We start from the raw sequence: 54370 nt of genomic DNA, 5'->3' as shown, positions 1-54370 counted from the left end.
GGGTGCACTCGTAGGGATGGGACCACGGCCCCCCGGCCCGGGGTGCCCGCGGCTCCGCCGCGCCCCCCGGGCCGGTTCTTTTTTGCCTCATTCAGTGTCAGTCGGCACCCGTGAAGGTCCAGCAGCTGGCCTGATCACGGCGGAAGGCAACTAGGATGGGGCGGTGCCCACAGAAACTCCCCGCATCCGCGATCTGGTCCTTCCACTGCTGGAAACGGAGCTGCCGCCGATCGTCCAACTGGGACATCCCGCTCTCCGCCAGCCCGCACTTCCCTACGACGGGCAGCTGACCGCCGGAGAGCTCAGTGCACTCATCACCCTGATGCGCCGGGTGATGCATGCCGCTCCTGGCGTTGGGCTGGCAGCGCCGCAGCTGGGCATCCCGCTGCAGATTGCCGTCCTGGAAGATCGGTTCGACGCCGATCCGGACATCACCGACGTCCGCGACCGCCACCCCCTGCCGTTCTTCACTGCAATCAATCCCCGCTACACGCCGGTGGGCGCGGAGACTGCAGAGTTTTTCGAGGGTTGCCTCTCCTTTAACGGTTATCAGGGCGTCGTGGCGCGTGCCCGATCCGTCTCGCTGCACTTCACCGACTCCGACGGCGCTGCCGTGCGCCGGGACTTCCAGGGCTGGCAGGCCCGGATTGTCCAGCATGAAACGGACCATCTGCACGGCACCGTCTACGTGGACAAGGTCCTGACCCGCTCACTGTGCAGCAACGCCGAATACCTGCGCCGCTGGGCCTCGCCGTCCATCGACGAGGCCCAGCGGATCCTGGGCTTCTAGGCTTCCGGGCGGCTTACGCGTTGCCCGGCTTCAGCCACTGCTCCCACCAGCGCAGGACGTGCTCAAAGCGCTGCCGCCGGTGCCACGGAGTTCCGGCCCGGGACAGCTCGTGGTTCTCGCCGGGGAACAGCAGCAGCTCCGCCGGAACGCCGTGCTGTTTCAAGGCGGTGTAGTAACGCTGGGCCTGCTCCACCGGACAGCGCAGGTCTTCCTCGGAGTGGATTACCAGCGTGGGGGTGCGCACGTCACCAACACGGGCCATGGGGCTCTGGGCGAGCACCTGATCAGTGTTGGTGCCGGTGTACTCGGGACCAAAGAACCAGCCGATGTCCGCCGATCCGGTGAAGGACAGCGGATCCAGGAAGCCGCGTTCCACGATGGCTGCGGTAAACCGGTGGTCGTTCGCCGTCGTCCAGGCGCTCAGGTAGCCGCCGTAGGAGCCGCCCATGACTCCCAAGCGGGCGCCGTCGAGCTCCGGATGCGCTGCCAGCACGCCCTCCAGGAAGGCCAGGACGTCGTCCAGGTCCCTGGTTCCCATGGCTTCCTTGATAACCCGGCCGTGCGCCTGTCCGTAACCTGCGGAACCGCGGGGGTTGCACTGCACCACCGCGTAGCCGGCAGCCGCGTACGCCTGCGCCTCGTCGAAATAGGCGCAGTCGAACTGTGCGAACGGACCGCCGTGGATGTTCAGCAGCACCGGATGCGGGCCCGGACCCTCGGGCAGGACCACCCAGCCGTGCACCGGATAACCGTCCCGGGACGGGTGGATTTCCTCGAGCGCGGGAGCCACCCTGGTGTCCTTCCGCAGCTGCGCCGAAAAATCAGTCAGCGGCCGCAGCCCGCCCGCTTCCAGCAGCGCCGCCTCCCCCATCGTGGTGCCGTCGGCATAGCTGACGACGACGGCGCCCGCCGCCGCCGCTGCGCCCTGGACCACGAGCGGGCCGGAGGCCAGCACCCGGCGCTCACCCCCGGCATCAATCTGCAGCAGTTCAACGGAGCCGCGCGTGCGGTTGAACACCAACACCTCCGACTCCCCCGCGGGCACGATGCCGCCTTCCGCCAGATCGGTATCCTCCGGGTCGGTGAGCCGCCGGGCCGGACCGTCCGAACCGGCCGGCAGCACGTACAGGGCAGTGTTGCGGGCCACAAAGTCCTTGCCGGTGCCGGAAAGGTCCTGGGCCAGGAAGTACAGCCACTGCCCGTCGGCGCTCGGGGTGGGCTCCGAAACTCCCAGGAGCGTTTCACTTTCAACTGCAGTGTTCGTCAGGCGTTCCGGTTCGGTCCCGGTCAGGGCCAGGGCGTAAATGTCCGAGACCAGGTCCTCGTCTGCGCCGGAGTGCAGCGCCACGGTGAACAGAACGTGCTTTCCATCGGCGGAGAACACCGGTGCCGTGGCGTCGGCGTCGGCATGCGTCAGCTGGCGGGCCTCGGGGAAGCCCCCGCCGATGCCGCCGTCAGCCGAGTCCCCGGCCTGTCCGGAGGCCTCCTTGGCCCGTCCAACCGGTGCGATCCAGGGCTCGGCATCCAGGGCGGGCAGGTCCAGCAGGAAGACCTGCACCCGCTTGTCCGCCGTGTAGCCGGCGCCGTTGGCCCGGTATTTGTAGCTGCTGATGAGCCGCGGGTCCTCGGCGCCGGGGCCAACGCCGTCGACCGTGCCGTACCGCCCGTGCGCCGGAACCCGGGACGAGAACACCAGCTGGGCGGAGTCCGGGGAGAAACGGAACCAGCTCACGCCCATTTTGGAGTCGGTCAGCCGGACCGGCTCTCCGCCTGCGGCGGGAACGGCGTACAGCTGCGGTTTGCCGCCGGGAACGGAGCGGAGGAATCCGAGCACTTCGCCGTCGGGCGAGAAACGCGGCTGGGTGTCCGCGAAGCCCTGGGTGATGCGCCGCGGAGTTCCGCCGCCCAGCGGCACTGACCAGAGCTGGCCCACGTAGGCGTCAGCGGCGAAGTCGGGCCGGGTTGCTGACACCACCGCCCGCGTGCCGTCCGGATGGATTGTAGGAACAGAGACAGAGTGCAGGAGATTCAGGTCACTTGGTTTCACCCGGTGAAGCCTACTACCGCGGGAATTCCCGGACGCCGCAGCGGCGCACCTAAGATGGAAGGATGCCCCCTGCTCCCGTGTCCCTGCTGTGCCCCGTCTGCCGCGGGCCTCTGGCCTCCCCGGGAGCAGGCGACGCCCCCGTCCTCACTTGCCCCGGCGGGCACCGGTACGACGCCGCACGGCAGGGATACTTCAACCTGCTCACCGGCTCCGGCACCAAATTCCAGGCCGATACCGCCGAGATGGTGCAGGCCCGGGTCGATTTCCTGGCCGCCGGACATTACCGGCCGATGGCTGACGAGCTCGCCGGCCTGGTGGCCGCTGCCACCCCCGAAGCGCCAACAGTGCTCGACGCCGGCGCCGGCACCGGCTACTACCTGGGCGTTGTCACGGAGAGGCTTCCGGCCGCTGACGCGGTGGCCCTGGACATTTCAAAGTTTGCACTGCGGCGCGCCGCGCGGGCGTTGCCGGCGGCCCGCTGCCTCGTCTGGGATGTGTGGCGCCCGCTGCCGCTGGCGGACGCCTCGGTGGATGCAGTGCTGAACGTGTTTGCACCCCGCAACGCCGCGGAATTCCGGCGCGTGCTGCGCGGGAACGGGGTCCTGGCCGTCGTCACGCCGCAACCGGCGCATCTGCAGGAAATCCGCACCCTGGCCGGGATGCTGGAGATCGGCGACGAGAAGGAATCCCGGGTCACGGGTGCCCTGGAGGAACATTTCCGCCCGGAACGGACCCTGCACTGCGAATACCGCATGCAGCTCTCCGCGGCCGACATCAGCAATGTCGCCCTCATGGGACCCTCCGCCCGCCACCTGGACCGGGAGGCCCTCGCCGGAAACCTTGCCCAGCTCACCGGCCCCGTCCCCGTCACGGCAGCGTTTTCGCTCCAGCTCTTTCGGGCAGCGGAACTCCCCCGAGGGGCCGGAGTATGACGCCGGACACGGAAAGCGGCACCCAAACGTTATAGTCGGCAACGGTGTTGCACGGACAAAACCGGTCCGCTTCAGGCAGAATGGGCAACACCGCCCGCACAACCCGACCGCCGGCCCATAGCCTGCGGAGCCGAAGGGAACGATATGCAGGACGTATACCAATGGCTGCTTGACTACGGCTGGGCCGTCTGGCTCGTGCTCTTCCTGGCCCTGGCCGCCATCGAAACGCTGACCCTCGACCTCTTTTTCGCCATGTTGTCAGTAGGCGCCCTGGGTGCCATGCTGGCAGCCCTCTTCGGAGCGCCGTTGTTTCTGCAGGTCGTGGTCTTCTGCATCGTGGCGCTGCTGATGATAGTCCTCGTCCGGCCGCTGGCGCTGAAGCACCTGGACCGGGGCCCCAAGGACCAGCGCTCCAACATTGACCGCCTCATCGGCGCACCGGCGCTCACCCTGGAAGCCGTCTCCGGCACCGCCGGAACCGTTAAGATCGGCGGCGACATCTGGACCGCGCGCACGCCTGACGGCTCCAGCCTGACCGCCGGCGCACCGGTCCTGGTGACCCGCATCGACGGGGCCACCGCCGTCGTCGTTCCCGCCCCTTCCGGTGCCCATTCCACCGAGGCGCATCCATCGGATGCCAGGCCCACTGACGAGCGCGGCAGCGAACAGCGCTGAGGAACCACCGCCGGAGACGGCGTTTTTATCCGGCGGCAGCCGCCGCCGGCACAGAACCAGGCGAGCCCGCTCGGGTCCGCCAAAACCTGAAGGGGGAATATGAGTCCCGGAACCACCGGCCTCATCATCATTCTGGCTGTACTGATAATTTTTGTCCTGGTCATCCTGGTGAAATCGGTCAAGATCATTCCGCAGGCACGCGCCGGCGTCGTCGAGCGGCTGGGTAAATACCAGCGCACGCTCAACCCGGGCCTGACCATCCTGATTCCGTTTGTGGACCGGCTGCTGCCGCTGCTGGACCTCCGCGAACAGGTGGTGTCCTTTCCTCCGCAGCAGGTGATCACCGAAGACAGCCTCGTGGTCTCGATCGACACGGTTGTTTACTTCCAGGTCACCGATCCGCGTGCCGCCACCTACGAAATTGCCAACTACATCCACGCGGTGGAGCAGCTGACCACCACCACCCTGCGCAACGTGGTCGGTGGCTTGAACCTCGAAGAAGCGTTGACCTCGCGCGACCGCATCAACGGCCAGCTGCGCGGCGTCCTTGACGAAGCCACCGGCCGCTGGGGCATCCGGGTGTCCCGGGTGGAGCTCAAGGCCATCGAACCGCCCCTGTCGATCCAGGACTCCATGGAGAAGCAGATGCGTGCCGAGCGCGAACGCCGCGCAACCATCCTGACGGCCGAGGGCACCAAGCAGGCCCAGATCCTGAACGCGGAAGGCCGCCGGCAGGCTGCCATCCTCGCTGCGGAAGGTGATGCGAAAGCCGACATCCTCCGGGCCGACGGCGAATCCCAGGCCATCCACAAGGTCTTCGAGGCCATTCACAAGGGCCGCCCGGATCAGAACCTGCTGGCGTACCAGTACCTGCAGACCCTGCCCAAGCTGGCGGAAGGAACCTCCAACAAGCTCTGGATCATCCCCAGTGAGCTGGGCGAGGCGCTGAAGGGCGTCGGCAGCGCATTGGGGAACTTTGTTCCCGACATGCCGGCAGCCAACGGCAGCACGCCGGCTGCTTCCGCGGCCAACGGATCGGTTCCGGACACCGCCGGGGCCGCATCCGGTCCGACAACAGCCGCTCCCACGGCGGAAGCTCCGACCCTCGCCGACTCCCCCGACGTTCAGCGCTAGCTGCCGCGGTTAGCGAAGCCGTCCGCGGCCGGTATAATTGGTTGTTTGCCGGGGTCTGTCCCTTGGCCCGCCCATTGAAACCGGTCGCGGACGTTCGCGTTGGAACATTTGGCGCGAAATCGGCGTTGAATTCATTGGGCCGCCTGCGGGACGGCACAGGAACTCGGATGCAGCCTCTGCGTTCGACGGCTCGGCGACACACACGTGAAGGTACCGGAGCGGAACGGTACCAACAGCACTACAGATGGGTCCCCTGTGGATCCTTCGGACTGAAGAGGGAGAAAAGATGAGCGATCGCAGCCTGCGGGGTATGCGCCTTGGCGCGCAGAGCATGGAGACTGAATCCGGCGTTGAGCCGGCTCCCCGCCAGCGGGTGGAATACCGCTGCGAGGACGGCGAACGGGTATTCGTGACGTTCGCCGCCGAGGCCGACGTTCCTCCGGTCTGGGTATCCAAGACCGGCAAGGAAGCCCTCCTGGTCGACGGCGAGAAGCCGGACACCAGCAACGACAAGCCGGTGCGTACGCACTGGGACATGCTGCTGGAACGCCGCAGCATTGAAGAGCTGGAAACGATCCTGCAGGACCGTCTGACTATCCTGCGCGAACGCCGCGGAGAGCGCACTTCTGCTTCGAAGAAGTAACTCCGCCGCATAAAGGGAGGGGGCTGCCGTCCGGCAGCCCCCTCCCTTTTGTTAACCCCGAAGGGTTAGCCGCGCTTGGTCAGCTTCTTCCAGCGGGCACCCAGGCCCCACTTGGTGACGTTGGCCATCGCTTCGAAGACAATGTTGCCGCTCATTTTGGAGGCGCCGAACTCACGCTCGACGAAGGTGATGGGCACCTCCTTGATGCTCAGCCCGAGGCGGGCCACACGGAACGTCATGTCCACCTGGAAGCCGTAGCCCACTGACTCCACGGCACTCAGGTCCAGCTTTTCCAGGGTGGTGCGCTGGAACGCCCGGTAGCCGGCGGTGATGTCCCGGACGCCGATTCCCAGCATCAGGCGGGAGTAGGTGCTTCCGCCCCTGGACAGGATTTTGCGGTGCAGCGGCCAGTTGACCACGGATCCGCCGGGCACCCAGCGCGAACCGATGACCAGATCCGCCCCTGCCTCGGCAGCGGCCAGCAGCAGCGGCAGCTGCTCGGGTTTGTGGGATCCGTCGGCATCCATCTCCACCAGGATGTCGTAGTCCCGCGCCAGGCCCCAGCGGAACCCGGCGATATACGCTGCCCCGAGGCCCTCTTTGCCTCTGCGGTGCAGGACATGGACCTGAGGATCGACGGCGGCGATTCCGTCCGCATAGGCGCCGGTGCCGTCCGGGCTGTTATCGTCCGCGATCAGTACATCCGAGTCCGGCACCGCCGCCCGCAGCCGCTGAAGCGTCTTGGGGAGGGATTCGATCTCGTTGTAGGTCGGGATGATGGTCAGGACGCGCACGCATTCGCCTTTCATTGGGAATAGGCTGCACGAACGCAGCCGTGGGGTCGGTACCCCGGCAAGACTTCCCAGTATATGGGAGTGAGCCTGCGCCAACGTCCAGCTCCAATGCCGCGCCGGTCACACACAAGGGCAGGCCCTGCCGCCTTCGGGCCAGCCCGGCCGAAGCCGGGGCTGTTTTCTACTGACGGTTGAGCCTGCCCTGGTGCGCACTGCGTACCTGGTCGGTACCCGGTTTTGGCCGCCGAGTACCCGGTCGGCACAGCGGTGCGGTGTGCGGTATTTCCTGCGCAGCAAATTCGGTTCCCCGAAGTCCGCCTGCGATTCCCTTAGCCTACGTGCTGTCTGATCTCTGTCAACAAGCTTCTGACTAGGTACTTTGACCGACGGTGCAGGTCACGCGGGCGAGCCGCCGCGGCTTTTCGGTGCGCCTGAACTCAGAAACCTACCGCCCGGTAGAGTTCGCTGCCGTCGTGGACGGTCAGCAGGCAGCGCGGCTGGTGTCCGGTATCCAGCGCCGGCAGCAGCGGGGTGCCCGCCCGGGGATCGGTGCTCCAGGAGGCACCCTTGGCATCGGGGGTCTGCACCATCAGCTCCTCGACTTCCCAGATGGCGTAGGACGCGGGCGCGCCCGGAGCCAGCTGGCCCAGCATGAAGTTTCCGGCCCCTGCGGCCCGCCATCCGGCCCTGGTATGGCCGATGAAAGCCGCCCGGGCGGAGATCCGCTCGGCCGGATTGGAATGGGAAATTGCGGCCCGGACGGCGGCCCAGGGATTCATCGGGATCACCGGTGAGTCCGACCCAAGGGCAACCATCACGCCGGCCGAAAGGAGGGACGCGAACCGGTTCATGGATCCGCTCCGCTCCCCCAGCCGCTGCTCGTAGAGACCGCCGGTGCCGCCCCAGGCGGCGTCGAAACCGGCCTGCATGCTGGCGACGGCGCCGAAGCGCACCAATTCGGCGATGGCGCCGTCGTCGGCCAGTTCCAAATGTTCCATGCGGTGGTGCGACGCACGGATGCGGTCCTCACCCACGGCGTCGGCCGCGATCCGCAGCCCGGCCAGGACCGTGTCCAGGCCGGCGTCGCCGATGACGTGGAAACCGCCCTGGAGACCGGCGCGGGTGGCCAGTTCCAAGTGTCGTCCGGCTTGCTCGGCGCTCAGGTACAGGGTGCCGCTGGACTCCGGGGCGTCGGTGTAGGGTGCGCGCAGGGCCGCGGTCCGGGCGCCGAGGGAACCGTCGATATTCAAGTCGCCGGCCAGCCCGATTAGCCGCCCTTCGAAGGGTGCGGTGATTTCGGCCAGTTCCGCCTCGGTCTGTGCCAGCTGTCCCCAGTAGGGAAGCACCTGCGGCAGGGGGTCCGCGCCCAGCGAGCCCTCCAGGCCCATCAGCTGGCGCAGGTCCTCGACGGGCGCAATGTGCGGCGCCGCCATTTCGGTCACGGCGATGATTCCCTGCCCGGCGGCGTGCTTCAGCGCAGCCTGCTGATAGCGCGACCGCTGCACCAGGTCCAGGGAGCGGGCGGCGGTGCGGGCCAGGGTGTGTGCGGCACGCACCACGAAGCCGTTGTCCCAGCCATCGTGCTCCGCCAGTTTCAGGGTGGCGGCGAGGGTTCCGGACACGACGGCGCAGTGCACGTCGGTCCGGGCCAGATACACGGGCCGGTCCCCCGAGGCGGCGTCCAGCTCCGCAGCCGTCGGCACCCGGCGCTCGGGCCACGCCGATTCGTCCCAGCCGTAGCCTGTGAGCAGCCCCTCAGTGCCGGCGGCAGCCTTGGCCACCAGCTCGAGGAGCTCCGCCAGCGAGGCCGCTCGGGAGAGGTCCAGGGCGGACAGCGCCGCTCCCGTTTCGGTGATGTGCGCGTGCGAGTCAACGAACCCGGGAGTGATGAGGGCGCCCTGCAGGTCCACGACCGTCATCCGTGAGTCCTGAATGGAGGTGGCGGCGTGTTCGGAGCCGACCCATGCCACGGTGTCCCCCTCCACCAGCATCGCCGTGGCGAACGGATCTGCCGCGCTGTAGACGGACCCGTTGCGGTAGAGCGTCAGCTGCGGGGTTCCGGAAGGAGGCTGGGTGTTCAAGGACTTACCTGTTTTCTGTAGCTGTGTGGTTGAAAGATCCCCGCCGACCGGATCGGGACGGCGGGGAGCTGCGGGGCGGCTTTGCCGGGCGGGTTATTCGCTGACCGCGGAGTAGGCGACGACGCCGCGCCGGATCAGGCCGATGGCATCGATGCAGCGCCGGCGCAGCCCGTCGGGCAGGTCCGGAACTTTGGCCAGCTGATCCAGCAGGTCAATGACCTGCTTGGTCCACCGCACAAAGTCACCGGCGGCCAGCTCGGTGCCGTTGAGCGCCAGCTGCAGGTGTTTGCCCTTGGCCCACTTGTACATCGGCCACACCAGGCCCAGCTCGGGTTCCCCAGTTTGCGGCAGCCGCTCCGCTTCCTCGATGTCGGTGAGGCGGGACCACTGCTGGACGATGAGGTCCATGGCAACCTCGAGGGAGACGCTGGGCAGCCGCGGCCGCACGCCCCGCTCCTCGCGCTTGGCCTGGTAGACCAGGGTCGTGGCCAGCGCCGCCAGCTCAGCCGCATCGACGTCGCTGAACGCGCCGTGCTGCAGGGACAAAGCGATCAGCAGGTCCTTCTCACCGTAGATCCGGCGCAGCTTCTGGCCGGCCGGAGTCACCGCCGATCGTCCGGTCTCGTCCGGAGCTACGTAGCCGTAGTGCCCCAGGACATCGCAGACACGGTCAAAGGTCTTGGCGATGGTGTTGGTGCGGCCTCGGATCTGCGCCGCGAGAGTGTCCGTCTCCCGGCGCAGCTTCCACCAGCGTTCGGCCCAGCGGGCATGGTTTTCCCGGTCGCTGCAGCCGTGGCAGGGGTGTGCGCGCATCTTCCGCCGCAGTTCAGTGATGGCCTGCTCCTGCCGGTCGGCGGCCAGGTGGAGCGCGCCGCGTTTGGCTGCCGCACGCGGGGGCCGGTGATCATGCAGGGCGTTGCGGACCGAGGAGGCCAAATCACGGCGGTCCTTCGCTGTCCGGGAGTTGAAGGATTTCGGAATGCGGATGTGCGAAACGGTTTCCACGGCCCCGTCCAGCTCGGAGGCGGTGATCCGGCGGATCTGCTTGTCCTCGGTCAGGACGGTGGTCCGTGCCTCCCTGCCCTGCTGCGCGTCCTGCGGCAGCACCACGGCATAGCCGGAGTTCCGGCCGCCCGGAATCAGGATGACGTCGCCCGCGGCCAGGGCATCCAGCGAGGCGGCGACGGCGGACCGGCGGTCCCGCGCGCGGGACTTCGAGGCCTGCGCCTCGGCGTCGGAGAGTTGGCGGCGCAGTGCCGCGTACTCGGTGAAGTCCCCCAGATGGCAGGTCATGGCCTTTTCATAGCCGGCCAGGGATTCCTCCCGGGACCGCACCTGCTTGGCCAGGCCAACGACCGAGCGGTCGGCCTGGAACTGGGCGAAGGAGGACTCCAGGATCTCGCGGGAGCGCTCACGGCCAAACTGGGCCATGAGGTTGATGCTCATGTTGTACGTGGGCCGGAAACTGGAGTTCAGCGGATAGGTCCGCCGGGAGGCAAGACCGGCGACGGCGGCCGGATCGGTGCCCGGCTGCCACAGGACCACGGCGTGGCCCTCGACGTCGATGCCCCGGCGGCCGGCGCGGCCGGTGAGCTGGGTGTACTCCCCCGCCGTGATGTCCACGTGCGCCTCGCCGTTGAACTTGTCCAATTTTTCCAGGACCACGGTGCGCGCGGGCATGTTGATTCCCAGTGCCAGGGTTTCAGTGGCGAAGACGGCGCGGACCAGCCCGGCGGTGAAGAGCCGTTCCACCACTTCCTTGAAGGTGGGCAGCATCCCGGCGTGATGGGCGGCGAATCCGCGGATCAGGCCCTCCCGCCAAGTCCAGAAGCCCAGGACTTCCAGATCGTCCTCGGGGATGTCCTGGCTGGCCTCGTCCACGATGCGGGCGATGGCCAGGCGCTCGGACTCGTTGGTGAGCCAGAGGCCGGATTCGACGCACTGCCGGACGGCACCTTCGCAGCCGTTGCGGGAGAAGATGAAGGTGATGGCCGGCAGCAGGCCCCGCTTCTCGAGCTGGGCTATGACGGCCGGGCGCGAGGCCTTCGGGATCCGGGTGGTCGGCGGCCCGGCGTGCCCGCGGCGCGGTGCGTCCCGGCGTCCCCCGCGGGAGGAACCGCGTGAACCGCCCCAGTGTCCGCGCTGGTTGATGCGCGACTCGGCGCGCGCCAGCTCCAGCAGCTCGGGATTCACCCGGTAGCGTTCCTGCACGCCGGCAGGCTGCTCGGGTTCGGCTGCCTCGTCGAAGGACACATCGGATTCAAACAGGTCCATGATGTCCCGGCCCACCATTACATGCTGCCAGAGCGGGACGGGACGGTGCTCGGAAACCACGACGTCGGTGTCGCCCCGGACAGTGTCCAGCCAGGCCCCGAATTCCTCGGCGTTCGAGACCGTTGCGCTCAGCGAGACCAGCTGCACGTCCGAGCGGAGGTGGATGATGACTTCTTCCCAGACGGCACCGCGGAAGCGGTCCGCAAGGTAGTGCACTTCATCCATCACGACATAACCCAGGTCATCCAGGGTGGCGGAGTTGGAGTACAGCATGTTCCGCAGCACTTCGGTGGTCATGACGACGACGTCGGCGTCCGGGTTGATGCTGGTGTCGCCGGTCAGCAGGCCAACCCGTTCCGCACCGTAGGACGCCGAGAGCTCCAGGTACTTCTGGTTGCTCAGGGCCTTGATGGGTGTCGTATAAAACGCCTTGAGCCCGCGCTCGAGGGCCATGTAGACGGCGAACTCCCCCACCACGGTCTTTCCCGCACCGGTGGGGGCGGCCACCAGGACGCCGCGGCCGGCCTCCACGGAGCGGCAGGCATCCGTCTGGAAAGGGTCAAGGTCAAACCCGAGCTGCTGCTCGAAGACCGCCAGCTTGGTCTTGGAGTGTTCGGCGAGTTGTTTCGCGGCTCTGTACCGCTCCGACGGGGAAGTCATGTTCCCAGCCTAGACTCTGCCCGCCCCCGGCCGCGCGTCCGGACCCGGGGCTCCGCCTTGGGCTGAAAGTCCGAACCGCACTGCCGGCAGCGCCTTACAGGTTCTCCAGCGGAGTGGCGGTGTCGGCGCTTGCGCTGACGGCCGCTTCGCGGGCCGCGTTCCGGCGATCCCGGCGCCTGTCGTTGACAAGGCAGATTCCCACTGCGGCCGCGAAAAGCACCAGCAGCGGCGCAGCCATGTAGAACATGGTGAGGGCGTCGCCGCCGGGTGCTGCCATGGCAGCGAAGACGCAGATCAGGAAGATAGTGATGCGCCAGTACTTGACGATCGTTTTCCCCCGGAGGATGCCGGCCATGTTCAGGCCCACCAGCACCACCGGAATCAGGAAAGCGATGCCGAAGGCCAGCAGGAGGCGGATCACGAAGGCCAGGTACACCGTAGCGGTGATGACGTTGGCGCTGCCCTCGGGCGTGAAGCCGGTGAGCACCTCAATGGCGCTGGGCAGAAGCAGCCAGGCCAGGTACACGCCGCCCAGGAACAGCGGCACTGAGGCAGCCATGAACCCGAGGGTCATGCGCCGTTCCTTGGTCTTGAGCCCGGGGGTAATGAAGGCCCACAGCTGGTACAGCCACACCGGGCAGGACAGCAGCAGTCCGATAAAGACCGAGACCTGGATCATCTGGTCAAAGGGTGTCGCCACGCCCTCGAAGTTGATCGTGGCGAAGCGCCCCTCCTGGTTGCCCACGTCCAGGACCGGACGGGTCAGGGCATTAAAGACCGGCATGTACAGGAAGAACCCGGCAACCGTGCCGAGGACCACGGCAATGCCGGCCTTGAACAGACGGTTGCGGGCTTCCCGCAGGTGCTCCTTGAGGGCCATCCGACCCTCAGGGTTGGAATTGCGCCCTTTGGTCAGCGCCACGGCCGTTACAGGCCGGTGGGCGGGTTACCCGCGGGGCGCTGATCCGGACCGGTTGTCCCGGTTGTTCCGGAGGCACGCGGTGCCGCCGGCGGCGTCTGGACCCCGGATGCTCCGGCGGGCGGGTTGGTGACGATCCGGCCCTCCACCGTCTCTTCGGGCGTGGAATCGGACGGGTTTTCGTCCTTCATCTGGCGGACCTCGGACTTGAAAATCCGCAGGGACTGCCCCATGCTGCGGGCCAGTCCGGGAAGTTTGGGTGCGCCGAAGAGCAGAAGGGCCAGAACGACCAGGATTACAATGTGCCAGCCTTGAATACCGTTCATGCCGGGTGTCCTTTCGTTTTGAGACAGTTTACGTCAGAGTCCTGGAAAGTCCCGCAGGGCGCGGGGCTGCCCGTTGGCCAGGCGCCGGCTGATCCGGCGTTCCCGGCGGCCGGCCTGGCGCGCCTCTTTTCCTTCTTCGTAGCGGACCTTCACCAGGATTGGATCCGCAAAAATCCCGAGTTCAGCGTCGGGAGACTTCTCTGCAGGCGGCGCAGCGGCGGGTGCTGAAACTGCCAGCGACGAGACCGCAGTCTCCGCTTCCCGCAATGTCGCCATGAGCTTGCGGAAGATCCGCCAGCCGATGAGGGCGTAAAAAGCGGCTGCGGCGACGATGAGCGCCGCCCATATCAAAATCCAGGACCACCAAGGCATGAGTCCAGCATAGTGCGGGCAGCCGCTGCGGGACGCATCGCCGCAGCGCGCCTCACAGCAGGAGGGCCGGCGGAGTCAGCCGTTCGACGCCGGAACCCCGTCAGCGGGCGGTTCGTAGTTCGCCAGCGCAGCGCGGAGCCACTCCTGCGTCTCCCGGCGCAGAGACTCGGGGGCGGCCACCACGACACTGCCTCCCTGCCGGGCGATGAAGCCGGGAATCCACCGGGTGTTCCCGACACGGAGCTCCACCGCGGTGCGCCCGCGCGCGAGATCAGCCCGGCGTCCGGCGTCGTACGCGCTCTCCACCCAGCTGGCTGCGGGCTCCAGCAGCAGGGTCACCAGCTCATCTTCGGCGCTGGGCCGGAAGAGGCCGGCCGGAGTGCTGTCCGGATCGGGGCCCTGCCAGGAGGCCGGACCGGAATCCGTAACGTTGTGGATGCGGTCCACCCGGAAGTTCCGCACGCCTTCCGAACGGTGGCACCAGGCCTCGAGGTACCAGCGGTCGTTGACGGAGAAGAGCCGCCGCGGGTCCACTGTGCGGTCGGTGACCTCGTCGCGGCTGGGCACCAGATAACGCAATTCCAGCTGCCGGCGGCCGGTGATAGCCTGCTGCAGCTGGTCCAGCACGCCGGCGGTGCCTTCGGGTTCCGTGAGCCGGGCGGCGACGGCGGTGCCGACCCGTCCCGATTCCCCGGCCGCCTCGCTGAGCTTGGCCAGGGCACTGGTCAATGCCGGGGTGCTGCCGACCCCCGGAAGGGACGAGAGCGTTTCGAGACCGACAATGAGTGCGGCTGCCTCATCCATGCCCAGCCGGACGGGTTCGGAGAGGTCCTGGGCGTTGTCGATGAAAATCTGGCCGTTTTCGAAGTTCACGTCCATCAGCCCGTTGGGATAGTGCCGGGGGCCGCTGACGAAGAGCAGGTTCAGGTCGCTTGCCAGCTGGGCGGCGCTGACGCCAAAGCGCTGTGCCGTCTGCTCCATGTCCGCACCCTGGTTCCCCAGGATGTAAGGCACAAGGTCAAGCAGGCGCGTCAGGTGGCTCTGAGCTGCCGTCGAGCTGGACGCGGGCGCCGGGGTGCGGCGGACAAGGGTGAAGGCCGGCACGGGTTTGAGCTGGGCCGCCAGGGCCAGCCGCAGGAGCTCCGCGACCGACTGCCGGAATTCCGCCGGCTCCACTGCGACGGCGCTGGCCCCCAGCCCGGCCGTGTCGGCCGCCAGGGCGTCCAGGTCCGGGACGGTCAGCGACAGTACGTCCCAGCCCGTGCGGTCCCCGGCCCTGTCCCCGGCCCTGTCCCCCGTCGCACTTTCCGGCCGGGCCGGTCCGTCGGCGCGCAGCCGCAGCTCGGCAGCCGCACCCTCCCGGGCTTCCACCACGGCCGTGACCGGGGCGAACACCCGGTCCAGCGATGCCAGTGAGGCCTCAATGTCGAAGTCCTCCGGAACGTCGTAGCTGCCCGCTTCCAGGGCCACCGGCGTCGTCATCCGGGACAGCCGGAAAAAGCGCTCGGCTCCGCGGTCCAGGTCCCATCCGACCACGTACCAATGCCCGAAGCGGCTGCCCATCCCCCACGGCTGCACGTGCCGGCGGGTGCTCCGCCGCCGGCCCGGTTTCGCCTTCCCTCCTGCGCTGCCGGTGCGTGCCGCCGGGCGGTAGCCGAAGGAAATGGGCGTGCGGGTGGTCGTGGCTTTCCAGACGGTGTCAAAGTTTGGGTCGTTGGTGCGGATCCGGGGCTGCAGGGGGCTCGCGGCGGCGCCGTCGGCCACCACGCCGCGGGCTTGGAGCTTGCGCAGCGCCCGTGCCGCTGCCGAGCCCAGCGACGCCTGCTCCCACATGCTTGCCGCCAGGGCCAGGACGGCTGATTCCTCGGGGCTGAACCGCACGCCGGGAAGCCGGTAGGCATCGGCTCGAATGCGGTACCGGCGCACCGAGTTGTCCTGGTCGTAGAGCGTTTCCTCGCTGTAGGACTCCACGGGAATGCCCTGTTCGCGCAGGAAGGCCTTGTCACGGTCGAAGAGCTTTTCCCGGGCGGCGGTGGACGGCGCTTCGCCGTAGAGCTCGATTTCGTCGAACAGTTCGTGCTTGGTGAAACCCCTGCGGGTGGACAGCAGGACAATGACCAGGGTCAGGAGGCGTTCGGTTCTGTTGGCGGGCACGGAAGCCAATCTACCGCGCCGGGCGGCGGAGCGCAGACGCGGCGGACAGCGCCGGGAGCAGACGCGAAAAAGGCGGGTCCGCTGCTGCAGTGCAGCTGCGGACCCGCCTGTTCTGCCGGGGTGCCGGGTTAGCGGACGCCCAGCAGGTCAACCACGAAGATCAACGATTCGCCGGGAGCAACTGCCGAACCGGCACCGCTGTCGCCGTAGGCCATGTGGGCGGGAATCTCGAGTCGGCGGCGGCCGCCGACCTTCATGCCCAGCAGGCCCTGGTCCCAGCCCTCGATGACCTGGCCCACGCCCACGCGGAAGTCCAGCGGGGTGCCGCGGTTCCACGATGCGTCGAACTCTTCACCGGTGGAGAACGCAACGCCCACGTAGTGGGTGGAGACGGTGTCCCCGGGCTTGGCCTCGGGGCCGTCGCCGACCACGATGTCTTCGATGCGAAGCTCCGTGGGAGCCTCGTGCTCCGGGAAGTCGATCTCCGGCTTCTGGCGGTCGTATTCACGCTTTCCAAATGACATGGTGCTCCTTGCTGCGGCGGTGCCGCGTCAAACGTCGTGTTCGGTTCTAACGCTACTTGACTTCCTGGATGTCCACGACAAATACGAGCGGTCCGGCCGGGTTGCCGCTGGGTGCGGGATCGCCGTAGGCCAGCTCGGACGGAAGGACCAGCAGGACCTTGGAGCCGGCCTTCTGGCCGGCCAGGCCGTGGGTCCAGCCGGGGATGACGCCGTCGAGCGGGAACTCCGCCGGCTCGCCGCGTTCGTAACTGGAGTCGAAGGTGCTGCCGTCCCGCTGGGAAACGCCGAGGTAGTCGACCTTCACGGTGCCGGTTTCTTCTACAGCCGCGCCCTCGCCCTCTTCGAGGACCTTGACGATCAGCTTGTCGGGCTCTTCCATGTTCTCCGGGATTTCGACGGCGGGAACGCCGTCCTCGCCGAAGCTGACCTTGGGCAGCTTGCCGTCGGTTTCCAGCGCGGAGACATCCTCAGGGCTCATCAGCAGGTTGCCTTCGGCCTTGCGGGACGCAGCCTCGTCCGGCGACAGCGTGGCCACGGTGTCCTGGGTGCTCTGGATGCTCAGCACCATCACCTGGGTGGGCTGGGCTGCCTGCTCGGTTTCGGCACCCTCCGACTGGGCGGCGGCCTGGGCATCAGGGAAGGCATAGGCGACCTGCGAGCCGACCTTGGCGCCCAGCAGGACCTCGTACAGCGCCGGGTCCTGTTCCTTCAGCTGCTCGTTGACGGGCAGCGCCGACGCGGCATCCTCGTAGGTGTCGCCGAGGACACTGCCGTCTTCGGCGTTCAGCGCCACGAACTTAAAGGTGATGCTCTGGCCTTCGGCAACGGTGTCGCCGTCGCCGGTGTAGACGATCTTCGCCGCACTTTCGGTGATCTCCAGCGGAGCATCGAACTCCACCTCGGGTACGGTGTCCTGATCCTCGACCTTGACCTTCACGGAGTCAAAAACTCCGGCCTGGCCTGCGGATTTGCCCGCGGCACCGGTCGCTTCCCCGCCGGAGCAGGCCGAGATGAGGAGCAGGGAGGACAAGCTTATGGCTAGTACTTTTCGCACAGTACTTCTTTCAGTGGTGGACAGGTGGGCCCGCAGTGTCCCCGGGTCGTGCCAGGGGTAACGGGAGCGGGCGGTCCCGTCCAGCGTAGCGTTTCTGCCTGAATGCTGCCTTGGTGCGGGTGAAAGCGGAGAAATCCGCCGGGAGCCGGTCCCGGCCCGCGGGCTCCTAGAGCGTCGCCAGCAGGGCTTCAACCCGTTCATCGACGGCGGCAAAGGGGTCCTTGCACAGGACGGTCTGCTGTGCCCGGTCGTTGAGTTTCAGGTGAACCCAGTCCACGGTGAAGTCACGGTTGGCGGCCTTCGCCCGGCGCACGAAGTCCCCGCGGAGTTTGGCCCGGGTGCTCTGCGGCGGGACGTCCACAGCCTCCTTGACGTCGCTGTCTTCAACCACCCGGGCGGTTTCCCCGCGGGCCTGGAGGAGGTAGAAGAGTCCGCGGCGGCGAGAAATGTCATGGTAGGTCAGGTCAAGCTGGGCCAGGCGCGGCGAGGTCAGTTCCAACGAATGCCGTTCGGCATACCGGTCCACGAGCTTTTTCTTGATCGCCCAGTCAATCTCGGTGTCGATGCCGGAGGTGTCTCCGGATTCAATGGCGTCAAGGGTCCGCTCCCAGAGGTCCAGCACGCGTTCAACGTGCCGGTTGTGGGCACCGTTTGCCGCCACGAAGTCCTGGACGCGGGCCAGATAGACCCGCTGCAGCTCCAGCGCGGTCATGGTGGTGCCGTTGGCCAGCTTCAGGGGCATTTGTCCCGTCAGGTCATGGGAGATTTCACGGATGCTCCGGATCGGGTTTTCCAGCCGCAGGTCGCGCAGCACCGCTCCGGACTCGATGAGGCGGAGCATCAGGTCCACGGAACCCACCTTGAGCAGGGTGGTGGTCTCGGACATGTTGGAGTCCCCGGCGATCACATGCAGCCGGCGGTAGTGCTCGGCGTCGGCGTGGGGCTCGTCCCGGGTGTTGATGATCGGCCGTGACCGGGTGGTGGCCGAGGACACCCCTTCCCAAATGTGGTCGGCCCGCTGGGAAAAGGCGTACAGCGAACCGGACTGGGTCTTCAGCACCTTGCCCGCACCCACCAGCAACTGGCGGGTCACGAGGAACGGGATCAGGATGTCCGCCAGGCGGGAGAACTCCAGCCGCCGCGGGATGAGGTAGTTTTCGTGGCTGCCGTAGGAGTTCCCGGCGGAATCGGTGTTGTTCTTGAACAGGTAGACGCTGCCGTTGAACCCCTCGGCCCGCAGCCGGTCCTCGGCTTCCTCCACCAGGTCGTCGAGGATCAGTTCGCCGGCCCGGTCGTGGGCCACGAGCTGCGCCAGGTCATCGCACTCCGCCGTCGCGTACTCCGGATGGGACCCCACATCCAGATAAAGACGGGATCCGTTGGTCAGGAAGACGTTGGAGGACCGCCCCCAGCTGACGACTTTCCGAAACAGGTAGCGGGCCACCTCTTCCGGCGACAGCGGGCGGGAGTCCGGACCGGAGTATGCGATTCCGAATTCAGTTTCAATCCCAAAAATCCTGCGGTCCATCAGTCTCCCTCCGGGCCGGCCAGCAAGCGGTCCAGCTCCACTGTGTTGATTCGCCTGAATGCCCGGACGGTGCCCCGGGAGGAGAGCGGGGAACGGTCCAAAAATGCCACTTCCAGCAGGCCGGCGCCGAGCCGGTCGGGTTCCGGCGGCACGGCCTCACCGCCGCCGTAGCCGGACGGCGCGGATCCGTTGCCGTTGGGCGCTGCCTCGCCGGCCGCCGGACCGGCGGGGCTGCGGGTGGCGGAGAGGGCGGCGACCGCTGTGCGGACGGCCTCGGGAAAGCCGGTGTCCTGGTTCCAGGTCCGGGCCAGGGCCTCGCGAACCACTTCCGCCTGGCCGCCCATGACCACGAAGTTGCTTTCGTCAGCGATGGAACCGTCGAACGTCAGCCGGTACAGGTGGTCCTCATAGGGCTCGGTCCCCACCTCGGCAACAGCCAGTTCCACCTCGAAGGGTTTGCCCTCGGTGGTGAAAACCGACCCCAGGCTTTGGGCATAGACGCTGGCCAGGCCGCGGGCGGAGACGTCCTCACGGGAGTAGGAGTAGCCGCGGACATCGGCGTACCGGACACCGGCCTGCCGAAGGCTCTCGAACTCGTTGTACTTGCCCACGGCGGCGAAGCCGATCCGGTCGTAGATTTCGCCGAGCTTGTGCAGTGACGGCGAGGGGTTCTCGGCCACGAGGGCGATTCCGTCGCGGCAGGTGAGCACCACCACCGACCGGCCCCTGGCGATCCCTTTCCGGGCGAAGTCCGCCCGGTCCTTCATCAGCTGTTCGGGGGAGACGTAGAACTGCTGCGTCATGGTCAGCTCTCCCGTCCGGCGACGGAGCGGCGGTCAACAAGCTCCCGCGCCATCAGTTGCAGTTCCCGCTCCGGGATTTCCCGGTTTCCGGCACTGTTGACCACGTAGACCACCGGCCACAGCTGACGGACCAGATCCGGTCCCCCGGTGGCGGAGTCGTCGTCGGCTGCGTCGTAGAGCGATTCGATGGCGACGGCGACTGCCTGTTCCTCGTCCAGCCCCGGACGCCAGAGCTTCTTGAGGGCGCCGCGGGCGAACACCGAGCCGGAGCCCACGCTGTGGTGTTCATATTCCTCGTACCGGCCCCCGGTGACGTCATAGGAGAAGAGCCTGCCGACGTGGCGCTCGGTGTCGTAACCGGCGAACAGCGGGACCACGGCCAGGCCCTGCAGGGCCAGGGGCAGATTCGACCGCACCATTGCGGCGAGCCGGTTGGACTTGCCGTCCAGGCTCATGGGGGTGCCCTCGATCTTGTCGTAGTGCTCCAGTTCCACCTGAAACAGCCGGATCATGTCCAGGGCAAGCCCTGCGGTGCCGGCGATGCCCACCACCGAGTAGTTGTCCGCCGGAAAGACCTTCTTGATGTGCCGGCTGGCGATCATGTTGCCCATGGTGGCGCGCCGGTCGCCGGCCATCAGCACGCCGCCGGCGTAGGTGAGCGAAACGATGGTGGTGGCCTGCGGTGCCGCCGCCGACGCCGATCCGGCCGGGGCGGTGCCCAGCCGGCGGGCTGACGGCAGCAGGTCGGGGTGGTGCCGGGCCAAATGGTCGCTGAAGGACGGCGGGGCCGCCCCGTTTACCTCTGCTGCGGGATCCCGGTAGGTCATCCGCTACTGTCCGCCCTTTTGGATGAATCCCCGGACAAATTCCTCGGCGTTGTTTTCCAGCACGCCGTCGATTTCGTCCAAAAGGTCGTCCACGCCTTCGGTCTGGGCGGTGGCCGCCGCTTCCGGTTCGGCTGTCGGCGGGGGCGTCTCCTCCAGCTCCTCTTCGGTGCGGGCTCCGGTGCTCTTGCGGTCCTGGGTTGCCATGATCATTGCCTTTCCCGGCCGGATTCCGGCCCTTTTACTGGTCCTGGCGGATCCTGCCAGGTCCTGACGCTGCCCTGCTAGTCCTATGGTGCCACGCTATGTTCGGGACCGGTCAGGAGTCTGGCGACAAAATCCTCCGCATCGGACGAAGCTTCGAACAACTCCTCCGTCAGCGCCCGGGTCCCCCGGAGCGGTTCCCGGGTCGGAATGCGCTGCAGCCGCCGGTGCGAGGGCAGCTCAAAGATGATGGAATCCCAGCTCGCCCCCACCACCTGGTTCGGAAAGCGGCTGACGCACTTGCCGCGGAAATAGGCGCGGGTGTCATCCGGCGGTTCGGTGACGGCGCGGGCAATTTCCTCGTCGGTCAGGATCCGCTCCATCTGGCCGCGGGCGGCCAGCCGGTAGTAGAGCCCCTTCTCCGGCCGCATGTCGGAGTACTGCAGGTCCACCAGGTGCAGCCGGGCGTCGGACCAGGCCAGGCCGTCACGGTCCCGGTAGGCCTGCAGCAGCCGGAGTTTGGCCACCCAGTCCACGGAAGAGGCGGCTTCCAGCGGATCGCGTTTCAGGACCCCCACCAGCGAGGTCCAGCGGGTGAGGATGTCTTCGGTGGCGGCGTCGGCTCCGCGGCTGCGGCAGTGCCGGGCGGCGGCCTCCAGATAGATCTCCTGCAGGTCCAGGCCGGTGATCATCCGTCCGTCCTTCAGCTCCACCAGCTGCTGCAGCGTGGGGTCGTGGCTGATGGCCTGCAGGGATCCCACCGGATCCCGCAGCTCCACCCCGGGCCCGGTGCCCGCCTCGATCATGGACAGCACAATGGAGGTGGTGCCCACCTTCAGCAGCGCCGAAACCTCGCTGAGGTTGGCGTCGCCGATGATGACGTGCAGCCGCCGGTATTTTTCCGCCACCGCGTGGGGTTCGTCGCGGGTGTTCACGATGGGCCGCCGGATGGTGGTCTCCAGGCCGACCTCGGCTTCGAAGAAATCGGCCCGCTGGCTCAGCTGATAGCCCTGGCGCTGGTTGTTGGTGCCCATTCCCACCCGGCCGGAGCCGACAAGGACCTGCCGGCTGACGAAGAAGGGCACCAGGCCCTGGACCAAATCGGAAAACGGAACGCTGCGCGGCACCAGGTAGTTCTCGTGCGAGCCGTAGGAGGCGCCTTTGCTGTCGGTGTTGTTCTTGTACAGATTCACCGGGGAGAAGCCCGGCGCCGCGGCTATGTGCCGCATCGCCGCCAGCACGACGGCGTCGCCGGCTTTGTCCCACAGCACCGCGTCGCGCGGGGTCGTCACCTCCGGCGAGGAGTATTCCGGATGGGCGTGGTCGACGTACAGCCGGGCCCCGTTGGAGAGCACCATGTTCATCAGGACGGGGTTCTCCGTGGACTGCTCCCCGTAGAGGGCAGCGGGGCCGCCGCCCTCCATGGCGATCTGCTCCGCGTCGAGGACCGGAGGCGCGTCCGTGAGCTGGGTCGGATCAGCTGCCGTGCGGGGCACCGTGAATCCGCGGGCGTCGTTCAGCGGCGCTTCGTCGGTGTAGTCCCAGCGGGTTCCGGACAGGTTGCCCATGCCGCTGCGCCGGGTGGCGGCATAGGCGTTGATGATCTGGCTGGACAGGACCGTTGCGTTGGCTGCCGGCAGGGCCGGCGCCAACACGCCGTATTCGGTTTCCGTGCCCATGACACGGCGAACACTCACAGATACTGTCCGGGGTTGGCGGCGGTTTCGATGGTGCGTCCGGGTTCCTGTCCCGCCTTGCCCTGGATGATCGTGCGGATGTACGTGATGCGCTCGCCTTTCTTGCCCGAAATGCGTGCCCAGTCGTCCGGATTGGTGGTGTTGGGCATGTCTTCGTGCTCCCGGAACTCGTCCACCACCGCCCGCATGAGGTGGTCGATCCGCAGGCCGCGTTGGTGCAGGGTCAGCAGATCCTTGATGGCGTACTTCTTGGCCCGGTCCACCACGTTCTGGATCACCGCTCCGGAGTTGAAATCCTTGAAGTAGAGCATTTCCGTGTCGCCGTTGGCGTAGGTGACTTCCAAGTACTCGTTGGACTTGTCCTCGGCGTACATCTTTTCCACGGTCCGCCGGATCATCTCCCGGACGGTCACCTCCGGATCGTAGCCGTTTTCCGCGAGGTCCTCGCGGTGCAGGGGCAGATTGGAAGTGAGGTACTTGGCGAAGATCTCGGCCGCCCCTTCGGCGTCGGGGCGCAGGATCTTGATCTTCACGTCGAGGCGGCCCGGCCGCAGGATCGCCGGATCGATCATGTCCTCGCGGTTGGAGGCACCGATGACGATGACGTTCTCCAGCTTCTCCACGCCGTCGATCTCCGAGAGCAGCTGGGGGACGATGGTCGTTTCGACGTCGGAAGAGATGCCGGTGCCGCGCGTGCGAAAAAGGGAGTCCATCTCGTCGAAGAACACCACCACGGGGCTGCCGCCGGAGGCCTTTTCCCGGGCCCGGGCGAAGATCAGGCGGATGTGCCGCTCCGTCTCCCCCACGTACTTGTCCAGCAGCTCGGGGCCCTTGATGTTCAGGAAGTAGCTGCGGGTTCCCAGGGTGCCCGTCTGCTCCATGACGCGGGCCGCCAGGGAGTGCGCCACCGCCTTGGCGATCAGGGTCTTGCCGCAGCCGGGAGGGCCGTAGAGCAGGATGCCCTTCGGCGCCTTCAGCCCGTGTTCCCGGTACAGGTCCGGGTGCAGGAACGGCAGTTCAACGGCGTCGCGGATCTGCTCGATCTGCGGGCCGAGCCCGCCGATGTCGGAGTAGGAGATGTCCGGAACCTCCTCCAGGACGAGGTTCTCGACCTCGCTGCGCGGGATCTTCTCCAGCGCGTAGCCGATCCGGGTGTCGACCGTCAGGGCGTCGCCGACCCGCACCTTTTCGGCCTCCAGGGGCCCGTTGAGCCGGACCACGCGTTCGTCGTCGGCCCGTCCGATCACCAGGCACCGGTCGCTGCCCAGGAGCTCCTTCACGGTGAACAGCTCGCCGCTGCGCTCGAAACCCAGCGAAGCCACGGCCACCAGGGATTCGTTCAGGAGCACTTCCTGGCCTGGAACTATTTGGTTCATGTCCAGCAGCGGACTGACCGACACCCGCAGTTTCCGGCCGGACTGCACAATGTCCAGGTTGTCCTGGACGGCTGCGGTGGTCGTCCTGCCGCTGCTGGCGGGAACCCGGTGGTTCACCGCGATGACGGTGGCGAAGCTGAAGGGCGTGGCGCCCTCCTTTTCGAGGGCGTCCTTGAGGCGGATGATCTCCGCCTTCGCCGTCTCCAGCATCGCCACCAGCCGGGCGTTGTTGTGTGTCAGTGCCGCCAGCTGCCGGTCCACGTTCCGCAGCTTGTCCCGCAGCACGTTCAGCTGCGGGGACTCGGCGCCTTGCACGCCGGGCCCGCGGAAATAATTCCGCGGATCGTCGGCCCCGGAATCGATGGTGTTCTCTGCTTCAGCCATGGTTGCGACCACCTTCACGTTGCGCAGGGTCTCTAGCTTTGACGATAGCCCAGCAGCGCAGGCAACACACGGGTTGCAACCTCTTGTCTTTGTCGGCCGTCAGTTATCCGCCGACCCGATTGCGGCTAGGGGATTTCCGGCGTACCGTCCTTATCCGCGTTGTACTTTTCGGCGTTCTCCAGAGCGCCGCGCTGGATCTTCGAACTGGCGTCCTTGGCGGCCCGGCGCAGCTTGTGGGCGGAGACTTCGCGCTCTCCCACGGCGGCAGGGGTCCACGCGTTCAGGTCCTCTTCGCTGAAGTTGGTCTTCGAGGCGCGGCGCTTGGCCACCAGTCCGGTGGCGCCTTCGGCGAGGCGGCGGGCGGTGAGCAGGAATCCGGTGTGGGCCACCATGCGGTGGTCGGGCCGGACGGCCAGGCCCTCCAGATGCCAGCCGCGGACCATGGATTCCCAGCCGTCGGGTTCGGTGAACCGGCCGTCGGCGCGGATGGCCTCCGCCGTGCGGGACAGCTGGGTGACGGTTGCCACATAGGAAATCCACACGCCGCCGGGAGCCAGGACGGTGGCCACCGCGTCGGTGCATTCCCACGGCGCCAGCATGTCCAGGACCACCCGGTCCACGCTGCCGGGCGCTTCGGTGCGGACGACCTCCTCCTGGAAGTCTCCCAGCGTGATGTTCCAGGCCGGGTGCGGGCCACCGAAGAAGGTTTCCACGTTGCCGCGGGCGATGTCAGCGAATTCTTCCCGGCGCTCAAACGAATGCAGGGAGCCGGAGTCACCGACGGCGCGCAGCAGCGAGATGCTCAGCGCACCCGAGCCGACGCCGGCTTCGACGACGCGCGCACCCGGGTAGATGTCTGCCATCGTGACAATCTGGCCGGCGTCCTTGGGGTAGACGACGGCGGCGCCTCGCGGCATCGACAGCACGAAGTCAGACAGCAGCGGCCGCAGCACCTGGTACTGCTGGCCGGTGGTGTTCGTGACGATGGTGCCTTCGGGAACACCGATCATCGTGTCATGCGGCAGGAATCCGCGGTGCGTGTGGAAGGCGCCGCCTTCGGTCAGGGTGATGGTGTTGTGCCGGCCCTTTTCGTCGGTGAGCTGGACGCGCTCCCCCGGACGCAGCGGTCCCCTGCGGTGGTCGGCGCCGTGGGGAGCTGTAGCGGCTGTCTGGCCCGGGGTCTCCGAGTTCATGGGTAACGTTCCTTTGGATCTAGGTGGTGCGCGGTGGTGGGGGTGAAGTTCGAGGGGTGGAGCGGGCGCTCCGCCGGCAGCGCCGGCGTCCGGGTCCCCGGGTCAACGGGGAAGACGGGGCCGGGATGCCGGTGCGGGAGTGCCTCAGGAGCTGCGGGGCCGGTTCGGCTTGGCCGAGATGGCGTTCAGGACAGCTGCCTGGGTCAGGAGTCCCACCACCCCGCCGTCCCGGTCGATAACTGCATACTCGCTGCCCTGAAGTTTAGCGAGATAGTCCACCAGTTCAGAACCCGCGGCGGCGGCAGGAACATAGGCGCCGGGTCCCAGTGGCCGGGCGACGGCGTCGATCTGGGTGGACATGGCCAGCTGCTCCGGCACCTGCGCCAGCGCGTCCTGGTCCGCAATGGCCCAGGGCTGTCCGGTCGGTGCGGTGATCACCAGGGCGGTGCCGGGACGGCCGGCAAGCAGTTCCCGGGCCCCGGCCACGGGAGAGGCCGCCGGAACGGAGACTGCCGGAGTCATCAGGGCGGCGGCGCTGATGGAGGGCAGCCGCAGCCGCACACGGGCATTGCTGATGCTGGCGCCGGCTCCCATCCAGAGGAATCCCGAGACCACGGCAGTGAGCAGGACCACCTGCAGATCGGGGCTTTCCTGCCGCAGGTACGGCGGCAGGATGACGGCGGCGGCCAGGGCCAGGGCGATGATGCGTCCGGCGTAACCGGCTGCCACTGTGCCCCTGTCCTGGGATCCGGTGGCTTTCCACACGGCTGATTCAACGATGCGCCCGCCGTCCAGCGGAAGCCCGGGCAGGATGTTGAAGATGGCCACCAGCAGGTTGGCCCAGATCAGAATCTCCGTCAGCAGCGCTGCCACCGGAGGAAGCGGAGCCGCGAGGAGGAGCAGCCAGCCGGCCCCGGCGAGCAGGAAATTCGCTGCGGGACCGGCCAGCGCAACCAGCAGCGACGGGCCGGGGGTGGATCGGACCTGCCCAAACTGGGTGTGGCCGCCCCACAACGTCAGGACGATCTTCGCCGTCGGCCAGCGGTACGCTTTGGCCGTCAGGGCGTGGGCCAGCTCATGGATGAGGACGGAGACCAGGAGCAGGATCGCGTAGCCGAGGGCGACGGCGTAGGCGCCGGCCCCCAGGAACGGGAAGCTCCGGCCGACCAGCGGCCCGAAAAAGACCACGATCAAAGCCGCGATGATGAACCAGGAATAGGCCAAGTACACGGGGACGCCGGCAATCCGGCCCAGCGGGATCCCGTCCCGGACCGGAGCGGGCGTGCCGGCGCCCTGCCCGATGCTCACCGGGCAGCCCCGGCGTTGGCGGTGCTCAGCAGGGAGGCCAGGTCCGCCGCCGTCTTCCCGGCCAGCGTCTCCCACTCATGCCGGCTGGCGTCCGGAGGCAGCGGCAGGAAATGCGGAACACCCAGGGTGACAAGACCGGCGGCGCGGGCGGAGGTGACTCCGGGGAAGGAGTCTTCAATGGCCACGACGCGGTCCTTGGCCAGGTCCGGAAGCTGTTCCGCCAGCCGGCTAAAGGCCAGTTCATACGGCTCGGGGTGCGGTTTTCCCTGCCGGACCATGTCGCCGGTGACCAGGAAGGAGAACGTGCCGGCGGGCAGCCGGCTGCAGATCTCCTCGGCCAGGACGGCCTCGGACATGGTGACCAGGACGCACGGAATGCCGGAGGCGGACAGCTCGCCGAGGAGTTCGCGGGCACCGGGGCGCCAGGGAACCTCGCGGCGGACCTGCTCGGTGACCTGGCCGATGAGGCGGTCGATGATCTCGCGGATGCTCAGCGGGACGCCGGCGTTCTGCACGAGTCCGGCGCTGAAGGTCAGCGCCTGGCCAACCATGGCCTCGGCGTCAGAGTCGGTCCACGAGCCGCCGTAGCTGTGCACCAGGTCCTTCTCCGCGGCGATCCAGTACGGCTCCGTGTCCACGATGGTTCCGTCCATGTCCCACAGCACCGCCTGAAGCGGACCGGGGGCGGGTTCGGTTTGCAGGGGGGCCTGGACGGAGGAAGACATGCATCCCAGTCTACTGGGCGGGCCGGACCCCCGGTTTACCCCGCTCCCGGCGAAGCGCTCCGCCCGGTCCTGACAGCGCGACGTGCTGGGCATAGGGTGAGTCTGTGAGCAATACCGAAGAAACCCCGCCCGTTGGTCTCCAGGATTTTTTTGGCGGTTCCCAGGAGCGAACCACCGTGATGCTGGCCGCCTTCGAAGGGTGGAACGACGCCGGGGAGGCCGCCAGCGACGCGCTGAAGTACCTGAGCATGTTCTGGGAAGCCGAGAAGATCGGGAGCCTGAACGCCGACGAATACTACGACTTCCAGTTCACCCGCCCCGTCATTGAACGGCTGGGGTCCGGTGAGCGGCGGATCAAGTGGCCCACCACCCGCATTTCCCGTGCCGAGGTTCCGGACAGCAACCTGGACATTATTTTCGTGTCGGGCGTCGAGCCGTCCTATAAGTGGCGCGCCTACACCGCCGAACTGATTGCCCTGGCCAAGGAACTCGGTGTTGACTGCATCGTGCTGGCCGGCGCACTGCTCGCCGACGTGCCGCACACCCGTCCCATTCCCGTCACGGTCACCTGCGAGGACTCCGACCTGCGCGAGGACCTGAAGGTGGAATCCTCGCACTACGAGGGGCCGATCGGCATCGTGGGGGTCCTCGCGGAAATGGCCGGGCTGGCCGACATCCCCGCCGTGTCGATGTGGGCGGCCGTGCCGCACTATGTGGGCCACTCCCCCTCACCGAAGGCGCAGTTGTCGCTGCTGCACCGCCTCGAGGAGCTGCTGCAGGCGCCGCTGGACACCAGGCTGCTGACGGATGAGGCGGAGGCCTGGGAACGCGGCGTCGACGAACTGGCCACCGACGATCCGGAAATTGCCGCCTACGTGCGGCAACTGGAGGAGGCCAAGGACACCGCCGACCTGCCGGAAGCCAGCGGAGAGTCGATCGCCCGCGAGTTTGAGCGGTACCTCAAACGCCGCCGGCGGGACTAGAGCCGAATCCCCAGCAGCGCATCAACGGCCGATCCGGCCAGGACAGCTGCGTCGTCGCTGCGGTCCTCGGCCGGAGTTTCCAAGGCCGAAGCGGCCCAGGCGTCGACTGCTGCCAGGGCGGCAGGGGCATCCAGGTCACGGGCCAGCGCGGCCCGCACACCGGCGAGCATCTCCTCGGCCTGTGCGTATCCGGTCAGAGGCAGGGCACACCGCCAGCGGGACAACCGCTGCTCGGCGGCGGTCAGCTGCTCCCCGGTCCAGAACCAGTCGGTGCGGTAGTGATGGCTCAGCAGCACGGCACGGATCGCCGCAGGATCAGTGCCGGAGGTCCGCAGCGAGGAGACCAGGACCAGGTTGCCCAGTGACTTGCTCATCTTTGCGCCGTCCAGGCCGACCATTCCGGCGTGGGCATAGTGGCGTGCCAGCGGTGTGCCGGTGCAGGCGTAGGCATGGCCCGCGCTCATCTCATGATGCGGGAAGACCAGGTCGGACCCGCCGGCCTGCACCGTGAACGGCGCCGGCAGGAAACGCTGTGCGATGACCGAACATTCGATGTGCCAGCCGGGCCGCCCGGAGCCCAGCGACGCACCGTCCCAGAACGGCTCGCCGGGACGCTCGACGCGCCACAGCAGCGGATCCAGGGCGTTGCGCTTGCCCGGGCGCAGCGGGTCTCCGCCGCGTTCGGCGAAGAGCGGCAGCATCTGGTCGGCGGTCAGCCCGGAGACGCTGCCCAGCCGCCATGCGTCGGGGTCCTCGGGATCCAGTCGCGACGCCGCATCGACGGAGAAATAGACGTCGCCGGCGGGTTCACTGCCCGCCGCCGGGACCCGGTAGGCGAGGCCGCGGCGGAGGAGGTCTTCCACCACCGGCACAATCCACTCGATGGACTCGACGGCGCCGATGTAGTGGTCCGGGGCGAGGACATTCAGGGCTTCCATGTCGTCGCGGAAGAGCTGTGTCTGCTCCTGCGCCAGGGCGCGCCAGTCCAGACCCCTGGCGGTCGCCCGCTCCAGCAGCGGATCGTCCACATCGGTCACGTTCTGCACGTAGCGGACGCTGTTCCCGGAGTCCCGCCACTGCCGGTTCAGCAGGTCGAAGGCCACATAGGTTGAGGCATGTCCCATGTGCGTGGCGTCGTAGGGAGTGATTCCGCAGACGTAGAGGCTGGCTTCACCTCCCGGGCGCACGGGCACTGTCCGGTGCAGGGCGGTGTCGTAGAGGGCGACGTCCGGGGAGGTTCCGGGCAGGACGGGCAGGGGGGAGCTTTTCCACGCGATCACAGGTTCAACTCTACTTTCCGTTGCTAGGCGTTCAGCACGCCGAGTCCCAGCAGGATATAAATCACGACGCCGAGAAGGATGCGATACCAGACAAAGAGGCTGTAGCCGCGGGTGGAAACATACCGCAGGAACCAGCCGATGATGATGAAGCCCACGATGAACGCGACCAGAGTGGCGCCGGCGGTTTCCCAGCCGCCGTAGACCATCGGTTCGTCCAAGGACTTCACCAGCTGGAAGATGCCGCTGCCGAAGACCGCGGGGATGGCCAGCAGGAAGGCATAACGGGCGGCTGCCTCACGGGTGTAGCCCATGAACAGCCCTGCCGTGATCGTGCCGCCGGAGCGGCTGACGCCCGGAATCAGGGCCAGCGCCTGCGCGAAGCCGTACAGGATGCCGTGCTTGTAGGTGAGCTGGTCCAGCTTGCGCTGCTGCTTGCCGACGGCGTCCGCCACGGCGAGGATGATGCCGAACACGATCAGCATGGTCGCCACGATCCAGAGGCTGCGGAAGGTGCTTTCGATCTGGTCCTGGAACAGCAGGCCCAGGACCACGATGGGCAGCGTGCCGATGATGATCAGCCACCCCATGCGGGCATCGGGGTCGGTGCGCGGAACGCGGCCGGCCAGCGAACCAAACCACGCCTTAATGATGCGGACGATGTCTTTCCAGAAATAGACCGCCACTGCCGTTTCCGTGCCCAGCTGCGTGATGGCGGTGAACGCCGCGCCCGGATCCTGGGCGCCGGGCAGCAGTTCACCCACTATTCGCAGATGGGCGCTGGAGGAGATGGGGAGAAATTCAGTCAAGCCCTGAATGAGACCGAGGAAGAGCGCTTCAAACCAATTCACAAGATAGAACTCTAAGCCACGACCCGCACCTGTCCGCGCGCAGCCCTCGGGGCGTCCCGCCGGTGAGTTCCATGTCATGCTCCGCAGCGGCAGGATTTCCCGACCGGGCGCCCGGAGCTATTGCCCGGGCTGGACTCCGGAGGACCGCTCTTCGGCTCCCTCCCCGTCGTCGGCAAAGGAGCCGTCAAACTCATCGTCGTCGTCCTCATAGATCTCCAGCGGCGTGACCTCGCCGTACGCGTCGTAGAGGACCTCCTCATAGACTTCGAAGGCATCCGCCACCGCCAGATATGCTGTCTCCACCATCGGATCCTTGTCCCCGCGGCGCTGGGAAGCAGCCGTCAGATGCTCTTCGAGGGCGGCCATCAGGGATTGGAGCGCCACGTGCGGATCTATGCTCATGCCCTAGACGTTAGCGGTAAAGAAGGCAAAATTGGAGGGATATGCGAGAACAAATTCTTCGGCCCGGCGTGCAGCGGCCAGACGAGAACTTCCGGGACTATGAGTACCTCGTGGTGTCGGTGAACCCCGGAGATTCAGTGGCCGAGGCCCGCAGGGTGATCAGTGGGCATGCGGAGTACGGCAAGTGGGAGCTGCACCGCAGTTGCATTTACCGCGGCGGCGCCCGGCGCTTCTGGCTCCGCCGGCGCGTGATGCGGGTTCAGCGCACCGCCTGAGCCTTGTGCACCGGCCTGCACCGGCCGACTCAGGAAGCACCGGTCCGGTCAGGAAGCACAGTCCGGCTCAGGAATCCCCGGGAACCGGCCCCAGCCAGGCATTCGCAACCGAGTTGTGGACCGAGTCTTCGCTGGACGGGTGGAACATCCCGGCCAGGACGTCCCGATACAGGCGTTCCAGCTCCGCCCCGCGTGAGTAGCTTCGGCCCCCTGACACCCGCACGGCCGTTTCGACGACGGAACGGGCGGTTTCGGTGGCACGGTACTTCAGCGAGGACAGCCGGGGAAACCAGAGGCTGCCGTGGTCGGTGCCGGCTTCGAGGTCACGCGCAATGGCTTCCAGCTGCGGATGGATGCCGTCCATCCGGATCGCTGCATCGGCCACTTTCCAGCGGGTGAACGGGTCATGGGCGGCGGGACCGCCGCCCGCCGTCGTCCGCTCCTGCGCCGCCGCCACCGCCAGGTCGACGGCGCGGTCCCCCACTCCGGTGTAGACCGCCGAGAGCAGCGTCTCGAACAGGCTGAAGATGCCGAACACGAAGGCGTCGGCGTGCGGGCCCACCGGCGTGGTGCGGACCAGCTGATCAGCGGTCAGCACCGCGTTGTCCAGGACGGTGGTGCAGGACTGGCTGGCGCGCATGCCCATGGTGTTCCAGTCGTCTTTGATGGTGATGCCCGCGGTGCCCCGCGGAGCGAAGCCGAAGACCAGCCGGGGTTCGTCCGGATCGGAATCGTCCCGGCCGAAAATGCCGAGCCGGGTCCACGCCGGGGAGAGGCTGGTGAAAATCTTGGTCCCGGTGAACGCATAGGAGCCGTCCCCCTGCGGCCGCGCTGCCGTGAAGGAGTCAAAGAGCACCGCGGCGTTCCCCGGCTCGGAGACGCCGAAGGCATACAGCTCCCCCTTGACCGCGTCCTCGAGCACGAAGGACAGGGAATCATCCCCGCGCAGCGACAGCAGGTGCGCCACTCCGCACCAGACCTGGTGCATGTTGACCGCCAGCGCGGTGGCCGGAGCAGCCGTGGCCAGCAGGCGCTGGGCCTGCACCACCTCGGGAATGCTGAACCCCGCGCCGCCCGCCTCCCGCGGGGAAAAGAGGGCCAGGTAGCCGGCGGCGCGCAGGTCCTCGAGGTCTTCCGTGAAGAAGCTGTTGTCCCGGTCGTAGCCGGCGGCCCGGCTGCGCAGGCGGTCCAGGAGTTCCGGGGTCAGGATGTCGGTGACGTTCACGGGGCGGCTCCTAGTAGCTGGTGAGCAGGCGGGACAGCACCCGCGTGCCGAATTTCAGGGAATCCACCGGAACGCGCTCGTCCACGCCGTGGAACATGCCGGTGAAGTCCAGGTCCTCGGGCAGGCGCAGCGGGGCGAACCCGTAGCCGGTGATGCCCAGGCGGCTCAGGGACTTGTTGTCGGTGCCGCCGGAAAGCGTGTAGGGCAGGACGGGCGCTCCCGGGTCCTCGGCCTGCAGCGCGCCGATCATCGAATCCACGAGGTTGCCCTTGAACGGCACCTCGAGAGAGACGTCCTTGTGTTCGTAGTTGACGTCGACTCCGGGTCCGGCGAGGTCCTTGATGATGGCCAGGACCTGCTCTTCCTGCCCGGGCAGGGTGCGCACGTCGATCAGGGCTTCGGCGGTTCCCGGAATGACGTTGTGCTTGTAGCCGGCCTTCAGGACAGAGGGATTGGCAGTGTTCTGCAGCGTGGCGCCCACGAAACGGGCCACGGTGCCCAGCTCGGCCAGCAGCTTCTCCGGGTTGTCAGGATCGAACTCGACGCCGGTGAGCTCGGTGACGCCGTCCAAAAAGGCCCGGGTGGTGTCGGTGAGCTCAATGGGCCAGGGGTACTCTCCGATCGTGGCCACGGCGCGGGCCAGCCGGGTCACCGCGTTGTCGGTGTTGATCTGCGAACCGTGCCCGGCGCGCCCGTGGGCGACCAGCCGCAGCCAGGAGATGCCCTTCTCGGCGGTCTGCAGCAGGTAGGTGCGCTTGCCGCCGATCGTTGCCGAGAAGCCGCCCACTTCCGAAATCGCTTCGGTGGCACCGTCAAACAGTTCGCGGCGGTTTTCGACCGCCCAGGTGGCCCCGTACTTTCCGCCGGCTTCCTCATCGGCAAAGAAGGCGAAAATGAGGTCCCGCTTCGGCTTGGTTCCGGTGCGGGCCATGCTGCGCATCACGGAGAGGATCATGGCGTCCATGTCCTTCATGTCGACGGCGCCGCGGCCCCAGATCAGGCCGTCCCGCTCTTCCCCGCTGAACGGGTCCACCGACCAGTCCTGCTTCTGCGCCGGGACCACGTCCAGATGGCCGTGCACCACCAGCGCCGGAAGGGACGAATCGGTGCCCTCCATGCGCGTGACAACCGAGGCGCGGCCGGGGGCTGATTCGAACAGGTCAGCCTGAAGTCCCGCCTCTTCGATCAGTCCGGCCGTGTACTCGGCGGCGGACCGCTCCCCCGGGCCGGATCCGTCTCCAAAGTTGGAGGTATCAAAGCGGATGAGCTCCTGGCAGATCCGGGTGACTTCATCTTCGGCTGTTCGCTCGCGCGCAGTGGTTTCAGACATGGGTTCTCCTTCGAAGGCAATGCTGCCAGCCTAGTTCCCGGAGGCCTGACCAGCGCCGATTTACGGTTGCGTCCAAATCCGTGTTAGAGTTTTTCCCGTTGCTTCCGCAGCTTTTGAACGACTGAAGGCCTTGCGGAAAACACCCAAGCGCGGGTGGCGGAATGGCAGACGCGCTAGCTTGAGGTGCTAGTCCTCTAACGAGGGTGGGGGTTCAAGTCCCCCTCCGCGCACAATTGATACCCCCGGAATCCACTGGATTCCGGGGGTATTTTGTTGTCCCATCCCTTCTGGCCCGGTCCCCGGGGCTCCTGGACTTTCGTCCAGCCAACGAAGGAGGACTCGATGGCTTCGGGGCCATCGGACACCGGCGCACGCCCCGTTTTTCCCCGCAGCGCCGTGATCTTGCTCATGCTCGGCGGCGGCCCTTGCAGCCTTCGGCCTGGCAGCGGCCAGCGGCATCTTCACGCCGGCATTTTTGGCTTTTGTGCTCACCCTGTGCGTTCATCCGGTGCGGCGGTGGCTGCAGGGACACGGAATTCCCCGGGGCATCGCGACCGGAGGCAGCATCGCCGCCGTCTTCATCCTGCTCGCCGGTTTCGCCGGAGCACTCATTGCGGCGCTGGCGCAGTTTTCAGCGCTGCTGCCGCAGTTCGCGCCGCAGATCGCCGCTGCCTGCGCCTCCATCTCTCAGCAACCTGGCGGGGGCCCTGCTCATCGTCCTCACCCTGCTCATCCTGATGGCGGTGGACGGTTCCCGGACACCGGCGCTGCTGAACCATCTGAAGGACCACCGCCCGGCACTGGTTGCCGCACTGGAGGGCTTCGCCTCCGGAGTGCGCCGCTGCATGGTCGCCACCACTGTCCTGGGGGGGTGGCCCAGGGGTTGTTCAACTGGCTCGTCCTCGTGATCCTCCAGGTTCCGGGGGCCCTGCTGTGGGGGCTGCTCTCGTTCACCTGCAGCTACATTCCCAACATTAGATACTTCATTGCCATCATTCCGCCGCTGTTTTTTGGCTACCTCACCGGCGGCTGGGCAACCGCAGTTGCCGTTGTCATTGTGTACGGCGGAATCAACGGCGTCATCCAGTCCATCGTGCAGCCGAAGTATGTGGGCAACGCGGTGAACCTCAGCGAGACGCTGACCTTTCTCTCGGTGCTTTTCTGGGCGGTGGTCCTGGGTCCCGTCGGAGCCATTCTTGCCGTGCCGCTGACGCTGCTGGCCCGAACACTGCTCCTGGATTCCGATCCGTCGCTGGCGTGGTGGCGTCCGGTCACGGGAGACCACAAGGACCTTGAGCCTCTCCTCGAACAGCAGGATGCGGATATCCGTGCACGGCGCACCCGCGAAGGGCGGCGTGCCCGGCGCGGAGCCGCCCGCCCGCGCCCCGGCGATGCACCCGCGGCATGACGCCGCGGAACGTCTGAACCGTACTGAGCCTCATCACCAGCCTGGTGTCCGTGACTCTGGCGGGCGCGGTGAGTTCGGTGCCGGTGAGCATCACCGTCATGATCCTGCTCTCACCGACGCCGCGGCGCGGTGCGGTGCCGTTCCTGTGCGGCAGCCTCGCCGGATCGATCGTGCTGGTTGGGCTGTCAGCGGTTGGGCTGCACCTGCCGCCGGCACGGCCCAGCCTGAACCAGGTGACGGTGCCCGCCGTCCTCTGCATCGCGGTTGGCGCCGGACTCGCGGTTTATGGGGCGTATCTGGTCCAGCGGAAGCCGCGGGCCGGCAAAGGAAGGCTGGACAAGCTGCGCACGGTCCTTGCGTACGCAGCGGTGGCACAGTCCGCCGTCGTCGTCCCGATCGGAATCTGGCTGCGCTCCCCCGACACGGCCCAGGGCCACCTTTCCACCCTGTATGCCTGGATGCAGGCCCATGGCCACACGATTACTGCCGTCACGGCATTGGTCCTCGGACTGTCCCTGGTGGCCTGGAACGTGCTGCAGCTGGCGGGGTAGCGGTTCGGGAGCTATCGCTGCGCAGGCGCTCCGCGCTCGCTGCCGTGGGCAACAAGCGCGTAGAGGATCAACACGTCGATCGCGATAACGATCAGCGACCACCAGGGCTGGACCGGCACCAGCATCAGCTGGCGCTGAAAATCCCGTGGACCAGCAGGATGACGCCGGCGAAGCGGATCCAATCGGTCCAGCCGGAGGATGACACGGGGTGATTGACAGTACTCATGGTGCCGACCGCTTTCGGTTGGAGGCACTGCCGTCGGTCCTGAAACCGGCCGCAGCCGTGTCGGAAGACGCGTACTGCTTCCGATTATCTTTCCCCGACTCCGCGAGGAGTCAATCATGTGCCCTGCGTCGACGCACCGGTACGCTCTGACCATGGATGGCGGCACGCTCTTCAATCTGCTTCTGGTGGTGTTCTTCGTGCTGCTGGGAGGAATCTTCGCGGGCACTGAGATGGCGCTGGTTTCACTGCGGGAGAGCCAAATCAGCCGCATTGAGGCATCGGGTGCCGGCGGCCGGAGAATCGCGGAACTTGCCCGCAACCCAAACCTCTTCCTCTCGTCCATCCAAATTGGTGTCACCCTCTCGGGCTTTTTCTCCGCGGCCTACGGTGCCTCCGCGCTGGCCCCGGCCGCGGCCCCCGCCCTCCGCAGCTTCGGCTTTCCGCCCGCCGCCGCGGATGCCACCGCCTTCATCCTGCTGACCCTCGCCGTCGCCTACTTGTCCCTGGTGTTCGGGGAGCTGGTGCCCAAGCGGCTCGCGATGCAGAATGCCGAGCGTTTCACCCGGCTGCTCGCACCTCCCCTGAACGCTTTCGCCGTCGTGATGCGCCCGGTCATTAAGCTGCTGTCGGTCTCCACTGACACCGTGGTCCGGCTCCTCGGCGGGGATCCCAAAGTCAGGACACCGCCGGTGACGTCGCAGGAGCTGTGGGACATGGTCGCCGCGAGTCCGGTCCTGGCCGAGGACAGCCGGCGGATTCTCTCCGACGTGTTCGGCGCCGGAAACCGGCTCCTCCAGGAGGTGATGCGTCCGCGGCCGCAGGTGCAGTTCCTCTCCGCCGACCTGACCGTAGCCCAGGCCCGGGCGGCAGTGCACTCGCTGCCCTATTCGCGCTATCCGGTCATTGGGGAGTCCCCCGACGACGTCCTCGGCTTCGTCCACGTCCGCGACCTCCTCCGGGAAACCGGCGACGGCGGCAGTTTCCCGGAGTCTGAGGCACTCCGGCTCGGTGACATTGTCCGGCCGATCCTGTTCCTGCCCGGTACGGCACCCGTGGTTCCCTCGCTGTCCAGGATGCGCCGGAACGGCAGCCATATTGCCGTGGTCGCCGACGAATACGGCGGCACTGACGGCATTGTCACCCTGGAGGACCTTGTGGAGGAACTGGTCGGGGAGATCTACGACGAATACGACACCTTCCGGGACCCCGAAGACCGGCACCGGCAGGTGCGCGGCGACCTGGTGGTGGACGGAGCGCTGATCCTGCAGGAATTCGAGCGGCTGACCGGCGTCCCGCTTCCGGAAGGGCAGTACGAAACCGTCGGCGGCTACATTCTGGCGCGGCTGGGCAGGATTGCCCGTCCCGGAGACACTGTCGCCGCACCGGAATGCGAATTGGAGGTGCTCAGCGTCCAGCGCAGGCGCATTGGATCCGTCCGCGTCGTGCGCCATCCGGGTCCCGCGCAAGCGGAGGAGCGTCAAGTCCCGTAACATTGCTTTGCCTGTTAACAGCGCAGAGAATACCGGGCAGCGGGTCGTGACCGAATTTCCGGGACACGCCCTCGTGCCGCATTGCAGATACTTTAGAAAGCAGGAAACCAGCCATGGGCGATACAAAAATCGGCTCCGGGGAACCCGAGCTGAAGCGGGTGATGGGAACCAAGCTTTTGCTGCTCTTCATCGTCGGCGACATTCTTGGCACCGGAGTCTATGCCCTTACCGGCCAAGTGGCCGGCGAAATCGGCGGTGCCGCGTGGGCACCCATCCTGGTCGCCTTCGCCGTTGCCACCATCACCGCCCTGTCCTACCTGGAACTGGTGACCAAATTTCCGCAGGCCGCCGGGGCCGCGCTCTATGCGCACAAGGCCTTCGGCATTCATTTCCTCACCTTCCTGGTGACCTTTGCCGTGCTGAGCTCAGGAATTACCTCAGCTTCGACGGCCGCCAAGTTCCTGGCCGAAAACTTCATCGTCGGCTTTGACCTGGATTGGGGACAGACCGGAGTCACATGGGTGGCCGTCATCTTCATGCTGGTCCTCGCCGTGATCAACCTGCGCGGAGTCGGGGAGAGCATCAAGTTCAACGTGGTCCTGACGATCATCGAACTTACCGGTCTGCTGATTGTCATCCTGATTGGATTCTGGGCAATGAGCCAGGGGAATGTCGATTTCTCCCGCGTCATGGTCTTCGAAACCGAAGGAAACAAGAGCGTCTTCCTGGCCCTCACGGCCGCCACATCGCTGGCCTTCTTCTCAATGGTGGGCTTTGAGGACTCGGTCAACATGGCTGAGGAAACCAAGGATCCGGCCAAGATTTTCCCGAAGGTCATGCTGACCGGGCTAAGCATCACGCTGGCTGTCTATCTGCTGGTGTCCATTGCCGCCGTCGCCATTGTGCCCGTGGGCCAGCTCTCCTCCAGCGCAACCCCGCTTCTGGAGGTCGTGCGTGCCGGGGCACCCAACCTGCCGGTGGACGTCATCTATCCGTTCCTGTCCATTTTTGCCGTGGCCAACACCGCCCTGATCAACATGCTGATGGCCAGCCGCCTGCTGTACGGCATGGCGAAGCAGGATGTGCTTCCCCGTTCACTTTCCAAGGTGCTCCCCGGGCGGCGGACGCCGTGGGCTTCGATCATCTTCACCACCGCCATCGCGCTGGGCCTGATCATCACCGTCACCAACTTCATGGGCAAGGAAACCGTCACCGCCCTGGGCGGGACCACGGCGCTGCTGCTGCTGGCTGTGTTCACCGTGGTGAACATCGCCTGCCTGGTGCTGCGCCGCACCCCGCACGAGAGCAAGCATTTCCGCTCCCCCGGCTTCCTGCCCTACGTCGGTGTCTTCACCTGCGCTTTCCTCCTGGGCCCCTGGGCGCAGGATCCGATCGAATACCAGATTGCCGGCCTCATGCTGCTGCTGGGCCTGCTGCTGTGGGTGCTGACCTGGTTCTGGAACCGGGCCGTGCGCGCCAAGAAGACCCGCTTTACTGATGCCGAAGAACTCCGGGGCTAAGCCTTTTCCCCGCCCCGCGTTTCCATCCCTAGGTCAGGAGCACCATGAGTATTGTCGTCGGATTTCTTCCCACCCCCGAGGGGACGGCGGCGCTGGACGCCGCCCGCCGGGAGGCCAGTGACCGCGCAGCGCTGCTGGTCATCGTGAACGTGGCGTTCCCCCGTCACGGACTGCACCATCAGGAGCAGGAGGACGCCAATAACGCGGCGCTTGCCCAGCTCGAAGCAGAGCTGACCGCGGATGGAACGGCCTACGAGCTGGTCCACCCGGTCGGCGACTTCGATCCCGCCGAGGAGATCCTCGCGGCGGCCGCCGGGCCGGAAGTCGAGCTGGTTGTCCTGGGGCTGCGCCGCCGCACCCCGGTCGGCAAGATGCTGCTGGGCAGCACGGCGCAGCGCGTGCTGCTCCAGGCCGACTGCCCCGTCCTGGCTGTGAAGGCCCATCACTAGGGTCTCCTCCCAGCAGGGCTGACATTCCTGTGGCCGGCACCCGCCCTGCGGGTGCCGGCCACATGTGTGTGTGCTCCTGCTACGTGATCAAGGAGGATCCGCGGCGCTTGTTGAAGACGTCAAACGCCACGGCTGCCAGCAGGACGAGCCCCTTGATCAGCTGCTGGTACTCGGTGCCGACGCCCATGATGGACATGCCGTTGTTCAGGATTCCGATGATCAGACCGCCGATGATGGCTCCGGTCACCCGGCCGATGCCGCCGGTGACGGCAGCTCCGCCGATGAAGACTGCGGCGATGGCATCCAACTCGAATCCCTCGCCCGCTTTGGGACTGGCCAGGTTCAGCTGCGCGGTGAAGACCAGCCCTGCCAGCGCGGCCAGGACGCCCATGTTGATGAAGACGGTGAAGGTGGTCCGCTTGGTGTTGATGCCGGAGAGTTCCGCCGCGTGCAGGTTCCCGCCCATGGCGTAGATGTGGCGGCCCCAGACGCTGCGGTTCATGACGGCGGCATAGCCGACCGTCAGCAGGCCCAGGATGACCAGGACGATGGGCGTTCCGCGGTAGCTGGCCAGCAGATAGGTGATGAACAGGATCAGGCCGGCGGTCAGGACGAGCTTGGCCGCGAACCAGAGCATCGGTTCGTCGACCAGCTGGTGCCGGCGGCGGATCATCCGCTGCCGGATGCCCGAGCCCACCAGGGCGGCGGCCGAAAGCACTCCGATGATCACTGTCAGCGGTTCCAGGAAACTCGTCCCTCCGCCGAGGTCGGGAAGGAATCCGCTGCCCAGGTCGCGGAACTGATCCGGGAACGGCGAGATCTGCCGGTTCTGCAGCACAATCTGCGTCAGTCCGCGGAACGTCAGCATGCCCGCCAGGGTCACGATGAACGCCGGAATTCCGAAGTAGGCGATCCAGAACCCCTGCCAGGCTCCGACGGCGGCGCCGAGGACCAGGCACAGGACGGCGGCCAGCCACCAGGGCAGCCCCCACTGGGTGATCATGACGCCCGCGGCCGCGCCGGTGAAGGCGACCACGGAGCCGACCGAGAGGTCAATGTGCCCGGCAATGATCACGAGCACCATGCCGACGGCGAGGATCAGGATGTAGCTGTTCTGGATGATCAGGTTTGACACGTTGATCGGTGCCAGGGTGATCCCGTTGGTGGTGATCTGGAAAAAGATGATGATCGCGATCAGTGCGATGAACAGTCCCACCTGGCGCAGCTGCCCGGTGAGGTAGTTCAGGGCAGAGCCGACGATTCCTGTCGGGTTGGTCTTCGGCGCGGGAGCGCCGGTGGACGGACCCTGGTCGGTGAGAGTGCTCATTGGCGTTCCTTGTCTGTCGCGGCGGCAGGAGTCCTGGCATCACGGGTCATGTACTGCATGAGGTATTCGGCGCTGGCCTTCTCCCGCGGGACGTCCGCGGTGATGCGGCCCTCGGCGAGGGTGTAGATGCGGTCGCAGATCCCCAGCAGTTCCGGCAGCTCGGAGGAGATCACAATGATCGCCTTCCCCTGGTCGGCCAGCTCGTTGATGATGGTGTAAATCTCATACTTGGCACCGACGTCGATGCCGCGGGTGGGCTCATCCAGGATCAGCACGTCCGGATTGGTGTGGATCCATTTGGAGAGCACCACCTTTTGCTGGTTTCCGCCGGAGAGCTTGCCGGTCAGCGACAGCACCGACGGCGCCTTGATGTTCATGCTGGTGCGGTATTTCTCCGCCGTCAGATGCTCCCGGTACGGATCCACCCAGCCGCGGACGGACAGCTTGTTCAGGCTGGACGCCGAGATGTTGCGCCTAATGTCCTCGATGAGGTTCAGGCCGTAGCGCTTGCGGTCTTCGGTGGCGTACGCCAGGCCGTGGGCGATGGCCTGGCCGACGGTCTTCATCGTGATCTCGCGGCCGTCCTTGTAGGTGCGGCCGCTGATGTTGTGCCCGTAGCTGTGGCCGAACACGCTCATGGCCAGTTCCGTGCGGCCGGCCCCCATCAGTCCGGCGATGCCCACGATCTCACCGGCCCGCACGTACAGGTTGGCGCCGGTGACGACCTTGCGCGACCGGTCCAGCGGATGATGCACCGTCCAGTCCTCGATGCGCAGGACTTCCTCGCCGATGACCGAAGTGTGCTCCGGATAGCGGCTGTCCAGGTCGCGTCCCACCATGCCCCGGATAATGCGCTCCTCGGAGACTTCGTCGGCATGCATGTCCAGCGTTTCGATGGTGCGGCCGTCACGGATGATGGTGACGGCGTCGGCGATCGCCTTAATCTCGTTGAGCTTGTGGCTGATGATGATGCAGGTGATGCCGTCACTGCGCAGGTCCTTGATCAAACCCAGCAGATGCTCGGAGTCTTCATCGTTCAGGGCTGCCGTGGGCTCGTCCAGGATTAGCAGCTTCACCCGCTTGGACAGCGCCTTGGCGATTTCCACCAGCTGCTGCTTGCCGACGCCGATGTCCTGGATCCGGATGGCCGGGTTTTCCGCCAGGCCCACCCGCTCGAGAAGCTTCGCGGCCTCGAGGTTGGTCCGGTGCCAGTCAATGAAACCGCCCTTGGACTGTTCATTGCCAAGGTAGATGTTCTCTGCGATGGACAGGAACGGGCTCAGCGCCAGTTCCTGGTGGATGATCACCACGCCGGCGGACTCGGAGTCCTTGATGTCCTTGTACTCCTGGAGTTCACCGTCCAGGTAGATTCCGCCCTCGTAGGTTCCGGCCGGATAGACGCCGGAGAGGACCTTCATCAGGGTGGATTTCCCGGCGCCGTTTTCTCCGCAGATGGCATGGACGTGCCCCTGCTGGACCTCCAGGGAGACTTCCTGCAGTGCCTTGACCCCGGGGAACGACTTGGTGATGCCCCGCATGGAAAGAATATTCGCGTTCACGTTGGGGGCGGGGCGGGGGGGTTCCCGCCGGCGGCCGCGGGCGCCGGCGCCCGCCTCCGCCACCGCGGTGGTAGGGGGTTACTTGAGGTCGGAGGCCTGGTAGTAGCCGCTGTCGACGAGGACTTCCTCGTAGTTGTCCTTCGTGACCACCATCGGATCCAGCAGGAAGGTCGGGACAATCTTCACCTTGTTGTCGTACGTCTCGTTGTCATTGGTCTCGGGGACTTCGCCCTTGAGCACGTCATCAACCATGGCAACGGTCTGCTCGCCCAGGGCACGCGTGTCCTTGAAGATCGTGGAGTACTGCTGGTTGTCCATGATGGACTTCACTGACGCGGCTTCGGCGTCCTGTCCGGTGATGACGGGCAGGGCATCCGGTGAATAGCCGGATCCGGTAAGGGCGGAAATGATGCCCAGGGAGATGCCGTCATACGGGGACAGCACGCCGTCGACCTTCTCGCCGCCCGAGTAGTTGCTGGCGATCAGGTTCTGCATGCGCTTCTGCGCGGTGGCCGGATCCCAGCGCAGGGTGGCGATCTGCGAGAACCCGGTCTGTCCGCTCTGGACCACGAGGGTTCCCTTGTCGATGTGGGGCTGCAGGGTGGCCATGGCGCCGTCGTAGAAGAAGTTGGCGTTGTTGTCATCAGGGCTGCCGGCGAAGAGTTCGACGTTCTTCGGTTCCGCTGCCCCGGTCTCCTTGCCCTCGGCGTCGAGGATGCCCAGGCCGGTCAGCAGCGATGTGGCCTGCTGGACACCTACGGTGTAGTTGTCAAAGGTGGTGTAGTAGTCAACGTTCTTGTTGCCCGTGATCAGGCGGTCATAGGCGATCACCTTGATGCCGGCGGCGGCCGCGTTGTCCAGCTGATCGCTGAGGGCGGTGCCGTCGATGGCCGCGATGACCAGGACTTTGGCGCCCTTGGTGATCATGTTGGACACCTGCTGGACCTGGGTGGGGATGTCGTCGTCGGCGTATTCCAGGGTCGTTTCGTAACCGAGCTCTTCAAGCTCTGCCTTGATGGAGTCGCCGTCCTTGATCCAGCGTTCCGAGGTCTTGGTCGGCATGGCAATGCCCACCAGCGCGCCGGCGTTGTCGCCCGATTCGGCGGCGTCGGAATCAGCGCCGCCGCGGCCCGAGCCGGAACCGCAGCCGGCCACTGACACGGCCAGGATGCCCGCCGTCAGGCTGAGCAGGAGTTTACGGATTTTCACGAAGGAGCCCTTTCGATTGACGTCGTTGTCTAGCGGAGAAACTACCGGATCGCGTGACGCGGCTTACCCTTCCCGCAGCCGGCCCGGCAGGCCGGAAATGAGAAGTGCGTCACATAAATATGTGAGCGCTAACATTATGGCTCCCGGTCCATGCCGGTTGTCAATTCCAATACTTGGCCTCCGCGGCCGCGGGCCTCAGCGGACCGGACGGGCTTCCGTCCGGCGGGGACTTTCCGCCGGTTGGCGGCGCAGCTCCGCCGAGACCGCCGCGATTCCGGTGAACGTCTCCTCGAACGACGTCGACAGCGGGGACAGCCCCAGCCGGATTCCGGACGGATTCCGGTAGTCGGGGATCACTCCCTGCTTCCACAGGGCCGCGGTGACGGCCTGGAACGATGGATGATCGATAGTGATGTGACTGCCGCGCCGTTCGGCGGCGCGAGGAGAGGCCAGGACGACGCCGTGCGGCGCCAGCAGGGTGTCCACCGCCGCCAGGGCATATTCGGTGAGGGCCACGGATTTGGTCCGCACCGCATCGATGCCGGCCTCGGCGAGGAGCGCGACCATGTCCCGCAGGGGCAGCATGCCGAGCACCGGCGGCGTTCCGGACACCAGCCGGCGGATGCCGGCGGCCGGCGTGTAGCCCTGGGCCATGCCGAAGGGGTCGGCGCTGCCCAGCCAGCCCTGGATGGGCTGGGTGAAGGTCTCCTGATGCCGCCGGGCCACATAGGCCCAGGCCGGGGCACCGGGGCCGCCGTTGAGGTATTTGTAGCTGCAGCCCACCGCGTAGTCCACGTCCCAGGCGTCCAGCTGTGCCGGAACCGCCCCCGCTGAGTGGCACAGGTCCCAGAGCACCAGTCCCCCGGCGTCGTGCACTGCTGCCGTGATGGCTGCGGCGTCGGCCAGGAAACCGGAGCGGTAGGCGACGTGGCTGAAGACCGCCAGGGCGGTCTGCGGCCCGACCGCCTGCGCCACTGCGTCGGCGCTGACGCCGCCGTCGTAGTCGGCGGCGATCCAGCGCAGGGTCAGCCCGCACTCATTGGCGATGCCCTCCAGAACATACCTGTCGGTGGGAAAGTTGTCGGTGTCCAGGACAATCTCGGTCCGCCCCGGGCGGGCAGCCACTGCGGCACGGGCCAGCTTGTAGAGCAGGACCGTGGTGGAATCGGCCACGATGCACTGCCCGGCGGCGGCGCCGAGCACCGCGGCGCCCAGCGCGTCGCCGAGCTGCTGCGGCAGCTCCAGCCACTGCTCATCCCAGCCGCGGATGAGCCGGGTGCCCCACTGGACCTGCACAAAGTCCTGCAGATGCGCCGCGCTGGCCCGCAGCGGACGGCCCAGCGAATTGCCGTCCAGATAGGAGCTGACGCCGTCGGCTTCCAGGAAGCGGTCCCGGAAGCCGGCCAGCGGGTCCGCCGCGTCCAGCTCCCGGGCAGCGGCAAGCAATGCGTCCGATTTCATCATGAGGGCACGGTAGCAGCCCGGGCGGAACTACAGCGGCCGGACACTGCCGGTGAAGTTCCGGCGAAGGGAGCGCTGGTTCCAACCAACAAAGGTGGATCCGGCGTACCCGTCCTCCCCTTCCGCATCGGAGATTGACAGGGCGACCGTCGCCGGCAGGAACACCGGAGAGTCAAACTCGATGGTCCACTCGTACGGCTCCTGCCGGTTCTGCACGATGTCGGCCACCACCCGGGAGGCCAGGTACATGCCGTGCGCCAGCGACCGCTTCATGCCCAGCGCCTTCGCCGACAGCCTGCTGAGGTGGATCGGGTTGAAGTCGCCGGACACCCGCGCGTAGTTGCGCCCCGCGTCCGCGCCGAGCCGCCACTGCGCCGTCGGCTGCGGGGGAACGAAATCCGGGCGGGGTGCGCGTGCACCCGGCCGGTCAAGGCGGGGCAGGAACACACCCTTGGCGAGATAGGTCGACCGCCCGCGCCAGACGACGGCGGTGTTCTCCCCCGTGCCATCCCCCGTGCCCTCCCCCGTGCCCTCCCCGGTTCCGGCGCGGACTTCGGCGATCAGCTCCACGGAGGTGCCGGCGCGGTGTCCGGCCAGGTTTTCCGCCCAGGCGGTGACGGTGAGCGGTTCGGTGTAATGGATCGGCCGGAAGTGCTCCACACGGTTCCGAAGATGCACCATGCCCAGCAGCGGCAGCGGGAAATCTTCCCGAGCCATGAGGCTCATCGCCACCGGAAACGCGAACGTGTGCACGAAACCGGAGGGCAGGTAGTCGGACGCGCTGTGCAGCACGAGCCGCTGGAAGTCCGCCAGCCGCTCCAGGTCCACACGGGCGCCGCGCACCGTGTGCCGGTCCGCCGGCAAGGTTCGGGACGCCGGAGCCGAGGAGAGCCGCGCCCTGGCCGCAGCGCCGACGGCACCGACATACAGCTTGCCGAGCGCGGGTATCTCGCCCAGCTGGGTCTCACTCATGCGCCCACCATGTTCTGGCCGCAGACCCGCACAACCTGTCCGTTCACGCCGCCGGCCGCGTCCGAGGCCAGGAAGGAAATGGTCTCGGCCACGTCGATGGGCAGGCCGCCCTGCTGCAGGCTGCTCAGGCGGCGCGCCACCTGGCGGGTGAGGGCCGGAATGGCTGCTGTCATGTCGGTTTCAATGAAACCGGGAGCCACGGCGTTGATGGAGCCGCCGCGTGGAGCCAGCAGCGGCGCCGTCGCCCGCACCATGCCGATGACTCCGCCCTTGGAGGCGGCGTAGTTGGTCTGTCCGCGGTTGCCGGCGATGCCGCTGGTGGAGGCCAGCGAGACGATCCGGCCTTCGCGGCTGAAGGTCTCCGAGGCCAGCAGGGTCCGGTTCATCTTCAACTGCGACGCAATGTTCACGGCAACGACCGACTGCCAGCGGGATTCGTCCATGTTGGCCAGCAGCTTGTCGCGGGTAATGCCGGCGTTGTGGATGACGATGTCCAGGTGCCCGTAGCGTTCCTTGGCGTGGGCCAGGATGCGGTCGGCGGCGTCGTCGCGGGTGATGTCCACCTGCAGTGCGGTGCCGGAGATCTCATTGGCCACCTTGGCCAGCTGTTCGCCGGCCGCCGGCACGTCAACGACGATCACCGTGGCGCCGTCGCGGTGCAGGACCCGGGCAATGGCCGCGCCGATCCCCCGGGCGGCCCCGGTCACCACCGCAACCTTGCCGGCCAGCGGAGCGTTCCAGTCCGCGGGCAGCGTGCCGGCGTCGGAACCGACGGTGATGAACTGGCCGTTGACGTAGGCGCTCTTGCCCGAGAGCAGGAAGCGCAGGGCTGCCGCCGTGCCCGGAGTCGAGGCGGGAGCACCGTTGGCGAGGATGATGCCGTTGGCGGTGGCTCCGCCGCGCAGTTCATGGGCAATGGAGCGGAGCAGCCCGTCAATTCCCTGCCGTGCCGCTGCCGCCTCGGGTTCCTGTGCCTCGGCGGCGGGCCGGGAGACGGTGACCACGCGTCCGCCCGGGGCCAGGTCCCGCAGTGCCGCGCCGGCGGCCAGGGTGACCTCGCCCAGATCCTCGGGAGCGGCTGCGGTATCCAGCACCAGCAGGATGGCGCCGAGCTTCTCCTTGGGCGTGGCATGCCGCCGGACATCCTGGTCCCAGCCGAGCAGCAGCTGCGAGAGCGTGTCCGCGGCTTCGCCCTTGCCCAGGACCAGCACCGGTCCGGGGACCAGCGGCTGGGCCGGATCGAAGCGCCGCAGGATGGCCGGACGGGGCAGGCCCAGCTTCTTGGCGATGTCCTTGGTGAAACCGGTGTTGACGAGGTTCAGGTATGCGTCGTTCATGGTCAGCGTGCCTCGAGGATCGCGACAAGGCCCTGGCCGCCGGCGGCGCAGATGGAGATCAGCCCCCGGCCGGAACCCTTTTCATGCAGCATTTTGGCCAGCGAGGCGACGATGCGCCCGCCCGTGGCGGCGAACGGATGGCCGGCGGCCAGCGAAGATCCGTTGACGTTGAGCTTGGACCGGTCGATCGTGCCGAACGGGCCGTTGAGGCCCAGCCGGGTGCGGGAGAACTCATCATCTTCCCAGGCGGCCAGCGTGCTGAGCACGGTGCCGGCAAAGGCTTCATGGATTTCGAAGAAGTCGAAGTCGTCCAGCGTGAGGTTGTTGCGGGCCAGCAGGCGCGGCACGGCGAAGGCGGGCGCCATCAGCAGGCCGTCCTTGCCGTGCACGAAGTCGACGGCGCCGGCTTCGGCGTCCACGATGTTGGCCAGCATCGGCAGGTCGTGTTCGCGGGCGAAGTCCTCGGAACCCAGCAGAACCACGGCAGCGCCGTCGGTCAGCGGTGTAGAGTTTCCGGCGGTCATGGTCGCTTCGTCGCCGAGGCCGCGGCCGAAGGCGGGCTTCAGCTTGCCCAGCTTCTCCATGGTGGTGTCCGGGCGCAGGTTGGCGTCCCGGGAGAGGCCGCGGTAGGGGGTCACCAGATCGTCGAAGAATCCGCGGTCGTAGGCCGCCGCCATGTTCTTGTGGCTGGCCAGGGCTAGTTCGTCCTGTGCCTCGCGCGTGATCTTCCACTGGGCCGTGGTCAGGGCCTGATGCTCGCCCATGGACAGGCCGGTGCGGGGTTCGCCGGTGGTGGGGGCGTTCGGGGCCAGGTCCTTGGGCCGCAGCTTGGCGACGGCGGCCAGCTTCTGCTTGGCGGTCTTGGCCCGCGACAGGTCCAGCAGGGTCCGGCGCAGGCCTTCGCTGACGGCAATGGGGGCATCGGAGGCGGAGTCCACGCCGCCGGCGATGGCGGAATCAAGCTGGCCGAGCTTGATCTTGTTGGCCAGACTGATCACCGTCTCGAGTCCGGTGGCGCAGGCCTGCTGCACGTCATAGGCGGGGGTCTCGGCGGAGAGGGCGGAACCCAGGACTGCTTCCCGCGTGAGGTTGAAGTCGCTGGAGTGCTTCAGCACGGCGCCGGCGGCGACTTCGCCGATGCGTTCGCCCTGCAGCCCGAAGCGGGCGACGAGTCCGTCGAGCGCAGCAGTCAGCATGTCCTGATTGGAGCTGTAGGTGTATTTGCCGCCGGCGCGGGCGAAGGGGATGCGGTTTCCGCCAATGACGACGGCCTTCCGGACGGCGGGAACAGGGGTGGATCCGCCGGTGGCGGCGGATTCGGCCTGGGGCTGTGCAGCCATGAGTCTGGTCTCCTTGGAAGTACTGCAAAATGTGAGGGGAGTTACTGCAACCCAGCGTACCTGATACGCTGAGTATCGTGAACACTGCTCTGCAAGACCCCCCCGCCCCCGGGGCATCCGACGGCCGGTCCCTCCGCTGGGAAGCCCACCGCACGGAGCGCCGCAGCGATCTGATCAAGGCCGCCCGCCGTGCCGTCCACACCCTCGGCGCCGGTGCCTCCATGGAGGAGATTGCTGCCGCTTCCGGAACCTCGAAATCCGTGTACTACCGGTATTTCGGCGACAAGGCCGGACTGCAGCAGGCAATGGGCGACGTCGTGCTGGCACAGATGCAGGACAAGATCCTCGCCGCGGGGCGCACCGCCCAGTCACCCCGCGCCGGGTTGCAGGCGATGGTGTCCGCGTACCTGCAGATGGCGCAGACGTCGCCCAATGTGTATGCCTTTGTCGCAGCCGGCGAAGCAACAGGCAATACCGAGCACCGTTTCGCTGACAGCCTCACCCATTTCTTTGAGGCCATCACCGGCATGATGGACCGCGCGATGCGGGCCTATCTGGAGACCGGCTCCCCCGGCACCTCCCCCGCCCGGAACCTGGGGGTTGCCGCAAGCTTCTGGCCGACGGCGGCGCTGGGCATGGTCCGCGCCGCCGGCGAGAAGTGGCTGGCCACCGAGCCCGGACCCGACAAACCTTCCGAGGCCGAAATGACCCGGCAGCTGACCGTTTGGCTCTTCGACGGCATCGGCTACGAGCAGGGGCGGGCATGAACCGCCCCGGCGCTCCCCTTCCGCTTCCTCCCAGCAAAAACAGGCACCACCACTACGAGAAGGACACGCAATGACGCAAACAGCCTCCAAACCGGAACGCCAGATCCCGGCCAGTGCCTCCATCCGCGATGACGACAGCGCCGTCGTCAACGTTGACGCCCTCAGCCGGGCACTGCTGGGCACGTGGGCGGATATCCGCCTGCAGGCCCGAGAACTCGCCGGCACTGACGCGCTGCACACCCCCGCCGGCCTGCCGCACACGGAGCACCGCGAACGGGTCATGGCGCAGCTGAAGGTGCTGGCGGAGAGCAAGGCCGTGCACCGGGCCTTCCCGGCCTACGTGGGCGGCGAGGACAACCACGGCGGCAATGTTGCCGGCTTCGGCGAACTGGTGGTGGCGGATCCGTCCCTGCAGATCAAGGCCGGCGTGCAGTGGGGCCTGTTCGGCGGCGCCGTCATGCACCTGGGAACCCGCGACCACCATGACAAGTGGCTCCCCGGCATCATGAGCCTGGAGATTCCCGGCTGCTTCGCCATGACGGAAACCGGACACGGTTCCGACGTCGCCAGCATCGCCACCACCGCCGAGTACGACGCCGGCACCGAAGAGTTCATCATCAACACCCCCTTCCGCGCCGCCTGGAAGGACTACATCGGCAACGCCGCCGTCCACGGCAAGGCCGCCGTCGTCTTCGCCCACCTGATCACCAAGGGCGTGGACCACGGCGTGCACGCGTTCTACGTCGACCTGCGCGACGACAACGGCTTCCTGCCCGGCATCGGCGGCGAGGACGACGGCATCAAGGGCGGCCTGAACGGCATCGACAACGGGCGGCTGCATTTTTCCAACGTGCGCATTCCGCGCACCAACCTGCTCAACCGCTACGGCGACGTGGCTGCGGACGGCACGTACACCTCGTCGATCGAAAGCCCGGGCCGGCGCTTCTTCACCATGATCGGCACCCTGGTGCAGGGCCGGGTGTCCCTGGACGGCGCCGCAGTGGCCGCCAGCAAGCTCGCCCTGAAGACTGCCATCCAGTACGGCACTGAGCGCCGCCAGTTCAACGGCGCCTCGGACATTACCGAGGAAGTCCTGATGGACTACCAGCAGCACCAGCGCCGGCTGCTGCCGCGGCTGGCCACCACGTATGCGGCGGCCTTCGCCCACGAGGAACTGCTGCACAAGTTCGACGACGTTTTCTCGGGTGCCCATGACACCGAAGAAGACCGCCAGGACCTGGAAACCCTCGCGGCCGGCCTGAAGTCGCTCTCCACCTGGCACGCCCTGGACACCCTCCAGGAAGCACGCGAGGCCACCGGCGGTGCCGGCTTCCTGGCCGAAAACCGGCTGACCGCGCTGCGGGCCGACCTGGACATCTACGCCACCTTCGAGGGCGACAACACCGTCCTGCTGCAGCTGGTCGCCAAGCGGCTGCTCGCTGACTACGCCAAGGAATTTGTCGGTGCCGACTTCGGCGTGCTGGCCCGGTACGCCGTCGGCCAGGCCACCGACCGGACCATGCACCGCACGGGCCTGCGGCAGATCGTCCAGGCGTTCGCCGATACCGGCTCGGAGAAGAAGTCAGCCATTGCGCTGCGCGATGCCCGGACGCAGCGGGACCTGCTGACCGACCGGGTGGGGACCATGGTCGCCGAAGTGGCCGGCGCCCTGCGCGGGGCCCGCAAGCTGCCCAAGGACAAGGGTGCGGCAGTCTTCAACGACAACCAGCACGCCCTGATCGAGGCGGCCCGCGCGCACTCCGAACTGCTGCAGTGGGAAGCCTTCACCCGGGCGCTGGAGGGCATCGACGACGCCGGCACCCGGCAGGTTCTGACGTGGCTGCGTGACCTCTTCGGGCTGTGCCTGATCGAGAAGAACCTGTCCTGGTACCTGATGCACGGCCGGCTGTCCACGCAGCGGGCCCGCACCCTTGGCCCGTACATCAACCGGCTGCTGGCCAAGCTCCGCCCGCACGCACTGGACCTGGTGGATGCCTTCGGCTACGGCCCGGAGCATCTGCGGGCCTCCGTCGCTTCCGGCGCGGAGAAAACGCGGCAGGACGAAGCGATGGAATACCAGCGCCTGATGCGCGCCAGCGGAGCCGCACCGGTGGACGAGAAAATCCTGATCCAGCGAAAGAAGCAGGCAGCCAAGGCCAAGCGATAGGCGCGTGCGCGCCTGAAGTGGAAGGAGGTCCCGGCCGGGAAACTTGCCGGGACCTCCTTCCGCAGTTAAGCGTTCCGCCGGTGCGGTCAGCGGGCCTGCGGCAGGACGGAGCGGTAGACCTCCAGCGTGGCGGCGGCGATGGAAGCCCAGGAAAACTCATCCGTCGCGCGTTGCCGGCCCGCCTCGCCCATCCGCCGGGCCCGTTCGGGATCGGTGACCACCTCGGTCAGCGCAGCGGCGAAGTCGCGGACAAAGCCCTCGGGATCGAGCGGTGTTCCGGTGCCGTCCGAGAGCTGCTCCAACGGCACCAGCAAGCCGGTCACGCCGGAGTTCACCACTTCGGGAATGCCCCCAGTGGCCGAGGCAACGACGGCGGTGCCGCACGCCATGGCCTCAAGGTTCACGATGCCGAGCGGTTCATAGATGGACGGGCAGGCGAAGACCGTGGCCGAGCTGAGCACCTTGATGAGCTCGCTGCGCGGCAGCATCCGCTCGATCACGACGACGCCGCTGCGCTTTGTGCGGAGTTCGTCGATCAGGACGCCGGTTTCGGCGGCCAGCTCCGGGGTGTCGGCAGCTCCGAGGCACAGCACGAGCTGGACCTCCGGAGGCAGCAGCGCGGCCGCACGCAGCAGGTACGGGACCCCCTTCTGCCGGGTGTTGCGCCCGACAAAAACCACACTGGGGCGGTCCGGATCGATGCCCAGGGCGCTGATGCCCTCGGGATCGGTGTCCGGGCGCCACAGCTCCACGTCGATGCCGTTGTGCACCACGCGCACCTTGGCCGGGTCGACCTCCGGGTAGCTGCGCAGGATGTCCTGCCGCATGCCTTCGGAGACGGCGATGATGGCGGCGGCGGCGTCGTACGCTGTTTTTTCCACCCAGGAGGACAGGGCGTAACCGCCGCCGAGCTGTTCCGCTTTCCACGGCCGCAGCGGTTCCAAGCTGTGGGCGCTGAGGACGTGCGGAACGCCGTACAACAGCGAACCGAGGTGCCCGGCCATGTTCGCGTACCAGGTGTGTGAATGCACCAGGTCCGCTCCGGCCAGGCCCTGGAGGATTTCCAGATCGGTGCCCAGCGTCTGGACGGCGGGATTCGCGGCGTCCAGTTCGGCGGGCACATCATAGGCGCTGACGACGGCGCCGTGGTAGTCGGAGTTTCGCGGGGCGCCAAAGCAGTGGACGCGCAGGTCCACCTGCTCGGCCAGCACACGGCTCAATTCCGCTACGTGGACACCTGCCCCGCCATAGATCTCGGGCGGGAATTCCTTGGACACAATATCTACTCGCACTAATCCAACGTAGTGCACCGACGCTCCGGTGATCTACTGTGAAGAACAGCAGACTTATTACTGGGCGGTTGATTGGCCCCAGGAATGAGCGCAGAAGCAAGCACCGCCAGATCAGAACACGTTAGACATGAAGTGAAACAGGGGAATACCAAAATGGCGCCAAAGAAGGTCCTGGCCGTTGTCCTTGCCGGCGGAGAAGGTAAACGCCTGATGCCGCTGACAGCGGACCGTGCAAAACCCGCCGTTCCATTTGCCGGCCGTTACCGGCTCATCGACTTTGCCCTCTCCAACCTGGTGAACTCGGGCTACCTGCAAATCGTGGTCCTCACCCAGTACAAATCCCACAGCCTGGACCGGCACATCTCGGAGACGTGGCGGCTGTCCACGCAGCTGCAAAACTACGTGGCCTCTGTTCCGGCCCAGCAGCGCGTGGGCAAGAGCTGGTTCCTGGGCAGCGCCAACGCGATCTACCAGTCCATGAACCTGATCGACGATGCCCGCCCGGACATCGTCGTGGTGATTGGCGCCGACCATGTGTACCGGATGGACTTCTCGCAGATGGTCGAAGCCCACATTGCGTCCGGCGCGTCGGTCAGCGTGGCAGCGGTCCGCCAGCCGCTGCACCTGGCCGACCAGTTCGGTGTCATTGAAACGGACCCGGAGAGCCCCGGCCGCATCGGCGCGTTCGTCGAGAAGCCGGCCACCACGCCGGGCCTGCCCGATGATCCGGACATGTTCCTGGCCTCCATGGGCAACTACGTCTTCAACACCGACGCCCTGGTCGAGGCGCTGAAGGTGGACGCCGAACGGCTGATCACCAAGCACGACATGGGCGGGGACATCATCCCGTACTTCGTGGAGCGCAATGACGCCGCTGTGTACGACTTTTCGCACAACGTCATCCCCGGCGCCACCGGCAGCGACCACCAGTACTGGCGCGACGTCGGTACCCTCGACTCGTACTATGACGCCAACATGGACCTCATTTCCCCGCTGCCGGCGTTCAACCTGTACAACCTGCAGTGGCCCATCTACACCCGGCAGAGCATCTCGCCGCCCGCGAAGTTCGTCCGCAGCGCTGCCGACCACCCCGGCACCGCGTTCGACTCGATCGTGTCCAACGGCGTCGTCATCTCCGGCGGCACGGTCACCGGATCCGTGCTGGCTCCGGATGTGTATGTCGATTCCGGCGCCACGGTCTCCGATTCCGTCCTCATGGACGGCATCCATGTCGGTGCCGGTGCCGTGGTGCGCCGGGCCATCATCGACAAGAACGTGGTGATTCCGCCGGGAGCCACCATCGGGGTTGACCGCGACCTGGACCTGGCCCGCGGGTTCACCGTGACCGCCTCCGGCCTCACGGTGCTGAGCAAGGGGCAGAAGGTCGCGCTTCCGGAACCCGAACCGGAAGTTGCTCCCGTTTAGGCATCCGCCGGCTGTGATCTTCCCCCGCCGCGGGGGGGGGGGGGGGGGGGGGGGGGGGGGGGGGGGGTGTGGGGGGGGGGGGGGGGGAAAGTTTTGTTTGGCGTGT

Annotated in this window: 47 protein-coding genes, 1 tRNA gene and 1 pseudogene; 16 read left to right on the top strand and 33 right to left on the bottom strand. The window is 67.0% G+C overall.

Features of this window, described 5'->3' with window-relative positions; genetic code table 11:
- Positions 1-163: 163 nt before the first annotated feature.
- Positions 164-790: a peptide deformylase gene (locus QNN99_RS07505; RefSeq protein ID WP_229965843.1), complete on the top strand. Its 627-nt coding sequence runs from the start codon at positions 164-166 to the stop codon at positions 788-790.
- Positions 791-803: 13 nt separating this feature from the next.
- On the opposite strand, the gene QNN99_RS07500 is transcribed toward QNN99_RS07505, so the two are convergent.
- Positions 804-2837: a S9 family peptidase gene (locus tag QNN99_RS07500; protein WP_229965842.1), complete on the bottom strand. Its 2034-nt coding sequence runs from the start codon at positions 2835-2837 to the stop codon at positions 804-806.
- Positions 2838-2899: 62 nt separating this feature from the next.
- Between QNN99_RS07500 and QNN99_RS07495 the strand changes: the two genes are divergently transcribed.
- The 4 genes from QNN99_RS07495 to QNN99_RS07480 all read left to right on the top strand — a co-directional run bounded on the left by QNN99_RS07495 (position 2900) and on the right by QNN99_RS07480 (position 6221).
- Positions 2900-3769, top strand: a complete 870-nt coding sequence (locus tag QNN99_RS07495) for a methyltransferase domain-containing protein (RefSeq protein ID WP_229965841.1) — start codon at positions 2900-2902, stop codon at positions 3767-3769.
- A 144-nt stretch (positions 3770-3913) separates the two neighbouring features.
- Complete coding sequence (locus tag QNN99_RS07490; RefSeq protein ID WP_229965840.1) at positions 3914-4444, top strand: NfeD family protein; 531 nt, start codon at positions 3914-3916, stop codon at positions 4442-4444.
- A gap of 99 nt (positions 4445-4543) precedes the next feature.
- Positions 4544-5578 carry an SPFH domain-containing protein gene (locus QNN99_RS07485; RefSeq protein ID WP_229965839.1) on the top strand — a complete coding sequence of 345 codons (1035 nt, stop codon included), beginning with the start codon at positions 4544-4546 and terminating at the stop codon, positions 5576-5578.
- A gap of 286 nt (positions 5579-5864) precedes the next feature.
- Entirely contained in the window at positions 5865-6221 is a 357-nt protein-coding gene (locus QNN99_RS07480; protein ID WP_229965838.1) for an RNA polymerase-binding protein RbpA, read from the top strand.
- Positions 6222-6286: 65 nt separating this feature from the next.
- On the opposite strand, the gene QNN99_RS07475 is transcribed toward QNN99_RS07480, so the two are convergent.
- The 18 genes from QNN99_RS07475 to QNN99_RS07390 form a co-directional block, all read right to left on the bottom strand.
- Positions 6287-7015, bottom strand: coding sequence for a polyprenol monophosphomannose synthase (locus QNN99_RS07475; RefSeq protein WP_229965846.1), 729 nt, complete (start codon positions 7013-7015; stop codon positions 6287-6289).
- A gap of 437 nt (positions 7016-7452) precedes the next feature.
- Entirely contained in the window at positions 7453-9096 is a 1644-nt protein-coding gene (locus QNN99_RS07470; protein ID WP_229965837.1) for an amidohydrolase, read from the bottom strand.
- Between the two features lie 93 nt (positions 9097-9189).
- Complete coding sequence (locus tag QNN99_RS07465) at positions 9190-12030, bottom strand: DEAD/DEAH box helicase (RefSeq protein WP_229965836.1); 2841 nt, start codon at positions 12028-12030, stop codon at positions 9190-9192.
- 94 nt (positions 12031-12124) lie between these two features.
- A complete protein-coding gene (gene tatC, locus QNN99_RS07460; protein WP_229965835.1) occupies positions 12125-12952 on the bottom strand; it encodes a twin-arginine translocase subunit TatC in 828 nt (275 codons plus the stop codon).
- Between the two features lie 5 nt (positions 12953-12957).
- A complete protein-coding gene (gene tatA, locus QNN99_RS07455; protein WP_229965834.1) occupies positions 12958-13275 on the bottom strand; it encodes a Sec-independent protein translocase subunit TatA in 318 nt (105 codons plus the stop codon).
- Positions 13276-13308: 33 nt separating this feature from the next.
- Entirely contained in the window at positions 13309-13647 is a 339-nt protein-coding gene (locus QNN99_RS07450) for a hypothetical protein (protein ID WP_229965833.1), read from the bottom strand.
- 75 nt (positions 13648-13722) lie between these two features.
- On the bottom strand, positions 13723-15801 hold the full coding sequence (locus tag QNN99_RS07445; RefSeq protein ID WP_229965832.1) for a helix-turn-helix transcriptional regulator: 2079 nt from the start codon (positions 15799-15801) through the stop codon (positions 13723-13725).
- 128 nt (positions 15802-15929) lie between these two features.
- On the bottom strand, positions 15930-16325 hold the full coding sequence (locus tag QNN99_RS07440) for an FKBP-type peptidyl-prolyl cis-trans isomerase (protein ID WP_229965831.1): 396 nt from the start codon (positions 16323-16325) through the stop codon (positions 15930-15932).
- 52 nt (positions 16326-16377) lie between these two features.
- Positions 16378-17355 (bottom strand): FKBP-type peptidyl-prolyl cis-trans isomerase, encoded by a 978-nt coding sequence (locus tag QNN99_RS07435; RefSeq protein ID WP_229965830.1) that lies wholly within the window; start codon positions 17353-17355, stop codon positions 16378-16380.
- 190 nt (positions 17356-17545) lie between these two features.
- Positions 17546-18907: a Pup--protein ligase gene (pafA, locus tag QNN99_RS07430; protein ID WP_229965829.1), complete on the bottom strand. Its 1362-nt coding sequence runs from the start codon at positions 18905-18907 to the stop codon at positions 17546-17548.
- Positions 18907-19710: a proteasome subunit alpha gene (gene prcA, locus QNN99_RS07425; RefSeq protein WP_229965828.1), complete on the bottom strand. Its 804-nt coding sequence runs from the start codon at positions 19708-19710 to the stop codon at positions 18907-18909. Before prcA ends, pafA begins: the two co-directional genes overlap by 1 nt.
- Positions 19711-19712: 2 nt before the next feature.
- Positions 19713-20537, bottom strand: a complete 825-nt coding sequence (prcB, locus tag QNN99_RS07420; protein WP_229965827.1) for a proteasome subunit beta — start codon at positions 20535-20537, stop codon at positions 19713-19715.
- A gap of 3 nt (positions 20538-20540) precedes the next feature.
- A complete protein-coding gene (locus QNN99_RS07415) occupies positions 20541-20741 on the bottom strand; it encodes a ubiquitin-like protein Pup (RefSeq protein ID WP_229965826.1) in 201 nt (66 codons plus the stop codon).
- Between the two features lie 83 nt (positions 20742-20824).
- On the bottom strand, positions 20825-22417 hold the full coding sequence (dop, locus tag QNN99_RS07410) for a depupylase/deamidase Dop (RefSeq protein ID WP_229965825.1): 1593 nt from the start codon (positions 22415-22417) through the stop codon (positions 20825-20827).
- Between the two features lie 14 nt (positions 22418-22431).
- The gene (gene arc, locus QNN99_RS07405) at positions 22432-24126 is read right to left on the bottom strand and encodes a proteasome ATPase (RefSeq protein WP_229965845.1); all 1695 of its coding nucleotides are present in this window, start codon (positions 24124-24126) and stop codon (positions 22432-22434) included.
- A 194-nt stretch (positions 24127-24320) separates the two neighbouring features.
- Positions 24321-25388 carry a tRNA (adenine-N1)-methyltransferase gene (locus QNN99_RS07400; protein ID WP_229965824.1) on the bottom strand — a complete coding sequence of 356 codons (1068 nt, stop codon included), beginning with the start codon at positions 25386-25388 and terminating at the stop codon, positions 24321-24323.
- Between the two features lie 144 nt (positions 25389-25532).
- On the bottom strand, positions 25533-26696 hold the full coding sequence (locus tag QNN99_RS07395) for a site-2 protease family protein (protein ID WP_229965823.1): 1164 nt from the start codon (positions 26694-26696) through the stop codon (positions 25533-25535).
- A complete protein-coding gene (locus QNN99_RS07390; RefSeq protein ID WP_229965822.1) occupies positions 26693-27421 on the bottom strand; it encodes an HAD family hydrolase in 729 nt (242 codons plus the stop codon). The genes QNN99_RS07395 and QNN99_RS07390 overlap by 4 nt, the downstream gene beginning before the upstream one ends.
- A gap of 104 nt (positions 27422-27525) precedes the next feature.
- On the opposite strand from QNN99_RS07390, the gene QNN99_RS07385 reads away from it, so the two are divergent.
- Complete coding sequence (locus QNN99_RS07385) at positions 27526-28404, top strand: PAC2 family protein (RefSeq protein ID WP_229965821.1); 879 nt, start codon at positions 27526-27528, stop codon at positions 28402-28404.
- Here QNN99_RS07385 and mshC read toward each other — a convergent pair.
- The 3 genes from mshC to QNN99_RS07370 all read right to left on the bottom strand — a co-directional run bounded on the left by mshC (position 28401) and on the right by QNN99_RS07370 (position 30934).
- Positions 28401-29684: a cysteine--1-D-myo-inosityl 2-amino-2-deoxy-alpha-D-glucopyranoside ligase gene (mshC, locus tag QNN99_RS07380; protein ID WP_229965820.1), complete on the bottom strand. Its 1284-nt coding sequence runs from the start codon at positions 29682-29684 to the stop codon at positions 28401-28403. The genes QNN99_RS07385 and mshC overlap by 4 nt on opposite strands.
- 23 nt (positions 29685-29707) lie before the next feature.
- The gene (locus tag QNN99_RS07375) at positions 29708-30532 is read right to left on the bottom strand and encodes an undecaprenyl-diphosphate phosphatase (protein ID WP_229965819.1); all 825 of its coding nucleotides are present in this window, start codon (positions 30530-30532) and stop codon (positions 29708-29710) included.
- 117 nt (positions 30533-30649) lie between these two features.
- A complete protein-coding gene (locus QNN99_RS07370) occupies positions 30650-30934 on the bottom strand; it encodes a hypothetical protein (protein WP_229965818.1) in 285 nt (94 codons plus the stop codon).
- A 41-nt stretch (positions 30935-30975) separates the two neighbouring features.
- Between QNN99_RS07370 and QNN99_RS07365 the strand changes: the two genes are divergently transcribed.
- A complete protein-coding gene (locus QNN99_RS07365; protein ID WP_229965817.1) occupies positions 30976-31209 on the top strand; it encodes a DUF5703 family protein in 234 nt (77 codons plus the stop codon).
- A 67-nt stretch (positions 31210-31276) separates the two neighbouring features.
- Here the strand turns inward: QNN99_RS07365 and QNN99_RS07360 are convergent, their stop codons facing one another.
- Positions 31277-32434: an acyl-CoA dehydrogenase family protein gene (locus QNN99_RS07360; RefSeq protein ID WP_229965816.1), complete on the bottom strand. Its 1158-nt coding sequence runs from the start codon at positions 32432-32434 to the stop codon at positions 31277-31279.
- A gap of 10 nt (positions 32435-32444) precedes the next feature.
- On the bottom strand, positions 32445-33764 hold the full coding sequence (locus QNN99_RS07355) for a M20/M25/M40 family metallo-hydrolase (protein WP_229965815.1): 1320 nt from the start codon (positions 33762-33764) through the stop codon (positions 32445-32447).
- Between the two features lie 147 nt (positions 33765-33911).
- On the opposite strand from QNN99_RS07355, the gene QNN99_RS07350 reads away from it, so the two are divergent.
- The 3 genes from QNN99_RS07350 (at position 33912) to QNN99_RS07340 (ending at position 35723) form a co-directional block, all read left to right on the top strand.
- A tRNA-Leu gene (locus tag QNN99_RS07350) sits at positions 33912-33994 on the top strand.
- 641 nt (positions 33995-34635) lie between these two features.
- A complete protein-coding gene (locus QNN99_RS07345; RefSeq protein WP_229965814.1) occupies positions 34636-35172 on the top strand; it encodes an AI-2E family transporter in 537 nt (178 codons plus the stop codon).
- Positions 35173-35222: 50 nt separating this feature from the next.
- Positions 35223-35723, top strand: coding sequence for a sulfite exporter TauE/SafE family protein (locus tag QNN99_RS07340; protein ID WP_229965813.1), 501 nt, complete (start codon positions 35223-35225; stop codon positions 35721-35723).
- A gap of 11 nt (positions 35724-35734) precedes the next feature.
- Here QNN99_RS07340 and QNN99_RS17480 read toward each other — a convergent pair whose 3' ends face one another.
- Positions 35735-35848, bottom strand: a complete 114-nt coding sequence (locus QNN99_RS17480; RefSeq protein WP_442860493.1) for a DUF7144 family membrane protein — start codon at positions 35846-35848, stop codon at positions 35735-35737.
- 217 nt (positions 35849-36065) lie between these two features.
- On the opposite strand from QNN99_RS17480, the gene QNN99_RS07335 reads away from it, so the two are divergent.
- The 3 genes from QNN99_RS07335 (at position 36066) to QNN99_RS07325 (ending at position 39408) form a co-directional block, all read left to right on the top strand.
- On the top strand, positions 36066-37439 hold the full coding sequence (locus QNN99_RS07335) for a hemolysin family protein (RefSeq protein WP_331461763.1): 1374 nt from the start codon (positions 36066-36068) through the stop codon (positions 37437-37439).
- A gap of 113 nt (positions 37440-37552) precedes the next feature.
- Positions 37553-38959, top strand: coding sequence for an APC family permease (locus tag QNN99_RS07330; protein WP_229965812.1), 1407 nt, complete (start codon positions 37553-37555; stop codon positions 38957-38959).
- Positions 38960-39003: 44 nt separating this feature from the next.
- On the top strand, positions 39004-39408 hold the full coding sequence (locus QNN99_RS07325; protein ID WP_229965811.1) for a universal stress protein: 405 nt from the start codon (positions 39004-39006) through the stop codon (positions 39406-39408).
- Between the two features lie 79 nt (positions 39409-39487).
- Here QNN99_RS07325 and mmsB read toward each other — a convergent pair whose 3' ends face one another.
- The 7 genes from mmsB to QNN99_RS07290 form a co-directional block, all read right to left on the bottom strand.
- Entirely contained in the window at positions 39488-40735 is a 1248-nt protein-coding gene (gene mmsB, locus QNN99_RS07320; protein ID WP_229965810.1) for a multiple monosaccharide ABC transporter permease, read from the bottom strand.
- Positions 40732-42273 carry a multiple monosaccharide ABC transporter ATP-binding protein gene (mmsA, locus tag QNN99_RS07315; RefSeq protein ID WP_231712708.1) on the bottom strand — a complete coding sequence of 514 codons (1542 nt, stop codon included), beginning with the start codon at positions 42271-42273 and terminating at the stop codon, positions 40732-40734. Before mmsA ends, mmsB begins: the two co-directional genes overlap by 4 nt.
- Positions 42274-42372: 99 nt before the next feature.
- Positions 42373-43503, bottom strand: coding sequence for a multiple monosaccharide ABC transporter substrate-binding protein (gene chvE / locus QNN99_RS07310; protein ID WP_229965808.1), 1131 nt, complete (start codon positions 43501-43503; stop codon positions 42373-42375).
- A 195-nt stretch (positions 43504-43698) separates the two neighbouring features.
- Positions 43699-44967, bottom strand: coding sequence for a kynureninase (locus QNN99_RS07305; protein WP_229965807.1), 1269 nt, complete (start codon positions 44965-44967; stop codon positions 43699-43701).
- Positions 44968-44994: 27 nt separating this feature from the next.
- The gene (locus QNN99_RS07300) at positions 44995-45936 is read right to left on the bottom strand and encodes a MaoC/PaaZ C-terminal domain-containing protein (RefSeq protein WP_229965806.1); all 942 of its coding nucleotides are present in this window, start codon (positions 45934-45936) and stop codon (positions 44995-44997) included.
- Positions 45933-47273, bottom strand: coding sequence for a 3-oxoacyl-ACP reductase (locus QNN99_RS07295; protein WP_229965805.1), 1341 nt, complete (start codon positions 47271-47273; stop codon positions 45933-45935). The genes QNN99_RS07300 and QNN99_RS07295 overlap by 4 nt, the downstream gene beginning before the upstream one ends.
- Positions 47274-47275: 2 nt before the next feature.
- The gene (locus QNN99_RS07290) at positions 47276-48613 is read right to left on the bottom strand and encodes an acetyl-CoA C-acetyltransferase (RefSeq protein ID WP_229965804.1); all 1338 of its coding nucleotides are present in this window, start codon (positions 48611-48613) and stop codon (positions 47276-47278) included.
- A gap of 77 nt (positions 48614-48690) precedes the next feature.
- Here QNN99_RS07290 and QNN99_RS07285 point away from each other — a divergent pair, with 77 nt between their 5' ends.
- Complete coding sequence (locus QNN99_RS07285) at positions 48691-49380, top strand: TetR/AcrR family transcriptional regulator (RefSeq protein WP_229965803.1); 690 nt, start codon at positions 48691-48693, stop codon at positions 49378-49380.
- Positions 49381-49450: 70 nt separating this feature from the next.
- The gene (locus QNN99_RS07280; RefSeq protein WP_229965802.1) at positions 49451-51547 is read left to right on the top strand and encodes an acyl-CoA dehydrogenase family protein; all 2097 of its coding nucleotides are present in this window, start codon (positions 49451-49453) and stop codon (positions 51545-51547) included.
- Positions 51548-51633: 86 nt separating this feature from the next.
- Here the strand turns inward: QNN99_RS07280 and glgA are convergent, their stop codons facing one another.
- Positions 51634-52839, bottom strand: coding sequence for a glycogen synthase (gene glgA / locus QNN99_RS07275; RefSeq protein WP_229965801.1), 1206 nt, complete (start codon positions 52837-52839; stop codon positions 51634-51636).
- An 84-nt stretch (positions 52840-52923) separates the two neighbouring features.
- Between glgA and glgC the strand changes: the two are divergent.
- A pseudogene (glgC, locus tag QNN99_RS07270) lies at positions 52924-54255 on the top strand (glucose-1-phosphate adenylyltransferase); the annotation flags it as partial.
- Positions 54256-54370 lie beyond the last annotated feature (115 nt).

The sequence above is a fragment of the Arthrobacter sp. zg.Y820 genome, from assembly GCF_030125555.1.
Classification (GTDB): Bacteria; Actinomycetota; Actinomycetes; order Actinomycetales; family Micrococcaceae; genus Arthrobacter_B.
The sequence above is the reverse complement of the archived record's forward strand: the minus strand, read 5'-3'. Positions and strand labels throughout refer to the sequence as shown.

Bases quoted from the DNA above. Each gene is read 5' to 3' on its own strand.
- QNN99_RS07335 (WP_331461763.1), top strand. From the start codon at position 36,066: ATGTGCCCTGCGTCGACGCACCGGTACGCTCTGACCATGGATGGCGGC.
- pafA (WP_229965829.1), bottom strand. From the start codon at position 18,907: ATGGACCGCAGGATTTTTGGGATTGAAACTGAATTCGGAATCGCATAC.
- QNN99_RS07400 (WP_229965824.1), bottom strand. From the start codon at position 25,388: ATGAACTCGGAGACCCCGGGCCAGACAGCCGCTACAGCTCCCCACGGC.
- QNN99_RS07295 (WP_229965805.1), bottom strand. From the start codon at position 47,273: ATGAACGACGCATACCTGAACCTCGTCAACACCGGTTTCACCAAGGAC.
- QNN99_RS07495 (WP_229965841.1), top strand. From the start codon at position 2,900: ATGCCCCCTGCTCCCGTGTCCCTGCTGTGCCCCGTCTGCCGCGGGCCT.
- QNN99_RS07485 (WP_229965839.1), top strand. From the start codon at position 4,544: ATGAGTCCCGGAACCACCGGCCTCATCATCATTCTGGCTGTACTGATA.
- QNN99_RS07290 (WP_229965804.1), bottom strand. From the start codon at position 48,613: ATGGCTGCACAGCCCCAGGCCGAATCCGCCGCCACCGGCGGATCCACC.
- QNN99_RS07280 (WP_229965802.1), top strand. From the start codon at position 49,451: ATGACGCAAACAGCCTCCAAACCGGAACGCCAGATCCCGGCCAGTGCC.
- mmsB (WP_229965810.1), bottom strand. From the start codon at position 40,735: ATGAGCACTCTCACCGACCAGGGTCCGTCCACCGGCGCTCCCGCGCCG.
- tatA (WP_229965834.1), bottom strand. From the start codon at position 13,275: ATGAACGGTATTCAAGGCTGGCACATTGTAATCCTGGTCGTTCTGGCC.
- QNN99_RS07480 (WP_229965838.1), top strand. From the start codon at position 5,865: ATGAGCGATCGCAGCCTGCGGGGTATGCGCCTTGGCGCGCAGAGCATG.
- QNN99_RS07390 (WP_229965822.1), bottom strand. From the start codon at position 27,421: ATGTCTTCCTCCGTCCAGGCCCCCCTGCAAACCGAACCCGCCCCCGGT.
- QNN99_RS07355 (WP_229965815.1), bottom strand. From the start codon at position 33,764: ATGTCTGAAACCACTGCGCGCGAGCGAACAGCCGAAGATGAAGTCACC.
- prcB (WP_229965827.1), bottom strand. From the start codon at position 20,537: ATGACCTACCGGGATCCCGCAGCAGAGGTAAACGGGGCGGCCCCGCCG.
- QNN99_RS07440 (WP_229965831.1), bottom strand. From the start codon at position 16,325: ATGTCATTTGGAAAGCGTGAATACGACCGCCAGAAGCCGGAGATCGAC.
- QNN99_RS07490 (WP_229965840.1), top strand. From the start codon at position 3,914: ATGCAGGACGTATACCAATGGCTGCTTGACTACGGCTGGGCCGTCTGG.
- dop (WP_229965825.1), bottom strand. From the start codon at position 22,417: ATGGGCACGGAAACCGAATACGGCGTGTTGGCGCCGGCCCTGCCGGCA.
- QNN99_RS07415 (WP_229965826.1), bottom strand. From the start codon at position 20,741: ATGGCAACCCAGGACCGCAAGAGCACCGGAGCCCGCACCGAAGAGGAG.
- prcA (WP_229965828.1), bottom strand. From the start codon at position 19,710: ATGACGCAGCAGTTCTACGTCTCCCCCGAACAGCTGATGAAGGACCGG.
- QNN99_RS07465 (WP_229965836.1), bottom strand. From the start codon at position 12,030: ATGACTTCCCCGTCGGAGCGGTACAGAGCCGCGAAACAACTCGCCGAA.
- QNN99_RS07450 (WP_229965833.1), bottom strand. From the start codon at position 13,647: ATGCCTTGGTGGTCCTGGATTTTGATATGGGCGGCGCTCATCGTCGCC.
- QNN99_RS07370 (WP_229965818.1), bottom strand. From the start codon at position 30,934: ATGAGCATAGATCCGCACGTGGCGCTCCAATCCCTGATGGCCGCCCTC.
- QNN99_RS07305 (WP_229965807.1), bottom strand. From the start codon at position 44,967: ATGATGAAATCGGACGCATTGCTTGCCGCTGCCCGGGAGCTGGACGCG.
- QNN99_RS07325 (WP_229965811.1), top strand. From the start codon at position 39,004: ATGAGTATTGTCGTCGGATTTCTTCCCACCCCCGAGGGGACGGCGGCG.
- QNN99_RS17480 (WP_442860493.1), bottom strand. From the start codon at position 35,848: ATGCTGGTGCCGGTCCAGCCCTGGTGGTCGCTGATCGTTATCGCGATC.
- mmsA (WP_231712708.1), bottom strand. From the start codon at position 42,273: ATGCGGGGCATCACCAAGTCGTTCCCCGGGGTCAAGGCACTGCAGGAA.
- QNN99_RS07365 (WP_229965817.1), top strand. From the start codon at position 30,976: ATGCGAGAACAAATTCTTCGGCCCGGCGTGCAGCGGCCAGACGAGAAC.
- QNN99_RS07330 (WP_229965812.1), top strand. From the start codon at position 37,553: ATGGGCGATACAAAAATCGGCTCCGGGGAACCCGAGCTGAAGCGGGTG.
- QNN99_RS07300 (WP_229965806.1), bottom strand. From the start codon at position 45,936: ATGAGTGAGACCCAGCTGGGCGAGATACCCGCGCTCGGCAAGCTGTAT.